Source organism: Nocardia sp. NPDC004340 (genome assembly GCF_053602575.1).
Genome location: NZ_JBSGDW010000010.1, coordinates 56296 through 112960, shown reverse-complemented (window position 1 = coordinate 112960; position 56665 = coordinate 56296). Strand labels below are relative to the sequence as shown.

Genomic DNA, 56665 nt, shown 5'->3' with positions numbered 1-56665 from the left:
ACCCGTCTCAGTCCTTGAATTCGCAGACCACGACCGGAATCTCGCGGGCGGTCCGCTTCTGATAGTTCGCATAGCCCTGGTACGCCGAGGTGATCTGCGGCCAGAGGACCGCCCGCTCCTCGGGGCTCGCGGTGTGCGCGTGCACTTTTCGGCGTCGCCCGTAGATCACGGCCTCGGCGTCGGGGGTGGTCTGCAGGTTGTGGTACCAGTCGGGGTTCCGGTCGTCACCGCCTTTCGAGGCGACCAGGACGATCCGGTGCGCATCGTGCACCGGGGCCGTGAGATAGCACGACCGCGGTTGCCCCGATTTCCGTCCGATCGTGTGCAATTCGACCACCGGCATTCCGAACGGATTGGCCAGCAGCTTGTTTCCGCTGACCGTGAGGACGATCCGGTGTGCGAAGTTCATCAGTTTGGCTCCGCGGTCTGCCACCGTGTTCTTGTTCATAGCGCACCTCCTGTGTCGAGTTAGCGGCGCTAACATTACCAAAGGTGTGAGCAGCGTCAACATTCATTGTCGCCGGTCGGCGACCCGACCGCGTCGGTGTGTCAGTTGGCGTGAGACGTGTCGGCGACCTGGTTCGACGCGCCGAGCACCGCGAAGACCGCGGCGCGAATACGGTCGGCGACAGCCTCATCGGAGACCGCCTCGAACTTGCCGTCCAGGTGCAGGAACGCCAGGCCGTGGACCAACGCCCACACCGCGATGGCCATCGCCTCCGGATCCGACGCCGGAAACGCCTGCCGCACAATGTTCTCGACGTACTCGTGAATCGCCTCGGTGGCCGCGACCCGTTCCGGACTCGTCGGATCACACGGATCGGCGAACATCACCCGGAACAACCCCGGCCGATCCAAGGCGAACCGCACGTACGCGATGGCGATCAGCGCCAGATCCTCGGGCGTGACCGGCGCGGGATGCACGGCGGCCAAACGGCTTGCCAGATCGCGGTATCCGACCGCGGCGACCGCGGACAGCAGGGCTTCGCGGTCCGCGAAATGGCGGTAGGGCGCGGCCGTCGACACCCCGGCACGTCGGGCCACGGCACGCAAGGACAGGTCGGCGGCGCCGTTCTCCTCGAGCAGCTCGACCGCCGCGCGCAACAGCGCCGAGGGCAGGTCGCCGTGATGATACGGCTGAGTGGTCGACGACGTCACCGAACGAATCTATCAAGCGGCGACGCCACGCCGGCCCAGCCACCGGCCGATCTTCCGCTCGAACACCGCCCTAACGCGGCCCCGGCCTCCGCCGATAGCGGGGTGTGGACGCCGACCGTCGCGCCCGGTTCGCGGCCCCACCCGGTGCTGGTTACGGATCGCCGCCGCGTCTACGATCCACCCATCGACCGGGGGGACGACGATGCGTAGGAGGGGCATTGCGCACTGATCTGACTCTGCTGCACCAGTTTGTGCTCTCGCAGCTGACCTCCATGGGACTGGACCGCAACCGCCTGATCCAGGAATCCGGTGTGCCGGAGTGGACACTGACCGGCGGCGGCGTCCATGTCCCCAGCGAGACCTTCTGGCGCCTATGGGAGACCGGGGCGAAGATGCTCGACGATCCGGACGTGGCGCTGCGGGTCGCGAGCCGGTACCAGCTCCGGGCAACCGGGCTCTACGACTATTTGTTCACCAGCGCACCGACCTTGGGCGCCGGACTGGCGACCTGCGGCCCCTATGTCAGCGCCGTCACCACCAACCACAATTTCAACCTCGTCGACGACGACCGCGGGCCGACGCTGCGCCTGGACATGGTCGACGGGGCCGACGCGACCCGCGACCACACCCAGCTGTGGGGTTTGGCCGCCGTGCTGACCCGGGCACGCCGCGTGGTCGACGCCCCCCTGGACCCCGTCCGAGTGACCATGCGCCGCAACGCACCTCGGCGGCTCGACGCCTACCGGGACGTATTCGGCGACGCCACAATCGAATTCGGCGCGGACACCGACGCGATGACCTTCCGCCCAGCCGATCTGGACCTGCCGCTCACCACCGCCGACCCGGTCCTCGCCGCCGTACTGCAACCCCTCGCGGACGCGCTGCCGCCTCCCCCGCCCCTGATCTCCGCGTGGCCCGAACGGGTCGCCGTGGCGGCGGCCGCCGCCCTCGACGAGGGTGACGCGTCCTTGGAACGGGTCGCGCGGCGGCTCACCACGAGCCCGCGCACCCTCCAGCGCCGGCTCGCCGAAGCCGGGACGACGTGGCGGCGTGAACTGGACCGGGCGCGCTCGGCCCGACTCGGCGCGGCGCAGGCGACCGGACCGCTGAGCCGCGGCAAACAGGCACAACTGCTGGGGTACGCCGACGAGTCCTCCATGCGCCGGGCCGCGCTGCGCTGGGCGGTCGCCACCAGCACGCACCGCTCGCCGCTGCAGCCGTGAGCGATCGACGATCGAGACCGACCGCCGAATAGCTGTATATCTGCTCGTCATCGGCGATAGGCTGGGCACAGTCGAAAGGTGAGTCGATAATGGCCGGTGCTCGCAGCCGTACCGTGAGGATTGCGCGCGGCCGATGATCGACGACGCTACGAACCGTATCCCCCGCGACGTGAACCTGACGGTAGCGGAGGAATTGCGTGAGCTCGGCTTCGAGAATGCCGAAGAGATGGCTCGCGGCGGTTTCGGCCTGGTCTACCGATGTCGGCAAGCGGGGTTGGATCGCACGGTCACGGTGAAGGTCCTGACCGGGGACCTGGACGAGGAGAGCCAGGCGCGGTTCGTGTGGGAGCAGCAGGCTCTGGGCCGGCTGACCGGGCATCCCAATCTCGTCACCGTGCTCGCGGCCGGTGTCAGCAGCGGCGGGCGGCCCTATCTTGTCCAGCCGTATCACCCCGTGGACTCGCTGGGTGCGCGGATCCGGCAGCGGGGCGCGCTTCCCGTCGATGACGTGCTGAAGGTCGGGGCCGGGATCGCCCGGGCACTCGAGAGCGCGCATCGGCTGGGCATCGTGCACGGCGACGTGCGGCCGGACAGTGTTCTCTTCCCCGAATACGGTGAAGCCGCCCTGACCGACTTCGGAATCGCGCGCGCTTCCGAAGGCTCCCGAACTTCTAACGAGGGCCCGGCGACTCCCGACGCCGATATCCATGGGCTCGGCGCCACCATGTTCTGGGCGCTGACCGGGCACGCCGCCTCCGAGCCGCAGGCACCGGACCTGCGCGAGCGCGGCTTCCCCACCGAGGTGTGCACCGTCGTGGAAGCGGCGATGCACCGCGATCCCGCACAACGACCCTCCGCCGCGGAGCTCGGCGCGACCATCCGGCAGATACAGCAACGCGGCGCCTCGCGAACTACCCGGCACCATCGCCCGCTGCTGCCTGAATTGACCAGCTTCATCAACCGGCGCGCCGAGTTGAGCGCACTCAAGCACCAGCTCACCGTCTCGAGGCTGGTGACGCTGGCCGGGATGGGCGGCGTCGGCAAGACCCGGCTGGCGCTGCGGGCGGCCTCGGTCGCGCAACGCGATTTCGCCGACGGGGTGTGGGCGATCGACCTGGCCGACGTGCGCGACCCGTCGCTGGTGGCTCCCATCGTCGCGGCCGCTCTGGGTGTGCGGGCCGATTCGGCTCGACCGGTCCATGACACGCTCGTCGAGTATCTGCGATCCCGGGAAACGCTGCTCGTCGTCGACAACTGCGAGCAGGTCGCCAAACCGATGGCGAGCCTGGCCGAGACATTGTTGTCGGCATGCCCGGGACTGCGGATGCTGGTCACCAGCCGCGAACCGCTGGATATCGGCGGCGAAGCGGTGCAGCGACTACTGCCGCTGAGCGTGCCCGCCGCCGACCGCGAGCCGACGCTGCGACAGCTCCGCAAGTACGACGCCGTGACGCTGTTCGCCGATCGCGCCGGCACGGTCGTGCCCGGCTTCGAGGTGACCGAGGAGAACATGGCCGCAGTGGCCGGGATCTGCGCCCGGTTGGACGGTCTGCCCCTGGCGATCGAACTCGCGGCGGCTCGCATGCGCACGATGTCGCCGGACCAGATCCTGCAGCGGCTCACCGACCGGTTCGCCCTGCTCACCCGGGGTCACCGCACCGCGCCGACCCGGCAGCAGGCCCTGCGGTGGTGCATCGATTGGAGCTATGAGCTGTGCACCCCGGCCGAGCAGCGGCTGTGGGCCCGGTTGTCGGTGTTCGCCGGTGGTTTCGAACTCGAAGCCGTCGAGGCGGTGTGCGGCGCCGAGGCCGAGGCGGCGGAACTGCTCGACGTGCTCTCCTCGCTGGTGGACAAATCGGTGGTGATCAGGGAGGAACCCGACGGCGCGGTCCGCTTCCGGATGCTCGACACCGTCCGGGAGTACGGGCAGGACAAGCTGCGGGAGGCCGGTGCCGACGAGGAATTCCGGCGCGCGCACCGGGACTGGTACCGGCGGCTGGTGCTCGACGCCGAGGGCGACTGGATCAGCGACCGGCAATGCGACTGGATGGCCCGGCTCGACCGCGAGCAGGGCAATATCCGGGCAACGCTCGAATTCTGTATGACCGACCCGACCGAGCAGTCGGCCGAAGCGGGGCTGCGCATCAGCGCCGCGTCCCTCACCTTCTGGAGCTTCCGCGGCCTGTTCGGTGAAGGCCGCCGCTGGCTCGAGCGAGCCCTGGCCCATCCGTGCGCGCGCTCCACAACCGACCAGGTCCGGGCGCTGCACGCCAGCGTATTCATGGCCACGCGGCAATGGGACCTCGAGACGGCCGCCACCCTGCTCGCCCACGGGCGGGTGCTCGCCGAGCGCGATCCCACACCCCTGAATCAAGCCTTGATCGCGTATGCGGAGGGAGATCTGGCGCTCTATCGCGACGACCCCCCGCGCGCGGTGTCGTGCATCAATCGAGCCATCGAGGTGCTGAGCTCCGAGCCGCGCGGATGCCTGCACGTCTCCGCGCTGCTGTTGCTCGGTGTGGCGTACGCGCAGCAGGGCGACGCCGAGCGCGCCGCCGAGTGCCATCAGCGGATGCTGTCGATCACCGAGGAATGCGGCGAGTCGCTGTTCCGCTCGACCGCCCTGGGAATGACCGCGATCGCGGCCTACCGCCGGGGAGAGGGCTCCCGCGCACAGGATCTGCTGCGGGAATCACTGCAGCTCAACCGGCGCGTGCGCAGCCTGCTCGTCGCGGCGCTCGATCTCGAAGTGCTGGCGTGGATCGCCGCCGGCACCGACAGCCAGCGAGCCGCCGTGCTGATGGGCGCGGCGGCGAACATGATGCGGACCGCCCCCGGCGTGGCGATCTACTTCCCCCAGATGGTCGAAGCCCACCTCGATTGCGAGCGAGCGGTGCGTGGCGCGCTCGGCGCCGCGCGCTTCGATACGGCGTGGCGACGCGGACGCGCGATGCGGGTCAACGCCGCGGTCGCCTACGCCCTGAACGAGGAACGGCCGGCCGACGCACCACGCCCCGGCGCGACGACTCTGACCAAACGGGAACGCCAGGTCGCGGGCCTCGTCGCCGAAGGGCTCACCAACAAGCAGATCGCGACCCAGCTGGTGATCGCCCAGCGCACCGTGGACGCGCACGTCGAGCACATCCTGGCCAAGCTCGGGTTCAACTCACGCGCCCAGATCGCGGCGTGGATCGTGGACGCGGACCAAAAATAGGTATACCCAGTGGCCATTCCACCGTCGTGTGTGACGCCCGGACCGACGATGCTGAAAACCGAAATCCACCAGCACCGGTCCACGGAGGTTCGGTTCCATGTCCCTACCGATTGCCCAGCACACAGCGAGTGTCAGCGACGACGAAGACCTGTTCGCAATCCGGCGATGCGCGGCCTGCGACAAGCTGTTCGGGCCGATGATCGGCGCCTGTTCGGCCTGCGCGTCCGACGACCTCGAGTGGGTGCCCGCGTCCGGGTCCGGTTCGATCGTGTCCTCGCGGAGTGTGCACCGCACGGGTGATCCGCATGGCGCGTCGACGCCGATGACCATCGCCATCGTCGAACTCGACGAGGGACCCTGGGTCTACACCTCCCTCGAAGGCGAGGTGCCGCTGTTCTCCATCGGGCCGGTGCGGGTGCGCTTCCAGCAGAGCCGCGAGGACGGATTTCCGGTCGTCACCGTCGCCGACCGCACGAACCGGGTGCTTCGATGACCACTTTGCAGCCGCTCGCCTACGGATACGTGCGCGACGATCTGTTGACCAACCGCGACCCGAGTGCCAGCGACACGCTACTGCGAGCCGCGGCCCGATCCCTCGGGTACGTGCTGGGCACGGTTTTCCACGAGCCGGGACCTCAGAGCGCGACATTGCCCCCGGTGTTCGTCGACCTCGTCCACGAATGCCGGCGAGCCGAAGCCTGCACGGTGCTGACGCTCCCCGGACATCTGGCGAGCACGTCCATGTGCCGCAAGGTCCTGCTCGCGATCCTGGACGCCGCAGTGCAGGAAGTCCACGCATGAGCGTCGTCTCCGTGCCGCTGACGCCGGTGGCGATGCTGTTCATCCTCGGATATCGAATCCTTCAGATGACCGAGGCGACCTACTACAGGTGGTCCGATCGACGCCGCTGCTCATCCGACGGTGCCGCGCGGGTGTAACCCGGCGGCTCGGTACACGTCGTCGATCAGTTCCATATTCACGACGGAGTCCTCGGGCGGCGTGAGGTTGGTGCCGGCGCCGGACACCGCGCTCGCGAACGCGCGCAGCTGGCGGACGTAGGTGGGTTCACCCGGGATCCGCTCGCGGCGGGTGACGCCGTCCACGGTCACCGTCACGCGGTGGAAGGCTTGCGGCAGTATGTGATTGAGGACCTTCATGGTTCCGCGCTCACCCTCGACCCGCAGCCCGATCCGCAACAGCGAACGCGACCACATCGACGCGTTGATCCGGCCCACCGCACCGGACCGGAAACGGAAGTCCGCGGTCATGGCACGATCCACGCCGGGACTCCGCAGCAGCGCCCGCGCCGCGGTCACCTCCGGGCGGTCGGGTTCGAACAGTCGCATGCTGTGGATCGCGTAGCAGCCCGCGTCCATGGTGGCCCCGCCCGCGAGGTCCAGCCGATAACGGATGTCACCGAACTTGGGCAGCGGGAAGCACATCGAGCTCTCCACCCGCCGGATCGCGCCCAGCTCGGTCGCGGCGATCTCCCGCATGCGCTCGGCCAGTGGGTGATACCGATAGTGGAAGCCCTCCATGACGGTGAGCCCGGTGCGCCGCGCTTCCTCGGCGACCTGCCGGGCTTCGGCGGCATTGGCCGTGAGTGGCTTCTCGCACAGGACATGTCGACCCGCGGCCAGCGCCTGCAATGTCCACCGCGCGTGCAGCGAATTGGGCAACGGGATGTAGACCGCGTCCACCGCGCTCAGCAGGTCGGCGTAGGAGTCGTATACCTGCGCGATCCCGTGCTTGCGGGCGAACGCCTCCGCTCGGGTGCGGTCCCGGGCCGCGATCGCGGTGACCTCGACCTCCGGCACCACCGCGGCGGGTCCGATCAGCGCGGTGGGCGCGATCGACGCCGCACCCAGGATCCCGATCCTCAAGACACTCTCCCTTTTTCGATCGACCTCGACCCCGCCGTGGTGCGCGCGGCCGCGCTCGACAACAACTCCACGGCCGTCGCGATCTGCGATCCCGACATCTCGCGCCCCGGATGCAGCCAGAGGTGAGCGTCGATGCGGCCGTCCGCCCCGAAGACGGGCACGCCCAGCACCGTCACATCGATCGACTCGTCGCCGTCGGGCGCGGTGGGAAAATACTCGGCGGGCCCGAGCCGGGCCAGCAGCGACAAGACCGCGTCCTGCAACCGACCGTCGGCACTCGACGGCGATCCGGCGATGTCGGCCAGGACGTCGCGGAGTTTCGTGGCGGCCGGGGTGAAGCGTTCGAGGACGAATCCGCGCCGCGCGGTCTGCTCCAGTGCATGCCGGAGCTCCTCGCGCTCAACGGGATTCACGGTGTCGGGCACGCGGTTCATCCAGGCGTCGTGCCCGGCGGGATCGAACGCGGCGAACACCATCCCGACCGGCGGCGCGTACGGAACCCGGTGGCCGATCAACTCCCCCGCGCCCGGGCCCACGGCGTCGACCAGCACGATCGAGTCCCCGTCCAGCACCGACACACCGGCGGTGAATCCCGTGGTCGCGGCGAGGGACGGCAATTCCGAGGCGGCCGCCCGCGCCATCGGATACCCCGCCGCGGCGGCCCGGCCGATCGCGAGCATCGCCGGTCCGAGGCCGTAGGTCAGATCGGTCCGGGTCACCCACCCGGACCGGACCAGGCTCACGAGGATGGCATGGCAGGTGGCCGTGGTGATTTCGGCCGCGCGAGCCAGCTCGCTCAACGGGAACGATCGTCCCGGGTGCGCGGCGAGAATGGCCACGATCCGCACCACCCGCTGCGTGGGAGGCGACCCCGAGTCAGCCGACACAGCCACCGCATTCCTTTCGACTATTCGAAAGCGCTCATCGCTATTTCGAATACTCGGCGAGAATACCCGGTATCACAGCCCACCGCTCAGCGGGCGGGCAAACATTCGGTCAGAACCCGAGACCGGTGTGGATTCGATCGAGCAGGTCGCCGGTCCGGAACGGTTTGGGCAGATACCCCGACGCGCCCGCGCTGATCGCGAGGCCCACGAGGTCGGGATCGGTTTCGGTGGTCACGATCAGGATCGGCACCGACGAGGCCGCCCGCAGTCGCAGGCAGAACTCGGGTCCGGACAGGTCCGGCAGCATCAGATCGGTCAGCACCAGATCCGGCTTCCAGCTGGTGACGGCGGCGAGCGCCTGGGCGGCCGTCGACGTGTGCACGGCGTCATAACCGGCCGCGCCGAGTACCAGCAGAGTCATCTCGGCGGTCGCGGGATGTTGCTCGACGATCAGCACCCGGGCCGCCGGCCGAATCTCGTCCCGCACGTCGATCGGCGGACGGCTGGCTCGAATTGTGGAGAGTTGATGAAGGTTCATGGACGTATCCCTTGCTGACCGGAATCCCCGACCCGGTGTGACCCGCCCCACCTTTCCGGACGGAACTCGACGCTAAGCCGAACAGCAACTTGTCAGCAATAGCTGCGTGCTCTGAACCGTCCGATTCATCACGATCGTCACGTTCCCGTGATCTCGCGGAGCCGAACCGGCGACCACCGTGACCGTATCGAGAGCAAACAGCCACTTGGAGTTCACCGACGCGGTGGCGAGGACGCTCCCGAGGCAGATCAGGGATCACCACCGGTCCGATGAAGCCTGGCGAAGCGCACTCTGGAACATGCACGGCGATCAGCTACCCGAGTAAGGAGAAGAGAGCAATGACCACCATCCACATGCACGCCAACACGCGTGTGACGCCCGAGCAGTTCGTCTCGGCCCTCACCGACTTCGGCCCGGGCCGATCGGAGCTGTTCGGCAACAGCGCCGGGTCGTACCTCGCGGTGCACGCCCAGGATGCCCAGCACGCGGACGTCACCGAAGGATCCACCGGAATCTGGGAGCGACTCGACTACGACTGGACCAACCCGGACCACGTCGTGCTGACCACCACCGACTCCAACGCGTGGGGTCACCACTCCGGGCACACCTACGACCTGACCCCGCGTCCCGACGGCACCACCGATATCGACTACACCGTGGTCCGCGAGGGCAAGAATCCGCGCGGCTGGCTCCTCGGAGCGGTGGTCGCCACCGTCGGCCGGGGCGTGCTGACCAAGGCGTTCAAGAACTCGGTGACCGCGATCGAGGCCCGAACCGAGACCACCAGGTAGACGAGGCCCGTGTTCGACGAATTACTGGCGGGCACAGCCGAATAGCGGAATAGGCGCACCGTGACCAGATAGAGAGCAAACGGCCATACGGAGTTCATCGCGGTTCCCGAACGGCGCTCGACTACGAGGCGCGACCATGAAGTATGGCAGCGAATGATGAAGATCAGCAGATCGAGGAACTGGTTGGTCGGCTCACCACCAAGTTCCCGGCCGTCGGCGCGGGGACCGTCGCCGACATCGTCCACGATGCCCACCGCACGTTCGACGGACGTCCCGTCCGCGACTTCGTCCCGCTGCTGGTCGAGCGGATGGCCGCCCGCAGATTGACTACCGCCCCATAGTGATTCGAGGCTCGGGTACAGCTCCACAGCCGTCTCGGGCCGGACCGGTCGCGTCGGTTCTCAGCCCGCGGGCCGAGTGTGCCGGATGCCTCGCCAGCCGAGTGGGAGTTGGACGCGCCCCGCACGGATGTCGCTGATGAGGTGGGCGTAGCCGTCACGGACTTCGCCGAGGTGGACCCAGGCCGAGTGTCGAAGGTCCTCGCAGTCGCTGTGCAGCACCGTCCACCACGCTTCGGCGTAGGTCTTGGCCACGTGACTGATCACCTCGCCGAAGGTGTGGGTGTGGCGGCGGGCGCAACGGCTGTGGCGTACGGAGGAGGCGGCCCAAGAATTGATCTTGTCGATGACCTTCGCGATATCGGCGCACAACGCCGCCTCGGTGACCTCCGGTGCGTTCCGCCGCGGGTTCAGCACCGCGGAAATCAACGCGGCGTGCAGATCGCCGAGCTCTCTCGCCCACGTCACGAGTGGGAACGGTTCGGCAAGCCGCCCGGCGATCGCGGCCAAGAGTTGCTCCGGGGACAACAACGATTCGGAATCGGTCGCCGGGTGCTCGTCTGCCGCTATACCCGCATTCATGGGCGCCCACCCGTCGGGTTATCGAACGAGCCGGTCATGCGATGCATGCGAAAGCTCGTCGCTCATCGACGACTTCGGTGAGATTGGCGTGCTGATACATGGGCGGTAGGTCAACTTTTCGAGATGAATGGTTGATGTCGAGAACGCGCCGGTGCGACTCGGGGCATAATGCTAATACTGACTGCGCACTCAGTCAACGACGGTTAGCGCGGTCGATCGGTTCTCCAGGGGTGTCGGAGAATGTGGACGAACAGGGGTGGGATCGATGAATGAACGTGCGGCGGGACCTGGCAAGTCGGGCGCAATCCTCGACATGTTCACACGCCATGTCGCTGAAAAAGGCTATGACGGAACGAGTTTCAGCGAGGTAGCCCGCGAGCTCGGCATCTCGCAGGGCTTGATCGTGCACCATTACGGCACGAAGGCGCGATTGCTGGAAGCGCTGCACGTTTCCTATATGCGGCGCCGTGTCGACGAGGCGGAACGAATCGTCTCGATCTTCTCGACGCCACCCGAGCAGCTGGCCGGGTTGTTGCACGCGGCCATGCTCTATCAGGTACACGACCGGAACCGGACCGTCGCATTCCAGCGCGAGGTCGCCCGATTCGGCCAGCAGGAAGAGGATTCCGAGGGGCGCAAGCTGCGCAGGTATTACATCGGAATCCTGCGCGGCGTGCTCGAGGCGGGCATCGCATCCGGCGACTTCCATCCCGTCGACACCAGCATCCGGAGCCTGCTCATTTTCGGCGCCGCACAGTGGGCGTGGACGTGGTTCGAGCCGGGCGGACGCAATTCCGCCGAACAGGTCGGTTCCGAACTGGTGGATCTCACGCTCGGATCGCTATTGCGGAGCAGGGCGGAGTTACCGCGCCTGCGCGATCCCGACGGCGACCTCGTCGCCACGGTGATCGGCATCATCACCGCATAGGCGCGAATGACCGCGCTCGGGGCACGTCCTTGCCCCGCGCGTGAGTCCGGGTGGGCTCAGAGCTTGTAGCCGATGGCGCGGAGCAGCCGGTGCCGGTCGGCGCGGTCGGTCTCGGTTTCGATCCCGAGGGGCGGCGCACCGTCGACGACGCCGATGACGCCGCGCCCGAGCGAGGTTTCGGCGATGAGCACCTCGACGGAGTTGGCCGTGGCGCAGAAGACGGTGCAGAGCTCGGGGATGTGGCGGATCGCGTTGAGAACGTTGACCGGGTAGCCGTCGCGGAGGAAGACGATGAAGGAGTGGCCGGCGGCGAGGGCTGTCGCGTTCTTGGTGGCGAGCTCGATCAGGCTGTCGTCGTTACCCGACCAGCGGATCAGGCGAGGGCCGGAGGCTTCGCAGAAGGCCAGCCCGAACCGGAGTTGCGGGCCGGTGCCGATGAGGGCTTCATGAAGGTCCTCGACGGTCTTGATGAAGTGGGACTGCCCGATGATGACATTGAGCTCATCGGGATTCTCGATGGGCACCGCTGTCAATTCCATACGGCTATCGTCCCTCGTCACGCCGTCGGGAAACAACCCGCCCGACTCGGGCCGAGCCCGGGTGCGACGCCCTACTGCTGGATACGCTCGGCCAACGAGACGATGATTCCTTCGGGTCCCCGGACATAGGCCATCCGCCACATGCCCTCGTATTCGCCGATGCCGCCCACCAGGCCGTACCCGTCTGCTGCGGCGTGGTCAACGGCACTCAGTCATTTCCCACGACATCGGCGCGGACACGGACCACGTCAGCGAGGTCGGCCCAACGGTTTCGCGTTGCGGTCAGGGTCGTGTCCGGTTCGGCGCGGGCCTTGCGACGCTGGTGCGCAGCCCATCGCGAGAGCGCATCCGTGATGACATACCGCATGTCCGGGTCCGCCAGATCGAGCACCAGCTCCTGGCTTCCCGGCTCGGCAGGGGCCGACCGATGCGTCCGCCGTTCAGGCATCCGAAGCTGGATCGAAGCCGGGCGGGGAAGAGCCGTGTGGTCGACTCGCATCCATTCTTTGACGACATCCAATGGTTGTTCGCCGAGACGGAAGGCCTCCGCGGCTTTGAGCGCACAACGCAGGCAGCGCGCTCGCCCCGGCGCGGTTTCAGGTGTGGCGGGCCGTCCCGTGCATCGCTGCGTCCAATCGCCCGTGTTGTGCGGGTCCACGATCAGGTGCACCACGTCCTGTTTGTCGACCGCGCTTCCCTCGACGATCCAGCTGTTCATCTCGAAAGCCTAACGAGCAAGAGGGCAATTTCGGTCTACGAGGACAGCCGTGTCCTCGGGCCTCATCAGGCCCGCGAATCGCTACGCCGATGGCACGCACGGGATTGATCGCATTACCCGCGATCACCCCCAATCAGACGGTGCACGTGGCGATTAGGGGCATGCCAGGGGTCAGGGCGTCGGCCGGAAGCTTTCGGTGCCGAGCACCAGACGCAACCCGGGAATTCCGGAATGCGCTCGGGCATAGTCGAGTTCGTGCGCAAGGTCGCCGATATTGTTGACGATCGGCGCAGCGAGTCCGAGTGTCGATAACGTGCCCAGCGCGCGTCCGCTGGGGTCGAGCGCGGCGCCGCCGCTATCTCCGGAAGTGCTGCGGCTTACCGCGGCGAGCGAATGCGTCCAGCCTCCCTGGGCAGGGTCGTCGGCTTTGCCTTCACCGAGGTAGACGTTGGCAACATTGTCGACGAATACGTAGTTGGCGGTGCATTGCCCCACCCCCTGGGTGGTCAGCTGGGTGCCGGGCCCGAGGGTCGCAGATCCAGCAGGGGCCCACTGCGGTCCAGCAGCGTCCGCCGACACCATCATTTGCGCGATCACGTCGTCCCCGAAGCTCGGCAGACGTGTGGGTGCGGCCGATTGTGGTGCGCCGTCCGGCGTGGTCGAGTCGGCTCCCGGCCGGCTACAGGAGGAAATCGACGCGACTCCGACGGCGATCACAGCCAGAAATGCGAGCTTGGTGATGTGATCGCCGCGCGATGCGAGCATGGGCTTCCTTACCTTCGATTCGGCCCCGCTCACACCTTCACAGCCTGAGCGGATGCGGCCCATTCACCTATAGATGATGATTTTGTCACAGTCGATACATACGTCAAGTCGCATGAGGGCGTGATCGAACCACGGCGGCAGAACGGCCGGTTGAAGCGTGCGGAAGTGTCGGCGACCGCCGTCGCCAGACGACGAAGGAGTTCGGTCAGAACTTCAACCGCGGGAACAGAGCTTCGCTGTTCCCATGATCGATTGCCGTACGCAGCGCCTCCTCGAGCGGGTAATGCTCGTATTCGTTGTCGATGAAGGCGACCGCTGCCTCGGGAGCGAACGGGAAGTCGCTGCCGTAGGTGATGTGCGACGGGTCCGCGACGGCCAAAAGGCTGGGCAAGGCGGCGGGGGTGCCGGACAAGGCGATGTCGTAATAGAACTGGCGCAGCACAGCTTCGTACGCCGCGACCGGATCGTCGGAATCATCGAGCTGCGGCACGACCGTGTTCGTTGCGAACATGACAAGCTTCACGCGGTAGGCGATGTAGGGGACGAAGCCGCCGGCATGCGCCAGAACGAACTTGATACCCGAGTACTTGCTCAGGCGGCCGGACAGTATGAGGCTGATCGCCGTGCGCGTGGTATCCAGCAGAAAGTCCGCGGCGAAGGTCGGAATGCCTGGCACTGGTGCGGCGGGCAGCTCCCCCGGGTGCACGAACACCACCGCCTGCCGGTCGTGGAGGAACTGCAGCAGCGGTTCGAATTCGGGATCGCCCAGGTAGCGGCCGTCGTTGTTCGCCAGCAGGACGATGCCGTCCGCGTGCAGCGTGTCCAATGCGTACTCCGCCTCGGCGAGTGCCCCCTCGACATCGGGCAGCGTGAGGGTGGCGAAGAACCCGAACCGATCCGGATTCCGCCGGACCACGTCGGCGCTGTACTCGTTCATCTCCCGCGACCATTTGCGCGCCTCGGCGGCGTCGCCGAAGTACACGCCGGGCGTGGACAGGGACAGCAACCCCGCCCGGATACCGCGCCGGTCCATGAAATCCAGCGCCATCGATTCCGACCAGTTCGGCACATCTATTCCGCCTGGCCGCACCCCCTTGGAGTTCAACCACTCCGCGTACTTCGGCGGGACCAGGTGCTGGTGAGTGTCGATGCGGTGAGCGCGACTCATGGGAACTTCTCCTTGCTGTACATCATCGTATTGCGGTCCGGCAACAACTCGCCTGCCGGGGCGTCCTCTCCCGAAGGGCTCCCACCGGGCATTACCGGTTCGGGTTGAATTGCTCGGTGCCGAGCACGAGACGCAGGCCCGTGATTCCGGAGTGCGCTCGGGCGTAGGCCAGTTCGCGGCCGATATCTCCGACGTTGTTGACCACGGGTAGGCCGATGCCCAGCGTCGAGAGGGTGCCCAGGGCTTGTCCGTCCGCGTCGAGGTAGGCGCTGCCGCTGTCGCCCGGGATCCCAGGCGTGCGGGACACGAGCGCATGGGTCCAACCGCCGGTGGAGTTGTCATCTGCCCTGCTCTCGCCGCGTTGCGGAGAGAGGCCGGCGATTCCGGCACGCAGGCTGGAGTTGCCGTAGCCGTAGACCTTGCCGCCGGCGGTGCCCGAGGTGTTGAGGCCGGCCGGGCCGCCCCAGTGGGGCAGGCTGGGATTGACCTTGTCGGCGAACTGCTGGTCGACTTTCACCAGCGAGAAATCGTTGTACGCACAGGTATTCGGATCGCTCTCCCCTAGCGCGCGCATCGTCGACCAGCTGCTGTAGGCCAGTTGTCCGGTGCCGATCGTGGTGCCCGAGGAGTGCAGCGAACCGTTGTGGGTGAAGTTCACCGCGGTGTCGAGCGGGAGGTTGTGGGCCATACACCCGTTCGTTTCGGCGGAGTTCCCCGCGCCAGCACAGTGCGCGGCCTGTCCGAGGTATACGCCGCCGTCGTCATCGACGAAAACGTAGTTCGCCGTGCACTGACCTCCGCCCTGCGTATAGGTCTGCACGCCGGGCGCGAGTGCCGCCGACCCGGCCGCAGCCCACTGGTGACCGGCCCGCTCGGCTGCGACGACTACCTGTGCGGCCGTGTCGTTTCCGGCCGACGACGGTCCGATACCCGACGCTCCGAAGTCGCGCGACGCCACATTCTTCCCGATGCCGCTGCACCCGGTCACCGAGAGCACTCCGGCCAGCGCAACTGCCGCGGGAACCGCCAACCACTTGCGCAGACAGGACATTCGAACCAGCTCCATTCGGTCGTTGAATTCGTGAGATACGGGACAGCAGCACCGGTTTGCCGTCACTCCGGAGGGGTCTGGTCGTGCGGTGCGAACAGGAGCGCACCGACACCCGCGACCGCGACGATGATCGCCACTGCGACCAACGAGTGAGACAGTCCGCTGATGAAGGCCGATTTCACTGCCGCCTCGACCGCAGGCCCCTGTGGCCCGACCAGCCCGGCCACATGGATGCCCGCGGCCGCCGACGATTCCACGGCATGCGCCGCTTGCGGAGGCAGTCCCTGCAGGGTGGGCAGGGCCGACTTGTAGTGGCCCGCGAAGACCGATCCCATCAACGCGATGCCGACCGCGGAGCCCACTTCGCGGGTGGCGTCGTTCATCGCCGACGCGACGCCCTGCTGTTCCGCCCGGAGCGAGCCGACGATGACAGCGGTGCCGACGGCACTCGTCATGCCGACTCCGAGCCCGGAGACGATCAGGCCGCCGAAGAAGGGCCAGTATCCCGAGTCGGCCTCCAGGAAGGACAACGCGAACATTCCCGCGGCCAACAGCAGCAATCCGATACCCATGACCGTCTTGATCCCCACGCGCCGAGACAATTTCGGCGTCAGCGCGCTGGTCGGCAAGACCACGACCGCGATCGGGATCAGCGCCACGGCACTCTCGAGCGGGCTGTATCCCAGGATCAGTTGCAGATATTGCAGGCCGACGAAGAAGAAGCCGAAGACCGCCATGAACTGCACCAGAATGGTGATCGCCCCCGCCCGGAAGCCCCGAATGCCGAACAGCCTGGGGTCCAGTAGGGGATGACTGTTGCGGAACCCGAGAACGGCATACAGCACCAGCGCCGCGACGGACACAGTGAAGCCGGCGACCACGCGGCCGCTGGTCCACCCCACCTCGCTGCCTTCGATGATGCCGTAGACGAGGCCACCGATCGCGACCGCGCTCGTCCACGCACCCGCGTGATCGAGCGGACGCCGTTCCTCGTCCCGGGTATTCGGCGCGAGGAGTACCGCCAGTAGCCCCCCGACGAGTGCGACGACCGCGCTGGTGATGAAGATCGAGCGCCAACTCCATTGCCGCAGTAGAAATCCCGCGGCGAGCAACCCGATGATCGCGCCGGCCGCGGCGAACCCCGACCACACCGCGACGCCACGGTCCCGACGGTCGGCGGGGAATGCGGCTGTGATCGTGGACAGAGTGCCCGGCATGATCATCGCGGCACCGATACCCATGACCGCACGCCATCCGATGAGTAGTTCCGTCGAATGGACCAGGCCTGCCGCGATGGACCCGACCGCGAAGACGATCGTCCCGCCAACCAGCACATTCCGCCGTCCGACCCGGTCTCCCAGAGCGCCGATCGGCAACACGAACGCGGCCAGCGCGACCGTGTAGGCGTCGGCGATCCACGTCAGCGACGTCGTCGACGCCGATAAGTCGATGGCCAGATCCGGCATCGCGAGATTGAGAGCCGACACCGACGCGACGACCAGTACGAGGCACGTACACATCGCGGCGAGAACTCCGCCGGTTCCGGCCCGCCCAACGGCGAGGACACTCGCCTGCTCGCTGGACGGCGGTGCGGATGGTTCGTAACCCATCGGTCCCTCCTCCCAAATCCGACTGCCTCGTTGACGCGGGCCGTGGTTGCCGGCCGCTGCACGAGAACTGTTTTTGATGATGTCGTCAATTATGACGCTATGATCGAACCAAAGGCAATGATGAAACCGTCACTAATGATGGATACCGACAGGAATCTTGTCCGGCACCACGCCTGGATGTGCCCCGACATGAAGAAGGACCGACCGTGAACAGAAACCCGGACACCGCGACAGCACCCGCAGACCTCCCGGTCCGCCACAGGAAACGCCGACTACGACTGACCCTCATGAGCAGTGCGCTGGCAGTCACGCTCGTCGCCGCATGTGGCGTGGCCGCGGAGATCTACTACCGCGATCGAGTCGAGCGCTGCGTCGCAGCACAGGCGCAGCGGGAGCTCGGCAGCTCCGTCACAGTCGGTTTCGGCGCACGCCCTTTGCTGCTGGCCGCGATCGACCACCACATCCCGAGCATGACGCTCGACACCGAAAACGCGGCGTTCGGCCCGGCGGTCGGCATGCAGGCTCAGGTGAATCTGAAAGACGTCGACCTTGCCGACAAATCCAGCAGCGGCGCGAGTGTCACGAGTAGCCGAACGACTGCGACATGGAGCGACACTGCGATTCTGAGTACGCTGCGCGGCCTGGCATCGGAGGTGACCTCCCAGCCCGACACGAACTCCATCACCGTTCAACTGCTCACCGGCTTGGCTGCGGTGGAGCTGCGCCCCTACGCCGCGGACGGCAAGATTCAGATCGAGACCGTCTCGTCCCGCGGGGTCCCCGCCGGCATGGCCGACCGGATCCTGGGGGTGGTAGCCCAGAGTCTCCAGGACTACCCACTGAACCAGCAGCCGACAGACATCACCGTCACCCCCGCGGGACTGCGAATCCAACTGGCCGGAGGCTTCGCCGAGTTGCCCGGCAGCACAGGTAGTTGCTGATCATCTCAGCGCCAGCTCGAGTTCATCGAACCCGTCTTCCAGGTAGAGCGCGAGGTTTTGAACGTGCGGGAGGGCGCTGCGGCACGCGGTGAAGCCGAAGTTCATGCGGCCGTCGTGCGAAACCGCCGTGATGTTGAGTGCCTCACCCCGGAACAGCAGGGACAAGGGATAGAGCCCCACCATGCGCGCGCCGGCCAGATACAGACGCTGTTTCGGTCCGGGCACATTGGAGATGATGAGGTTGAACATGGGCGGGAGCTTGCGAACGGCAGTAGGCACCAGTTGCCGCAACGTGTGCGGCGCCATGGCAAGAATGGAATACGCAACGAGCGCACCGTGGGGTACCGCGGAGTGATGCTCCTTCGCCGATCGGGTCGAATCGGCGATGACCGACAACCGAACCAGTGGATCAGGTTCGTCGGTCGCCAGGTTCGCGAGCATGATGCCGACCGAACTGTCCGTTGACGATCCTGTCGGCGCGATGGACACCGGGCAGCCCGCTACCAGCGGCGTTCCGGGAAGGCCATCGATCTCGAGCAGGTACCGGCGTAGCGCAGCCGCGCAGGCGGCGAGAACGACGTCATTGAGGCTGGTTTCACTGAGCGTCGCGAGATGTTTGATTCTGGCGAGGTCGATCGACGCGGTGCATACCCGTCGCTGTGGCCCGACTTCCACGTTGAGCGGTGATCGTGGGGCCACAAAGGGGCCGACCAATGGAGAGTCCGACCGCCTCGCCTTCCGCAAGGCATTGACCGCCTTCAGCGAGGCCATCAGCAGTTTCGGCCGACTCGGCCGGTTCGGATCGTCGACGCCTCGAACACCGCGCACCGAACCTTTTCGTCGAGGCCGTTCGAGCGCCCACGCAGGGTCGGATATCGCCGCTTCAGGTTCGTCCGCGAGCGATCGTGCGAGCAAACGTATCGCGTCGACGCCGTTGATCAAGGCGTGATGGACCTTGATGTAGATCGCGAATCGATTGCCCTGCAGGCCCTCGATGACATGCACCTCCCACATCGGTCGACGTGCGTCGAGCTGGATCGAGTGCAGGCGCGAGATGAGCTGCGCCAGTTCCAGTTCACCGCCAGGCGCGGGCAGCGCCTTGTGCCGTAGGTGGAAATCGATATCGACGTCTCCGGCCTCGCCGCGCCCGGCCGGTAGGGGGAAACGGCGCCTGACGATGAGGGAACGGAACCGCGCCTCGAAATCCGTTCGATCCCGGAAGGCGCCGACGATCCTCTTGGCGACCTCTGCCGCAGGTTCGGACTCCGACTCGAAGACCGCGAGTGCCGCGACATGCATTGGCGTTTCGGGCGATTCGAGCCACGCCCAGAACGAGTCGTCGACTCCGAGCCACTTGCGATCCGCAGATCCACTCACGATATCCCCTATGCGCGAAGGTGTTGAACATGTGGATTTCGCGCGACATCGGCGGCGCACAGTCAGCTTCTCGACGAGACCGCGGGGTCCACCCAACAGGCCTTCACACCAAGTTCTGATGATATCATCATATACGGAGACAATCATCAATATGCCCCACTCGCCGGTGATCGAACCCACTCGCCATACGAGGACCCAGCTAATCTGATGCTTTGGTCAGTTATGATAGAAGGCGCGATAACAGGCGGAAGGAGGGGCCGTGACCGACCCCGCGGTTCACAACCGCATCGACAGGCGTCGTGAGCGCACGCGCAACGCCCTACTCGGAGCGGCCCGCAAGTTCCTGGCCGAGGGCCGCTCCACGGTGAGCATCCAGGAGATCACCGACGAAGCCGACGTCGGCTTCGGCTCCTTCTACAACCACTTCGACTCCAAGGAACAACTCTTCGACGACGCTCTGCGCTCAGTCCTGCAGATCTACAGCGAGTTTCGTGACAGCATCGTCGCTCCATACGACGACCCCGCAGAGGTATTCGCCGTCAGCTTCCGCATGACAGGCAGGCTCCAGCGGCAGGCACCAGAACTGGTGCGGGTACTGCTGCATTCCGGCATGTCCGTGCTGCTCTACGAGGAGGGTCTGGCCCCTCGTGCTCGCAGGGACATCACCGCCGCCCAACAGGCGGGTCGGTTCGAACCGATGGATCCCGATGTAGCGATCATGGCCGCCGGAGGAGCACTTCTGGGCCTACTGCAGTTGCTGGACACGCAACCGGAAGCCGACGCCGACGCCTTATCCGATGAGATGACGCTGCATGTGTTGCAGATGTTCGGCATGAACAAGCACTCGGCGCAGACGCTGACCACGTCCGTGTTGCCATCCGAGCCAAGGCTCGACCTCTAGTTGACAGTCTCGAGTCCGGCCCGATATCAGCGCAGATCATGCCGTGGCAGTTCACCGGCGGTGTGCGCAGTGATGCGGGTCAGCGCTGACTGGCAGCCCGCGCTACCGCTCGGAACACACGCGTCCGCAGCTCGCGCCGTACCCGCGTGCGCAGGGACTGCCCGGGCGCCGATACCGGCGCACCGCCCCCACCGAAGCGCGGGAACAGCACCGTGGCGTTCGAGCGTGCTATCGCGGTGCGGGTCGCCTCGTCCGCACCCCGATACTCGGTGAGACCGGCCTGGAAATAGTGCACAGCCGGTTCGGGCGCGAACGGCCAGTCGCTGCCGTACAGCACATGTCCCGGCGCGGCGAACTCGAGCAATGTCGGCAACGCGGCCGAACTCGAGGTCAACGCGGTGTCGAAGTAGAAGCTCGCGAGCTCCTCGAGAACCTCGATCGGACTGCGCCCGGTCTGAGTGAAGATGCTCAACGCCATGCGATGCGATGCATAGGGGACGAACCCGCCACCGTGACTGAGCACGAACCGAATGTTCGGGTATCGCTGACGAACACCGTTGCGCACCAGTAGATAAGCCGCGCGGCTGGTATCGAGGAGGAAGTCCGCCGCGAACGGCAGCACTCCCGGGACAGCGGGTCCGCGAAGGTCCGCAGGGTGCACGAACACCACAGCCGCGCGCTCATCGAGCACCCGGAACAACTCGTCCTGCCCTTCCTCGCCCAGGTACGTACCGCGCGAATTCCCAACAGAACCACGCCGTCGGCGCCCAGATCATCCAGCGCGCGCACGGCCTCGTTTGCCGCGGCGGGCACGTCAGGCATCGACAGTGTCGCGAAGAACCCGAACGTGTCCGGTGCGTCAGCGACCAGTTCCGCAGCGTAGTCATTGACGGCTCGAGCCAGCTTCGCGGCCTCCGCGCGATCGGCCAGGAACGTGGTAGCGGGAGTCGAAACGGAGAGGATCGCCGACCCGATACCGGCACCCGCCATGGTGTCGATGGCATCGCGAGGACTCCACTTCGGGAGGTCCCGTCCGCCCGCGGATGTGATGCCGTGCTCACGCAGCGCTTCCGCGTACAACGGGGGGATCATGTGCTGGTGCACATCGATTCGGTTCAGCGGCATGCCGAGCATGCTCTCCGCCGAGCTCTCCGTCGCTTGATCTGAGCGCCAACTAATGCGACAAGATAATCATTTCTGAGACTATCATCAATACGAACGGGCTGTATACCAGCAGGCAGAGACCGCCCAGAGACAACTGACCCGGTGGACTGAATGCCGCGGTTTCGACGGTGAGCTTCTTGGTCACCGGGTGAATCTCACGATCGTGCGCTGACGACCGAGATCCAGTACGCCGTCGTCGGTGCCGACCGCGACCTCCATCACGTCGCCGTCCTGGAGATACTTCGGATTCTTGGCCTGCCCTCGGAAGAACAGCTTCCACTTGACATTCGGCGGCAGCATCGAGCCGATGATCTCCACCGGCTTGGGTGGGGCACTGATCGCGGTGCCGACCGGCGTGCCGGTGAGTAGCAGGTCTCCGGATTCCATTCGCTGGAATCGAGTCAGTTCGCGCAGGGTCCGCACCGGTCGGTAGATCATGTCGGCGACCGTCATGTCCTGGCGTATTTCGCCGTTGACCCACAACCGCAGCCGTAGGTCGGTGAAGCGCTTCAGCTCGTCGGCATCGAGGAGCACCAGCGCCGGACCGACCGGCGTGAAGGTGGGATACGACTTCGCTTCGTAGAACTGAGTTTTCGGCAGCTGGACGTCCCGCGCGGAGACATCGTTCGTGACAACCACGCCCGCGACGTAGTCCGGGAGATTGTCCGGCGTGATCTCCGATCCGACCGGCATGTCCGCACCGAAAACGAGGCCGATCTCCACCTCGTAGTCCAGTAGCCGCACATGCGCGGGGCGGATCACCTCGTCGTAGGGCCCACTGATCGACCCGGATGCCTTCCGGAAGAACGTCAACGGCACAGTCTCGGGGTCCCCGCCGGAATCCTTGACATGGGAGGCGAAATTCGTCATCTGGGCGACCACCCGACAGGGCGCCGTCACCGGAGACAGCAACGAAAGACTCTCCACCGCAACGGTGTCCGAACTCCCAGCCGCGGCGGTGATCGCCGCGCGATCAGCCAGTAGTTCCCGTGTGGTGGTCGCGGCGGTGTCGACGCGGGCCGCGCCGGAGGGTGTGCCCACCCACCAGGCTTCGGCGGTGCGGAGGACGGAAATGCTCATGAGTTGGCTACTTTCAACAGGCCGCGTAGGCGGCGAAGGTCGAATTCGTTGTCCTCGCGCAGCGCGTCGAGCGTCGCGCGCAGTTCGCGAACCGATTCCCGGCTCGGGGAAATGCCGAGGAAGTCCTTGGTGGCCGGCGGTCCCCACTGGGCAAGGCCGGACGCGCTCATGGGAGCCCATCCGGGTTCGAGGGTGCAGTCGAACATGTCGCCGTCGCTGAAGTGCTCGACCATGAAACCGTCGGGGTCACGCCAATAGTCGAAGATCTGGCTGCCCTGGATGTGACGGCCGATCCCCCATGACCGGCGGTAGCCGTGGTCCCGCAGATACTCGCCACCCGCGGCGAGCGCGTCCAGGTCGGCGACCTGATAGGCCGAGTGCACATACCGGTTGGACGGCCCCAGCGTCAGCGCCAGGGTGTGATGATCGGCCGGATCCGAACCTCGATCGCAGCGGATGAAGCTCATGACCGGTCCGCGCTCGCGCTGGCCGGGGTAGTAGAGGAAGTCGCTGACGATCAGGCCCAGATTCTTCAGGTACCAGTCGAGAGTTTCGCGGTATCGGGTCGTCTGCACCACCACGTGGCCGAGCCGCTGAACCAGTGCGGGGGTCCGCGGTGGTCGTTGTGTGGCGTTGACCCGCAGCACCTCGTGGCCGACGTTGAAGACCCGCGTCGGCTGTGGCGCCGAGGCGGGTAGTTCGTGGGTGTCGGCGACGACCCGGACGCGCAGCCGACTCGGATCGGCGAGGTCGACGGTCAGCCCACCAAGCGATTCCGGCAGCGGTACAGCCTGCTCGCCCATCGCTGCGGCAAGTCGGATCAGATCCGCGGAGTCAGCAGCCCGGAAGGCCGGTCCGGCGAACCGTGACCGAGGTCCCCGCCGGATCAGAACGCAGGGTGAACCCGGGTCGGTTCCTCGGAGCCGCAACTCATCGGGCGTCCGCAGGGCGGTAGCGAAACCGAAGGCGTGCGCGAAAGCTTCGGCCTTGTCCAGATCGGCCTTCTCGAACTCCAGCCAGGCGAGGTCGAGAACCTTCACCACCGGGTTTCGCGCACGTCCGGGATGCTCGCCCGCCAGCGCACCGTGCTCGCTGTGCAGACCACTGTGCACATCGTGATGGCCGCTCATCGACCGCTCCCTTCGAAGTACTGACGATATCGTCACTCACGCCGATCCGATCAGTCAAGCGTTTCTGACAGGTTCGTCAATACTGACAAGAGCAACTAACATGGAGCTGGACATGTGAGAGAAAGGCGAGCAACGATGGCCCCGCGGAACGACATGGAGCCCAGCCGGCTGGAGCGCCGCAAGGCGAAGACCCGCGCAGCACTCGTCCGCGCGGCACAGTCGCTCTTGGCAGCGGATAGGACCGGCGTGCCGATCCTCGAGATCACCCAGGCCGCCGACGTCGGCATGGGGTCGTTCTACAACCACTTCCAGAGCCGAGAGGAGCTGTTCCACGCCGCGATCGAGGAGGCGCTCGACCAGCATGGTGCGCTCCTCGATCTCCTGTGCGAAGACCTGGACGATCCCGCTCAGGTCTTCGCGCAGAGCTTTCGGCTCACGGGCCGCCTGCACCGCTCGAGTCCCACCCTGAGCAAGGTGTTGCTCAACAATGGGCTCAATCTCACCGGCTCCGAGAAAGGGCTCGAGCCCAGAGCCCTCCGCGATATCGAAACAGCCATGCGCGCCGGGCGTTTCCAGATCCGCGACCCGCAGCTGACCATGACGATCATCTCCGGAACCGCCCTGGCGCTGGGCAAATTCCTCCACGACCACCCGGAGCGCGACGACGCCGCGACAACGGATCAGATCACCGAAGACCTCCTGCGCATGCTCGGCCTACCGGCCGACCAAGCACAGGACATTGCCCGGCGCCCTTTGCCTTCGCTCGACACCGCGCCGCCGGACGAACCCGCCACATAGCCGGGCGAGTCCGGCTGCTCAGCCGAGAATCGGCACCCGAGACCGCGTTTGCCTGTCGAGCTCGGTGTGCATCGCCTCTCGGATCCGTTCGGCGAATTCCGGTGCCTCTAGCCGACCGCCTGAGCCAGCCGCGGCAGCTGCCGCAGCGGGTTCAGACGTTCGACCTCCATCCGCTGATCAGCGTTGAATACATCGCTCAGCCCCGGCGCCGGATCGTGGCTGCCGGTCTGTGGAAGCGTCATGGCACTGAACGGCCAGTCCGACCCGAACACGATGTGCTCGCGGGCGGTGACGGCGAGCACGCTGGACATGGCCGCTGCCGAACCGCTCAGGGCGGTGTCGTAGTAGAAGTTCGCGATCTGCTGGCGAGTGTCGAGCAGCGACGCCTTCGGCAGGTCCTGGGGCCACATCTTGCCGATCACGGTCTCGGACGCGATGCCGATGCGGTGGGACAGGAACGGGACGGTGCCGCCGGCGTGCGCGAGCTGGAACCGGATGTTCGGGTATCGCTGCGTCACGCCGGTGAGCATCATCATGGTGGCCGCGCGGGTCGTGTCGAAGGTGAATTCCTCGAGGAAGTCCGGCAGCGGCAGTGCGGGTTTCGCGTTGTCGGGGATCGCTGCGGGATGCACGAAGACGTAGGCGTTGCGCTGGTTCAAGGCGATCATGAGCGGTTCGAAGCGCGGATCGCCCAGGTAGACCCCGTCGTACGCGGACAGCAGGATCACGCCGTCCAGTTTCAGCTCATCGAGCGCGTAGATCGCCTCCGTGATGGACGCCGCGATATCGGGCATCGGCAACACGGCGAACGCGCCGAATCGGGTGGGATGGGATTTGAACAGGCCGGCGGCATAGGTGTTGCAGTAGCGGGCCATGTCGTTGGCCTCTTGACCGGACAGGAACGAAACGCCCGGATCGGAAACCGAAAGCGCCTGGGCCGCGATTCCGTAGTAGTCCATGAACGCGATCGCCTGCTCAGGCGACCAGTCCGGCGTCGGGTAGCCACCGATGGTGAAGTGGCCGTGTTCGAGCAACGCGGCCCGGTAGTCGGGCGGCAGAAAGTGCGCGTGGAGATCGATCCGGTAGGTGCCCTCGGGCGCACTCTGGCGCCCGCGGATCGGGGCGGCCGAGGCGAGCGGGCCCGCCGCGGCCGTCGCGGCCACACCGAGCGTTCCGGCGATCGCACCGCCGAGCATGCGGCGGCGGCTGACACCGGTTTGGGATTGCGAAGCGGCGTCGGTCACGAGGGGACCTTCCTTTCGGTTAGAATCACGATCGGCACTGATCGTTTCGTCAGACATGAGTCGAGGGCGATTTTCGATGGAGATGAGCAACTGATGGCTACCGAACCCGTGGTCCGCAATCGCATCGATCGGCGGCGTGAGCGCACGCGCAACGCCCTACTCGGAGCGGCCCGCAAGTTCCTGGCCGAGGGCCGCTCCGCGGTGAGCATCCAGGAGATCACCGACGAAGCCGACGTCGGCTTCGGCTCCTTCTACAACCACTTCGACTCCAAGGAACAACTCTTCGACGAAGCGGTCCGGTCCGTGTTGCAGGTCTACAGCGAGATGCGGGACGGCATCGTCGCCCTGTACGACGATCCCGCCGAGGTCTTCGCCGTCAGCTTCCGCATGACCGCGCGGCTGCAACGGCAAGTGCCCGAAATGATCCGGGTGATCCTGAATTCCGGCACCTCGGTGCTGCTGCGCGACGAAGGTCTCGCTCCCCGCGCCCGCCGCGACATCATCGCCGCTCAGGAAGCGGGGCGCTTCGAGCAGATGGACCCGGACATGGCGGTGATGGCGGCGGGCGGATCGCTGCTCGGGTTGCTTCAGCTGCTCGACGCGCAGCCCGACGCCGACGCCGGCGCTCTGGCCGACGAGATGACCTACCACATGCTGCGCATGTTCGGCATGAACAAGCGCTCCGCGCAGAAGCTGACCAGCACCGAACTGCCCGCCCAGCCGCAGCTGTAGCGGCAACTCCCGCCCCGCGGCGGGCGTGGCCGGGCGAGTGCCGCCGCCCGCCCTCATCCGGCGCGGCCGCCGGTGAGGTCGAGTGCGATATCGACGATCATGTCCTCCTGGCCGCCGACGAGACCTCGCCGGCCCGCCTCGCCGAGCAAGGTTCGCACATCGACTCCGTAGGTGGCGGAGGCTTTTTCCGCGTGCCGCAGGAAGCTCGAGTACACGCCCGCGTAGCCCAGGGTCAGGGTTTCCCGGTCGACCTGAACCGGCCGGTCCATCAGGGGCCTGATGAGGTCGTCCGCGGCGTCGGTCAGCTGATCCAGCTTCGCGGAGTGCTTCCAGCCGGTCAGATCAGCCACGGCGACGAAGGCTTCCAACGGCGTATTGCCCGCGCCCGCGCCGAGACCGGCCAGGGACGCGTCTACACGGGTGCCACCCTCCTCGACCGCGACCACACTGTTCGCGACGGACAGCGACAGGTTCTGGTGAGCGTGGATGCCGATTTCCGTGTTCTGGTCGAGCACCTCGCGGTAGGCCCGCACGCGATCGCGAACACCGTCCATGGTGAGCCTGCCACCCGAGTCGGTGACGTAAACGCAGTGCGCTCCATAGGATTCCATGAGTTTCGCCTGAGCTGCCAGCCCGGTCGGCGTGTTCATGTGGCTCATCATCAGGAAGCCCGACACATCCATGCCGAGGGCCCGGGCATAGGCGATGTGCTGGGCCGAGATGTCGGCTTCGGTGCAGTGCGTCGCGACACGCACCGAGCGGACGCCCAGGTCGTAGGCGCGCCTCAGATCTTCGATGGTGCCGATGCCCGGCAGCAGCAGCGTGGTCAGCCGTGCGGTGGTCAGCGCCCCCGCCGCGGCCTCGATCCATTCCCAGTCGGTGTGGCTGCCGGCCCCGTAGGTGAGGCTGCCGCCGTGCAGACCGTCGCCGTGCGCGACCTCCACCGCGTCGACCCCGGCGGCATCCAGCGCCGCGGCCACCGCGGCAACGGTTTTCGGCGTGATCCGATGGCGCAGCGCGTGCATGCCGTCGCGCAGCGTCACGTCCTGAAGGAAGATCTTGGTCATTACACGGTCTCCTGGGTCAGGGCGGTGGTCGCGATCCGCTCGGCAACCCGCAGTGCGGCGGAGGTCATGATGTCGAGGTTCCCGGCGTAGGCGGGCAGGTAGTGGGCCGCGCCCTCGACTTCGAGGAACACCGAAACCTGGTGCGTGACAATCGAATCACCCACGAGCGTGCGCATCGCGGCCGCGTTGACCGGAACGATCTGCACGGACTGCTTGAGTCGGTAGCCCGGCACGTAGCTCGCGACCTCGGCGACCATCGATTCGATCGATGCCCGCACGGCCGCATGGGTTTCCGGATCGGGGTCACCGATCAGGGCGAGCACGGTATCGCGCATGATCAGCGGCGGCTCGGCGGGATTGAGGACGATGATCGCTCGCCCGGACGCCGCACCGCCGACCGCCTCGATCGCGTGCGATGTCGTCTCGGTGAATTCGTCGATGTTCGCGCGGGTTCCCGGGCCGGCCGACTTCGACGCGATCGAGGCGACGATTTCCGCGTACGGCACAGCCGTGACCTGAGAGATCGCCGAAACGATCGGGATCGTGGCCTGCCCGCCGCAGGTCACCATGTTCACATTGGGCGAGTCCAGGTGCTGGTCGAGATTGACCGGGGGCACGACGTACGGACCGATCGCCGCGGGAGTCAGGTCGATCAGTCGTTTCCCGAACGGCTCGAGCGCGGCCGCGTTGGCCTGGTGAGCGCCCGCGGAAGTCGCGTCGAAGACGATGTCGATCTGATCGAAATCCTCCATGCCGATGAGTCCACTGACGCCGCGCGCGGTCGTGGGCACCCCCATCCGCGCGGCGCGAGCCAGCCCGTCGGAGTCGGGATCGATGCCGACCATCGCCGCCATCTCGAGGACCTCCGAGTGACGCAGCACCTTGATCATCAGGTCGGTGCCGATATTGCCCGAACCGATTACCGCTACCTTGATGCGGCTCATCACAGTTCCTCCCATACGAAGTCGACGGCGCCGAGTGTCTCCGCGCTGCTGAATATCTCGGCGTGCACGCGAGCGCCGGGGCGTAGCGACGCCATCGGGCCGAGAGCGCCGGAGAGCACCACCTCCCCCGCACGCAACGGATTACCGAAGTCGCGAGCGGTTCGCGCGAGCCAGGCCAGCGCGTTGAGCGGGTCGCCCAGGCAGGCCGACCCGGTTCCGGTGGAGACGACCTCGCCGGCGATGGCCATGGTCATGGCTATCTCGCGGGGTTCGAATTCCTCGAGCGACAGTCGCCGCGAGCCGAGCGCGAACCACCCGCTGGAGGCGTTGTCGGCGACGGTGTCGGCGAAAGTGATGTCCCAGTCGGCGATCCGGCTGTCGACGATCTCGAGGGCGGCGACCGCGTACTCGATCGCGCCGCGCACGGTGATCGGGTCGAGCTGCTCACCATCCAGGTCCGCCCCGAGCACGAACGCCAGTTCGGCCTCCACCTTCGGCTGCAGCAGCCGGGGCCGCTGGGCCACAGTGGTTTCCGATACATCCATGTCGCCGAAGAGCACCCCGAAGTCGGGCTGGCCGACACCCAGTTGCTGCTGTACCGCCGGTGAGGTCAGCCCGATCTTGCGCCCGACGATCCGGGCGCCGGACACGAGGCGGCCCTGGACGCCGATGCTCTGCACGGCGTACGCCGACACGACGTCGTCGGGGCCGATGAGGTCGCGGACCGGTGCGACGGGCTCACCGGTGGCGGTCGCGGCTGCCAGCCGGTCGGCCGCGGCGCGGATGGCCGGGGAATCGGTCAGGGTGAAGGTCATCGAGCCTCCTCGAGGTCGCGGTCGGACTCCGGCGACGCGGACGGCCCGATGGCGGAGGTATCCGGAGCGGGGGCACCGGTGCGCGGCGCGGCCAGCCGGCCGAACAGTTCGGCTACGAGCTTGTCGCCAGCTCCGGCGGCGGCGGTGCCGAAGACGTAGCGGTCCGGCCGGAGCACGAGCAGCCCGCCGGTGCGGACGCCGGCCTTGCCGAACCATCGGGTCAGCACGCCGGTGTGGTCCTCGATGTCGGTGTAGTCGTCACCGGTGATGCGGCCGTCGCCGGGCGCGCCCTGGGGGCGTCCGCCGCTCGGGTACACGGTGACGAACCGCGTGCCCAGGGTCTGCAGTGCGGCCAGATCATCGGCGGACAGTGCCTTCCGCGGGTCGACGCCGTATCCGAGGACCGAAAAGCCCTGGCCCAGTACATCGTCGAGGCGGCAGTGGTGTCCGTCGAAGGTTCGGACCTCCGGTTGCGGAGCCAGCGCGCCTTCGACACCGAACAGCCCGCGCCGCGCCAGACCCAGGTACTTTCCGCGGCGGAACCGCGGAGCCGGCTTCATCTTCGCGGCTCGGATCCAGCCGCCCACTCCCGGCGTGTGCAGCGCGGCCGTCAGCACCAGGTCCCGCGCGCCTGCCAGCAGCTTGTTGTCGACGGAGACGAGGCTCTTGTTCAGTACCGACAGGTCGATCATCGCCTTGGCGTGCGGGCGGCGCTCGGCCTCGTAACTGTTCAGAATCTCCAGCCCGGCACCGTGTTTCAGGATGGCGATGAGCTTCCAGGACAGGTTGTCGGCGTCGCGGACACCGGCGTTCATGCCCTGCCCGATGAATTGCGGCGTCATGTGAGCGGCATCGCCCGCGATCAGGATCCGGCCGACCCGCCACCGGTCGGCGACCACCGCGTTGAAGGTGTACACCAGCTTGCGCAGCACCTCGACCTCGTCCGGGTCGACGAAGCGGGAAATGTAGCGCCGGACGGTGTCCGGGTCCTCCATCTGTTCCTTGGTCTGATCATCGCTGAGCAGGAACTCGAAGCGATGGTGGTTCCCCGGCTGGGGGCACGACACGATCGGAAGCGCCGGATCGCACACGAAGTCGAAGTAGGGCAGATGCCGGAACGCGTCGACGCCCTCCTTGGCCTCGAGGTCCACGACCAGCCAGCGTTCGGGAAAGCTGGTCCCGGTCATGTCGATTCCGAGCTTGGTACGCACCACGCTGCGGCCACCATCGCAGCCGACCAGGAACTTCGCGCGCACACGCTCGGCGGTTCGCGGGTCGCTCTCGGGGGCGTTCTTGCCGTACGAGGTGCCTCGGCACGCGGCGTGCTCGACGCTGACACCCGTGGCGTCCTGGTCGAAGTCGGTCACCTCACGACCTCGGCGCACCGTCACGTTGGGGTAGCGGCCGAGCGCGCGCTCGAGCGTGTTCTCCAGGTACGGCTGGTAGAGGAAGTTCACCACGGGCCAGCCCTGCGGCCGGTCGGTCTGGTGGAACTGCACCAGCACCTCTCCATTGGCGCGCACCCACTGCACGGTGGAGTCCACGTTCATGTCGGCGGCGAGTTCGTCGGCGGCACCGGCGGTTTGGAAGATCCGCATGCATTCGTCGTCGGTGTAAACCGCGCGCGCGAGCCCATAGAACTCCGGCTCTCGTTCGAGCACCAGCACGCTCGCTCCGCGCCGCCCCAGCAGATTGGCAAGGGTGAGCCCCGCCGGGCCCAGGCCGACGACCACCACGTCGTAGTCGGTGTTCATCGTGAAAGTCCTCCTGCCAGTTCGGGAACGGTGATCTCGGGAGTGACCGTGCTCAACAGGCCCTGCCGGAATTGCTCGAATTTGGTCAGCACGGTCTCGCCCACCGGGGTGTGTCCCCAGATGCTGATCCCTTGGTATGTGGACGGTTCCCACGTCGCTTCGAGCTCGGGGCCGATCACGATCGGGTTCCACCCGACCTCGAGCTCGAACCCCGACGGCGTGACGCAGTAGTACGACAGTTCGCGGTCATTGGTGTGCTGTCCCACCGACCACTGCATACGAAAGCCCAGATCTTTCACCCGCTGATACGAGGCGAGCATGTCATCGAGCGTCGCGGACTGAATATTGATGTGCTGCACCGAGGTTCGGATCGGATCGATCTTGACCCCGCGGATGTTCGCGATCGCGATGGAGTGGTGCCGTTCGTTGACCCGCAGGAACCGGATCTTCATCTTCAGACCGGAGACGTTCTCATCGATGTAGTCGCTGAGCCGGGAATCGAAGACCGTGTGGAAATAGCCGCGAATGGACTCCGGCTCACGCGACAGGATCGCCACATGACCCAGGCCCGCCTCGCCGGTCACCCACCCGGAACTCTGCATGCGCAGCGGCTCGGACGTGGTCACCGGGACCGTGAAGATCTCCTGCGCGATGCCTTTCGGCCCGGCGAAACGCCACAGGCGTTCCACACCGCGCAGGGCCGCTTCCTCCTTGGCGCCCTCGATGATCGGCACGCCGCGATCGGTGACCCTGGCGATGATGCGGTCGAAGGTCTCGTGGTCGTCGACCTGCCAGCCCAGCGCGATGACGTCCTCGGCCGAGCCACGGCGGATGAGGAATCGACAGGACCGGTCGTCCAGGCGGAACCGCAGCGTGTTGGGGTCGACGTCGTCGACGTGCAGACCGATCGCGTCGGCGCCGAAGCGCCGCCAATCGGTCAGCCGATTCGACTGCACGACGACGTATCCCAGGTGGACCGCGCCGAAGACCGAGTCGTCGGCGGGCGGCGGGACACCGATCATGACGCCGCCTCCAGGAAAGCGGTGGCTAGCGCGTTGAACAGGTCGGCGCGTTCCCACTGCACCCAGTGACCGGTATTGGCTGCCAGGTACAGGTCGCAGTTGGGCATCGCCTCGGCCAGCATGCGGCCGCCGGCGGGTCGATTGACCTTGTCGTCGGCTCCCCAGATCACCAGCGTCGGATGGGCGACCTCACGCAGGCGCGAGTCGCGGGTGAAGTCCATCCGCCACACCGTGCGCAGGGCCAGCGGACCCGAGGGTCGGCGCAGTGGCGGGTTCGCCACGACTTCCGGGTCCAGGCTGTCGCGATAGCGGGCTTCGATCAGCTCGGCAGGCACCGCGTCGCCGTCGTACACGAGGTACTCACGGATGAACTTGGTGATCTTCTCCAGGCTCGGACCGCTCCCGCCGTAGTAGTTCAGCAGCTCCTGCAGCCCGGCGGTGGGCAGTGCGCGAGTCGTGCCCACCCCGCCCGGACCCATCAGGATCAGACGGTTCACCTTCTCCGGTCGTTCCATCGCCAGCCGCAGGGCCGCCGCGCCGCCGTAGGAGTTGCCGACCAGATGCGCCGAGGCGATGCCCAGTTCGTCCAGCAGGCCGCCGATCGCTCCCGCCAGATCGCCGAACGGATCGGAGTGATCGATCCACTTCGAAGACCGTCCATACCCGGGCATGTCCGGCACGATCACCCGGAAGCGCTGTGCCAGCGCTTCGACATTCCGCGAGTAGTTCGACATCCCGGATGCTCCCGCGCCACCACCGTGCAGCAGCACGAGCGCGGGGCCCGACCCAACCTCCACGAAGTAGATCTCTCGCTCGCCGACCCGGACCGTCCGGCCGGTGCCGACACCTTTGTCGATGCTCGTCACAGCTACCTCCAGAACTTGTGTTGACTAAATCATCAACTTCGATCACCTACTCTGTCAAGGGCAAGTTGATGAAACCATCAGAACTTGGCGACCGGTCGCCACGAACGACCTGCTCCCGTCCCCCGATTGCGTGAACGGTCAGTTTCGATCTTCTGAACGACCTTGATAGACCTCTAAGAAACTGAGCTTCTTATCAAGAGAACTCTGAGAATTCCGGCAAAATCCCCCGCTCCAGGTTGTCGGTGGCCTAACGCTCTCCTACCGTTCCTCCCGTCCGGTCAAGTCCTGGCGAACCGCACTGTCGGCAGGCGACATATCGATCCACTCGCTCGCGGCCGGACCGCGCCGAATCACCCCCACACAACGCCGTAAGCGGGCTTCTCCCGGCATCGATGACGCGCGCCTGATGAAGGAAAAACAGAAAGGCTCACCGTCGTGAGATTCACCGAAATCACCGGAACCGCCCTGACCGTCGGCACCGCCATCGTCCTGGCCACCGCGGGGAACCAGGCTGTCGCACACGCCGACTCGCCGACCGGCCCGGCCATCGACTACACCGTCACGAACACAGAGTCGACCACCTTGATCCGGACCAGCGCGGGGTCTCTGGTGACAGAGAACGGCGTCCTCGAGGTCAAGGCCACCGACGGCACCACCGTCGCTGGCACCGAATTGAATTTCCGGGTCGACGATTTCGTGTTCCCGATCGAAGCCGCCATCGACGGCCGAGCCGCGACCCTGACCCCGCAGTTCGACCTCGCGCACGCCCAGTACAAGCCCGTGACCCTCCCCTACGAGGACCAGGCGACCTGGAAGAACGAGCAGGAGCGCGAAACGGCCGCCTGGAACCGCATGACCAGCACCATCAGCATGGGAGCCACCATCGGCACCACAGCGGGCGCCGTGGGCGGCGGTGCCGTCGGTTGCGTCATCGGCGGAGTGTCCGGCGCGACTCTGACCGGGACGCTCGCGACCATGTTCGGCGGCCTGCCCAGCGAGGTCCAGGGCTGCATCGCCGGTGTGGCCGCGGGCGGATTCCTGGGCACCCTCGCCGGACAGGTCTTCGTCACCGCGCCGGTCGCGATTGCCGCGGCCGCACAGTACTTCACCACCATCAACCAGCCCATGCCGAACAGGCAGCAGAGCCAGCAGGGGCAGGACCAGGGGAAGAAGTAGCCCAGCCCAGCGGGAGGACACCGCCGAAACGGCTTCGCCGGAGCCCGGGTTCGCTCATCGAACCCGGGCTTCTCCATCCGCCCCTTCTGTGCCGCATCGCAATTCGCCACTCATCGTGCGTACTGCATGTCGCTTGGGAGCAACACCACCATTCCTGACCTTCTCATCGAACTCGATCAGCAAATACATTAGGGGATAGTTGATGAAATCATCACTGCCTGTCGCTTGTCACCACCGAACGGGACAGCACGACCCCGTGGAGGAACCTTGCGATTGAAGAGATCGGTCGTGGCAGTGGTCGCCGTAGCGGCGTCGGGCCTTTCCAGCGCCGTGTTGGGTACAGGCAGCGCGGACGCGACATCCGGCTGCCCGACGCTCTATGTCGTCGCGATACCCGGCACCTGGGAGACGGGAGCGAACAGGTCCCCGATAGCCAACGGGCCGGGCATGCTGGCGGGAGTCACCGACGGGCTGCCCCACTCCACAGAAGTCACCTACGTCGACTACCCGGCCACCGCCTTCCCTTGGGAAGGCGACATATACGGCTCATCCAAAAAGCAAGCAGTACAGAACGCGCGCGCACTGATCGGGGCGATGGCCCAAAGGTGTGACACCACCCGCGTCGCTCTCGTCGGATACAGCCAGGGCGCGGATGCCGCGGGAGACGTCGCGGCCGAGATCGGCACCGGCACGGGCGCCATCCCGGCGAACCGGTTCGCCGGTGTGGGCTTGCTGTCGGACCCGAGCCGCTCCCCCACCGACACCCAGGTCGGTCCACCCGTCGACGGCGCGGGCGCGGCCGGGCCTCGAGCGGGGGGCTTCGGAGTGGTCGGCGACCGGGTCCGCACCATCTGCGCCCGAGGAGACCTGTACTGCTCCGCCGATGATCAGGACGTGCTCACCAGGCTCGCCACCTATCTCGCCCGACAGGATGCGATCCCGAACAGCATGTGGCTGTATCAGCTTCAGGCAGCCCGGCTACTCGCAGATGTGCGGGCACATGGCGGTCTCGCGGCCCTCCAGACGCAGCTCGGCTCCGACATGAGCCGCGATCACGCGCAGCAGCTGGCCAAGTTCTACGCAACCGGAACTCACGAGTCCTATGGCACCTATCAGGTCGGCGACGGCCAGACCGCAACCGGCTGGATGCACAACTGGATCGCCGGCATGGCGTGAAGGATGAACCCCCGCCTGCCAGATCCATCGATGCGACCACGAAATCGACGTCTCCGTCATGGAGCTCGACGAAGCCTCGTTCTGATTCGAGACGGCTTCCGACGGCGACCAAAGATCCTTGATGAAAGGCACGACCGATGCTGCTCCCCCAACTGCCGGAATCCATCGGATGATCGAGCGCAAAAATATCTTGATCACCGGTGCCAGCTCAGGGCTCGGCGCGGGTATGGCGCGACAATTCGCTGCCCGCGGCAGGAACCTCGCCCTCTGCGCCCGCCGCGTCGACGAGCTCGAGAGGCTGCGCGACGACCTGCTGCGCTCCCACCCCGACATCACCATCACGCTCGCACGACTCGACGTGAACGACCACGACGAGGTGTTCAGTGTCTTCCACCAGTTCTCGCAGGAGATGGGGGGCCTCGACCGCGTGATCGTCAACGCCGGCATCGCTCAGGGCCACCCGATCGGCACCGGCGGGTTCGCGACGAACCGCGAAATCGCGAACACCAATTTCGTTGCCGCCCTTGCTCAATGCGAGGCAGCGATGGAGATCTTCCGTGCACGCAACCAGGGTCACCTGGTGGTGATTTCCTCCATCGCAGCGCTGCGCGGTATGCCGAGCACGCCGACATACTCAGCCACCAAAGCCGGCCTCGCGACCCTCGCCGAGGCGATCCGCGCCGAAACCCTCGCCACCCCGATCAATGTCACCACCGTCTACCCCGGCTACATCCAATCCGACCTCGGCTCGACCGACGCCAGCCGACCATTCCAGGTGTCAACCGAAGAAGGAGTGCGGGCCCTCGTGAAAGCAGTCGAACGTGAGGCGGGTCGAGCGACGGTGCCGTCTTGGCCCTGGGCACCAGTCGGACTCGCGTTGCGGCAACTGCCGCTGTCCTTGATCGCCAAGCTCGGTCAGCAGTAAGGGATTGGCTTCGACCCGGATCGTGGGAGATATCCACTCCGGATTCCGCGGTCGAAGTCAGATACCGCGGTTACCACTCTGCATCTGGCGAACCTGCCTGTCGCGCAACGTTCGCATGTCGGCGATGAAGGCGCGGGCCGCCGACACTGCGTCGACTTTGCCACTGCCGATGGCGTGCTCGATCCCTTCCTTGGTGTGGAATCCGCCGACACAGATCACAGGGATCGAGAGCGCTTCGGTGAATCGGGCAGCGCAGTCGAGGTTGAACCCCTCGGTAGGCGGTCGCAGTCGCCCGGCGACTCGTTCGGCGGCCGGTGCTGCGGCAAGCATCACCGCCTTGCGAAGACGAGAATTCGATGTCATCGGGCCCCGCGTCATCGAGTTGTAGACGAAGCCGCGATAGTTGCCCTGCACCATTCCGGGCCAGGATTCGTAGAGGCCGCGCGAGACCTCGAGCGCATCGGCGCCGCTGTCCTGGAGCCAACGCGCGACCCGCACGAGTTTGGCCTTGCAGGCCCGGCGCAGCAGCAGATCGTCGGTTCCGTTCAGCTTCACCAGGATCGGGAACGAGTCTCCTACCTCTGCGCGAACCGCTGTCAACACCTCGAGCAGCAGGCGTGCCCGATTCTCGAGCGGGCCGCCGTACTCATCGGTTCGCCGGTTGGTGTGCGGGGTGAGGAATTGGCTGAGCAGGTAACCGTGCGCAGCTGGATCTGTAGTCCGTTCATGCCCGCGTGGAGCGCTCGACCCGCAGCCCGCACGAAAGAGTCGACGACGATTAGGGGCAGTTCGTCGCCGCGCAGCGGGCTGGGCCGGATAGGCGCTCGCCGCGGCAATTCGGCTCAACCGCTCAATCCCCCACATATCAGTCATCGCGGGCCTCAATACAATTGGCGCACTCGCAGTGGTCAGACCCGGTGGCAGCGCGGCTATTCACGGACGATCCATCGACGGCCGGACTCAGTTCGTCCACTTTGGCCCGCGCTCGAGCTCCATCATGGGACTATCGGTGCCGATCGCACGCTGACCACCGAGGGCGTTGTGGACTACGACAGAGTTGCCGATATCCGGTCCCTGGACGAAAGCGGGGCCGTGATGGACGTGGGTTCGGGGTACCTGGTTGCACCTCGGCTTGTTCTCACCGTACGACACCTTGTCGAACCGGGGTGGGACGACGCCAGCGATGGCTTCCGCCCGTGCCATCCGAAATTTGAAGTGCGCGTAGGCCATCCACTTCACATGAAACCGGTCATCTGTACCGCGACGGTGGTGTGGCGTCACCGGTATCGAGACGCCGCTCTCCTCGAAATCGACACGAGCCTCAACCCTCGGCCGATCATGTGGGGACGGTTCGCGTGCAGTGATGACGCACAGTGCGAGTCGATCGGCTTCCCGCGATTTGCGCACTACGACGGCCGTCGGCATACGGTCGTGGTCTCGGGGCCAGTGAAGCCGTTCACCATGGGCCCGAATAGTACGTATGCCCTCGAGATCGCTGTGGCCCCGACGTCAGGTAAACCGGACCCGGAAACGGATGGGGCAGAACAGGAAACGGACGAGGCCGAACCGGCGTGGAGAGGGCTATCCGGTGCAGCGGTGATCTGTGCCAATCATGTGATCGGGCTCCTCGCCAAGGACGACGAGCTGTTCGACAATCACATGATCTACGCAGTGCGCGTGAGTCAGCTGTTCACGGATGCCGTTTTCGTTGAGCATCTTCGACAGTCGTCCGGATGGACGCCGGTCATGGTTCCGATCGAATTCTCCCGAATCATTCAACGCCGCCCGCATCCCTTGACGCAGGGAGGTCCCGCATCGCTGCTTCGAGCTGCAACGGAGGCGGTTAGGTTTATCGAAAAAGGCTCTCAGCTCGAAGAACTGGCGCACTGGCGGGATGCAGGTGGTCCCCAGTTGTCTATCTGTCTCGTGACCGCCCCTGCCGGTGAGGGCAAGACTCGGCTTGGGCGCGAGTTCCTGCAGCGCAGTGACGAGGCTGGCTTCGCCACGGGGTTCGTGGAAGCAGCGATCAGCATTCAGCAGCACTGGGCGACGCTCTCTCGTAGTGTTCTGCCGCTGGTGCTGGTCAGCGACTACGCCGAGTCGCGTCCCGGCGACCTGCTGGGGTTGGTGAAGGCGTCGATGATGGATCCACCGCAGCGACGTGTGTGCCTGTTGCTGCTGGCACGGTCGAAAGGCTCGTGGTGGGGACATCTGGACAGTGTCGGTGGGACAATCGTTCACGGCCACGTACTTCTGGAACCGCTCGGTAACGCCATGGAGGCTCGTATGACCGCCTACTGCCAGGCTGTCAGCGACCTGGGCCGACGCCTCGCCGAGCGACACAGCGACACCCGGTACCGCCACGCGGCTGAACGCCTCACGGCCGACCCGCCCGATCTCAGCGACACGAGCTACACCAATGCTCTGTCTCTGCAGATCAAGGCTTATCTTGATCTGCGCGACGCTGTCGAGGACGGACCCGCGGGGCGTACAGCCGAGCCTGACGATCCCGACACCGAGTTCGTGAGACACGAACAGTCCTATCTGGAACAAGTGGCGCGGCGAAAAGGTTTGTACGGCAAGGACATTATCTCACCCCGTGTGGACAACTTCGATCGTGACGTGGAGGTCAAGAAGGTGCTCGACACCTTGTTGTGCGCAACGATCCTACTCAACCCCGTCGATGACGACGCTGCCGTCCGGATCATCCAACGGTCGGTGCCCGGCCAGCACAACGAAGATGTGTTGTCATGGATGCGTGAGGTGTATCCGCCGACGGGTGAGGGGACCGATACCATCGGGCGCGTCGAGCCTGACCGAATCGCGGAGTTCTTGGTGGGCGAAATGTTGTCTGCCGATAAGGATCTCACGGCGCTGATCGGCGGGTGGGTGGATACGGAGCAGACCGCGCACCACATGCTGCTGGTCCTCGCCCGAACCGCCACGCATGCCAAGTTTCAGGCAGTGATCGATCCCCAGATTTCCGATCTGATCGTCGAGTACCCGTCGTTCTTCGCCGAACCTGCGAAACAGCTTGTGAAGACCGCACAGCGGGCGGCACCAATCGTGCAAGGTATCAAGCGACTGCCTGTCCCCACGCGGCGGCCCGCGCCTGTGGATCTGTCCTATGGACGACGACAGCTACCGATACTTTTCCCCGCGCCACGACCCGCCGGCCCGGCGGTCGGGAACGACCCACATGGCAGGGAGAACTGATGGCTGAGTGCGACGCCTTTATCTCCTACGCTCACGGCGACAGGCCGAGGGTGCACATCCTGGCTGAGCAACTGCGTCGGCGTGGTCTCGTCGTACAGCTCGACGGTTGGAAACTGCGTCCTGGCGAACGATGGGCGTCCTCGATCGAAAACATGATGGCAGCCTCACGAGCCGTCGTCCTGGTGATCAGCTCGGCATGCCTGCACAGCACGTGGCAGCAGGAAGAATACGCGGCATTGCTGCGACAGTCGGTTGCAAGCGATGATCGGATCTTTCCGGCCGTCATCGACGATATCGAGTTCCCTACCTGGCTGAGAGTTCGCCAGTGGATCGATCTTCGCGGCGAGGGCCACGGCGAGAGCCACGGCGAAACCAAAGAGCAGCTGATCGACATACTTGTCGCCGCGATCAAGAAGGCTGGTCGTCAGCGTCACGTTGGGCTCAATGCCTTCTTGCACCACGCGGTCGCGCGCCAGAACCATTCTGTGCATGCCAGTTTCACCCTGACGATCACTGCTTCGCGTGCAGTCCTGCGCGAGGACTTCGGCCACCGAGAACCTGTCGAGTCGTCGGTCCATACCATCCATCCCCGAGTGCAGGAACTGGCTGTACTCGCTCGCGACCATCCCAACCCAGCACTGCTGCGAGATCTCGGCATTGCTTTGGGAGAGGACCTGCTGCACGGCGACATCGCCGATGGTCTGCGCCACGCATTGAATGAAGCAAAACGACGCGACGCGGTGGTCCGGCTCGCGCTTGAAGTGGCGGAGCCTGAACTCAGCGCCCTTCCATGGGAGGCGATGAGTGTCGAGGGTGTGTCGGCCCCTCTCGCCCTGCATCCGCACCTGCAGCTGTACCGACGCAGCATCTACGGCCCAACAACAATTCCACAGCTGACGGCCGCGGGACCGCTCCGCGTCCTGGCAGTGACCTCCACACCAGAGCCCAGCAATGCCGACTCCGCATTGCAACTTCTGCTCGACAGCCTCGCCCCGCTACGCGACCGCGCCGTGGATGTTCGAATACTCAACAGAGCCAGCCTGCCTTCGATCGCGGCGGCCCTCGGCGCCGAACCCTGCCATATCCTTCACATCTCGTGCCAGACCCGATTCGGAGAGTTGCTGTTGGAAGATGAAGACGGTGGAGCAGACATCGTCGGCCCCAACCGCTTCGCCGATGCGATCGCAGCCCGAGTATCGCTTGTCATGCTCGCTACCCGCGAGACCGCTGACCCGATCGATACCAAGGGGTTCAGGGACGGATCGTTTGCCAACACTCTTCTTGCACAAGGAATTCCAGCTGTCATCGCGATGACCGGCGTGGTGAGCGAAAACTATGCCGCAACATTCGCCAGCGCACTCTACCGGGAGCTGGCAACGACTACTGAACCCAATGTGCTGACATGTTTCTCCGAAGCACGACGGCGCGTCGAGCTCGGACGCCGCGACCTGGCGACCTTCTCATCCCAGGTCGGTCCGCCCGAGTGGGCACGTCCGGTACTGCTGACGCGCTCGGTGCCCTCGATCCTGTTCCAAATCAGCGAATCCTCGGAGACCAACAACGATCTTCCTTCCCCACCCGAAAGTTTCGTGGGAAGGCAGGCCGAAGTGCGAGAACTGATGTCGGTTCTCTTGGAAGAAGGCGCGGTCGCGGTCATTACCGGGCCAGCAGGAATGGGTAAGACCGCGTTGGCTCGCAATGTCATCGGACGATCGGGACTGGTGCCGGTGAGTCCTCCGCCAGGTCGGGTCAGCGCGCAAGCGATCCGGGATGTGCTGCCCGGCCCTGAGCTGACCAAACCCTGGGTGTTGTTCCTGGATAGGTTTGAAGGGAACTTGCGTCGCTCCGATCATGCAGGAGAGATCCGGGATGCCGAAGTGCGCCAAGCCATCGAGGACGCGTTGACCCTCCACGGTGGTCGAGTGCTCGTCACCACTCAGATCCCGGTGGCGTTCTCTGCACTAGGAGGAACACGAGCCGCATCGCATCCGATCCGCGCACTTTCAGAAGCCGAATCTCGGCTACTGATGTGGCATTTGCCCAGTTTGCGAACCTTGACGGACGAGGAGCAGATGTACATCGGGCGCCTCGCCGGCGGCAACCCTCAAGTACTGCTGACCCTGAACATGATGATGGAGCGCGAGCAGGTGCCTTTTGACCACTTGCGAAGCGAACTCAGCGACGAGGCACCATGGACGCTCGTGAAGCCTGTCAGACGGCATATCGAGCTGCTGGCGATCGAGGAATTCGAGTTGCTTTTGTGGCTGAGTGTGTTTCGAGTCGGCCCCAAACGTGCCATGTGGGAGAACGAGCAGGAAGCGACACTCAGATATTTGGTGTCACAGGGATTTGTCACAGTCGCGGGTGATCACGAACCGCGACATTCAGTGCATCGTATTGTCACAAGGACCGTGCTGCAGAGCTCGCGGGCAGATCCTTCCCGGATACGAGCGGCCCATTCCGGCGCCGCCTCGTACTGGCGGTCAAACGCATCGAGCGAGTCGGCGATCATGGCGCTGGGAGAGGCAAGGTATCACCTCCATCAGATCGACGATATGGACGAAGCGCTGGATGTGACAGTCGAACTCGGTCGTCTGCTGCGCAGAGCAGGCAAGTTGTCCGACGAGGCCGACCTCTACCGCACGACGCTGTCCTGGATCGCCGACAGCGATCCGCGCACAGCGATGCTTGCAGTCGGCCTGGGCGACGCGCTTGACGCGCTCGAGCTCCCCGACGAAGCAGAGACCAACTATCGACGCGCACTGGCGGTTTGCAATTCCCAAGGCGATCGAAATACCGCAAGCCGGATCGCGTTTCGCCTCGGCCTCGTACATCAAAAGCGAGGGGAACTCTCAACAGCCGAGTCCTGGTACCAATCGTGCCTTGCCTTGTCGACAGAGCAGGCGGATCGCCCACGAAATGCAGCCGCGTATCACCAGCTCGGAATCCTGTCACAGATTCAAGGAATGTACGACACTGCGGAAGAATGGTACCGCAAGGCGGTGGCGGTCGCCGAGGACGACGATCGGCGTGCTCTCAGCAACAACCAGATCGCCAATCTCACATTCAGGCGCGGCGACTACCAAGAGGCGACCACACTTTATCAGCAAGCACTGGAAATCCTTCAGCGGGCGGGAGATCAGCACGGCACTGCGGTCGCGCTGCAAAATCTGGGTCTGGTCGCGTACCAGCTCCGCGACTTTCCTCGAGCCCGATCGCACTTTCGCCGGGCACTTCATCTCGCCGAGAATCTGGGCGAACGCACGCTCGAAGCCGCGTGTTTGCAGTCCCTCGCATTCGTGTTCGCTGATATCGAGGACGATGCACACGCACTAACGTACTTCGAGCAGGCGCTCGCAATCTTCGAGGAGATAGGCGACACCAGCGAAGTGGCCAGCGTCAGTAGCGAGATCGCGCGGATGCTGACCCGGCTCGGCCGAGCGGAAGACGGACTGCCGTACGGGCTGATGAGCTTGCTTCTGGCGATCGACCTGGGGTCCCACGAGGTTGGTGCCACCAGTGGTTTGCTGGCAGAACAGCGCGCCGCGCTTGGATCCGAGCGCTTCAGTCAGATCCTGGCCGAGACGCTTGACCCGGACAAGGTCGCAATCATCGCGAGTGTGCTGGATTGACCAGCACCGGTCAGTCCTTCAAATCTGAAGGAGCGCCACCAGACAAGGGGCGCTGCGCAGATGACTTCTCCTTCTTCGTCAAGGCCGGCACCCGGCCGTCGAGAAGAAACTCGATTGTGAAACCTTTCGATTTCCAAATAAGAACGAGCAACAGCAACAAGTAGGCAAAGAAACCCGTCGCGAGACCGATACAGTACCAACCGAACAGTCGTCCGCCATCCGGAAATAGCGCCGTGACCGCCGACCCTCCGACAGCTCCGGCGATCGTACCGATGTCGCGAACGCCAATCTTGTCATCTCGATGCCTGTTGACGTAGTAGAGGACCCATCCCATCACGACACCGAAAAGGCAGGCCCCGACCTGCTCCACGATTCCCATATGTTCCCGCCATAGCCGTAGGACAGCAGCAGACGTGATTCTCCCAGACCCAGGGCATCGCTGTCGGCCGTTACAGCTAGGGAATCGGGCGTCGCTACTCGAGTTCGCCGATGTTGCCGATGACCCGATTCAGCTTGGCCTTAGGGTCGGCGAGGGTGTAGGTGACACAGACCAGCAGCCCAACCACTCCCCCGCCCGGGAACTCATCAGCCCGGCGGGTCAGGAGATGATGCGGACGGCGTAGGGCATGATGCCGTCTTCTCGGACCGCGGAGACCTTGACGACCTCGCCGGATTGGGGGGCCTCGATCATCTTGTTGTTGCCGATGTAGAGGGCTACGTGCTGGCTGCCGCCGGGGCCCCAGAAGAGCATGTCGCCGCGGGCCCGTTCGGAGACGGGAACCCTTGTACCCATGGTGTATTGGTAGCCGGAGTAGTGGGGTAGGGAGACGCCGACGCCGGCGAAGGCGTAGATCATGAGGCCGGAGCAGTCGAAGCCGGTCTTGTTGTAGTCGCCGTAGCTGTCGGCGGTGCCGCCGTCGCGGATGCCGAGGGTGGGGCCGTCCTCGTCGCCGCCGCCCCAGGCGTAGACGACGCCCAGTTGGGACATGGCGCGGTCGACGACGGTTTCGATCAATTCGGAGCGGGAGCCGCCGCTGGGACGGGTGGTCTGGGTGTCGGAGCGGTTGGGCTGGGGGCGGCGCGGGGGCGGGGAGGAGTCCTGGACCTTGTGCGGGCGGTGACTCTGGCCGACCTGGTTGGCGCGGTCGGCGGCGGCACGGTCGGCGGCCACGCGGGCGGCGGCGGCGACCGCGGCGGCGCGAGCGGCGGCCTGGGCGGCGGCTTCCTCGGCCTTACGCTGCTGATCCCAGGCGACGAAGGCGTCGCGCTGGCTCTGCAGGCCGGCCACATTGGCGCGGGCGGAGTCCAGGCGCTGCTGGGCCGAGTCACGCTGGGAGACAAGGCCGTTGCGGACATTGTTCTGCGTGTTGAACTCGGCCTGGGCGGTGGTGACGGCGTTCTGCGCGTCGGCCTTCTTGGCGTCGGCGGCGGCCGCGGCCGCGTCGGCGGCCTGCTGAGCCTGCTTGGCGGCCGAGGTCTTGTTGGCCTGGTCGACCTGGGCGTGGCGCAGGCCATCGACGACCTGCTGCTGGTTCTTGGAGGCGATGGTCAGGATCTGGGCGCGGTTGAGCGCGATCTCGGGGCTCGGCGCGGCCATATAGCTGATCAGCGAGGTGGAGCCGGGACGCATGTAGACCTGCGCGACGTACTTGTCGAAATTGCCGTGCGCGGTATCGACTTTCGCGCCCGCGTCGGTCAGCTCCTGCTGGCACTGCACCACGGTCTGGGCGGCGGCATCGGCGGCGTCGCGGGCGATCTGCAGATCCACCAGGGCCTTGTTCACCGCTTCGCGGCGCACGGCGATCGCGTCGTCGAGCTGTTGCAGCTGCTGTTCGGCGGTGGCGACCTGGTTGATGAGCGCGCCGACCTCGCCGACACCGGCGTCGACCTGGGCTCCGGCGGCATTGAGGTCGCCGTCGCTGGGATTGGCGGGTGGGGGTGGGACCGCATGCCCGGAGGCCATGCCACAGGCCAGCACGACGGCCGCTACGAGCAACTCCGTAGCGACTCGCGCTGGACGTCCGCGCCGCTTCGCCGGTCGTCGCATCGCACCTCCCTGGAGTCCCATTCGGCACATCTGTCCCAGGCGTGCCATCGCGAAACCGTACGACATGTCAAGGATCGCTCTGATCAGCCACGCCACAATCACACATATGTAATTCGTCAGTAGCCACATATTTGCAGGTGAACCACACAATCACCATGCGTCACATGACACGACACGCATCACTGATCGCGCGTGTCGCATACGAACCGGGCGGTTTGCTTTACCGCGCACCCGGATTCGGGCAATGAAAAAGGGGCCCGGGACGAACCCGAACCCCACCCGGCGACCCCGTCGCCGTCGGCAGTGGAAGCCCTACCCCACCGGAGTCGACGGCCGCGCGCCCTCCGGAGCCCGCCGCGACTTCACCACGTACAGCCCGCCGATCCCCGCGAGCAGCAGGCCCAGCAGCACCAGCGTGATCACCGTCCACGACACCGCCTCCGGCTGCTGCAGCCGGTCCACGAAAACCCGTGCGGCGTCGGCGGTGTGCTCGGGCCCGCGATACTTGGCCCCGTCCTCGGCGCGCTCGAGCCGCCCGCGGGTGAACTGGTCGCTGAAGGTGCCGACCCAGTCGTCGCTGAAAACCACCACGGTGCCGTGCTCGATCTTGCCGACCTCGTTGGCCAGATCGCGCAGGTTCGCCTCGATCCCCGGATTGCCCGGCACCACAACGATATCGAGCTCGACGCCCTGATCGCGCGCCTCGGCGGCGATGGCCGCGAGGGCCTCCTGGTCGCGTCCCTCGGGGGCGGCGACATGGTTGTCGTCGAGATCGGCGATGATCTTATTCAAGTCGGTGTTCGGCGGTAGTTCCGCCTTCACGGGCGTGAAAACCGAGGGGTGCGAGACGGTCACGAACGCAGGGTACGGGACGGCTTGTCAGATCGCCTCACCGCGCCACACAGTTCCCGCCCCCGATGTGCTCACAGGACAAGCGTACTGTTAATGTCGGAAAACGGACGAGGCCCGCGCCTCGACGAGGCCATCGGCACAGCCCCGCCGCTGGCCCTCCCATTCACAGACGAGTGGAGCTGAACGTGACGAGTATCGATACCTTCGGCGCCAAGGGCACCCTCGAGGTCGGAAGCAACTCTTACGAGATCTTCCGGCTCTCGGCCGTGCCCGGCACCGAGAAGCTGCCCTACGCCCTGAAGGTCCTCGCGGAGAACCTCCTTCGCACCGAGGACGGCGCGAACATCACCGCCGACCAGATCCGCGCCCTCGCAGCCTGGGATCCGTCGGCCGAGCCCGACACCGAGATCCAGTTCACCCCGGCCCGCGTGATCATGCAGGACTTCACCGGCGTGCCCTGCATCGTCGACCTGGCCACCATGCGTGAGGCCGTCACCACCCTCGGCGGCGACCCGAACAAGGTCAACCCGCTGTCCCCCGCCGACATGGTCATCGACCACTCGGTCATCCTCGACGTGTTCGGCACCGCCGACGCCCTCGAGCGCAACGTCGACCTGGAGTACGAGCGCAACGGCGAGCGTTACCAGTTCCTGCGCTGGGGCCAGGGCGCCTTCGACGACTTCAAGGTCGTCCCGCCGGGCGTCGGCATCGTGCACCAGGTCAACATCGAGTACCTGGCCCCCACCGTCATGGTCCGCAACGGCCAGGCCTACCCCGACACCTGTGTCGGCACCGACTCGCACACCACCATGGTCAACGGCCTGGGCGTGCTGGGCTGGGGCGTCGGCGGCATCGAGGCCGAGGCCGCCATGCTGGGCCAGCCGGTCTCCATGCTGATCCCGCGCGTCGTCGGCTTCAAGCTGACCGGTGAGATCAAGCCGGGCGTGACCGCCACCGACGTCGTGCTCACCGTCACCGACATGCTGCGCAAGCACGGTGTGGTCGGCAAGTTCGTCGAGTTCTACGGTGCCGGTGTGTCCGAGGTTCCGCTCGCGAACCGCGCCACCCTGGGCAACATGAGCCCGGAGTTCGGCTCCACCGCGGCGATCTTCCCGATCGACGAGGAGACCATCAACTACCTGCGCCTGACCGGCCGCAGCGATGAGCAGCTCGCGCTCGTCGAGGCGTACGCCAAGGAGCAGGGCATGTGGCACGACGCGGCCAACGAGCCCGCGTACTCGGAGTACCTGGAGCTGGATCTGGGCACCGTGGTGCCGTCCATCGCCGGCCCGAAGCGCCCGCAGGACCGGATCCTGCTGTCGGAGAGCAAGAACGCCTTCCGCCAGGACATCCGCACCTACACCAACGACCCGGTGCCGCACACCGCGCTGGACGAGGCCATCGAGGAGTCCTTCCCGGCCAGCGACCCGGTCGCCCCGGGCACCGCCTCCGACGACTCGGCCGTCCCGACCGCCGCCAACGGCAACGCGGGCCGTCCGTCCAAGCCGGTCAAGGTGTCGGACCCGGAGCGCGGTGACTTCGTCCTGGATCACGGCGCCGTCGTGGTCGCGGGCATCACCTCCTGCACCAACACCTCGAACCCGTCGGTCATGATCGGCGCGGCCCTGCTGGCCCGCAACGCCGTCGAGAAGGGCCTCGCGTCCAAGCCGTGGGTCAAGACCAACATGGCCCCGGGCTCGCAGGTCGTCGCCGACTACTACGAGAAGGCCGGCCTGTGGCCGTACCTCGAGAAGCTGGGCTTCTACGTGGGTGGCTTCGGCTGCACCACCTGCATCGGCAACACCGGCCCGCTGCCGGAGCAGATCTCGGCCGCGATCAACGACAACGACCTGTCGGTCACCGCCGTGCTGTCGGGTAACCGCAACTTCGAGGGTCGCATCTCCCCCGACGTGAAGATGAACTACCTGGCCTCCCCGCCGCTGGTCATCGCGTACGCGCTCGCGGGCACCATGGACTTCGACTTCGAGGTCGACGCCCTGGGCACGGACACCGATGGCAACGATGTCTTCCTGAAGGACATCTGGCCGTCCGCGCAGGAGATCGACGACACCATCAAGTCGGCGATCAGCCGGGACATGTTCACCAAGTCCTACGCCACCGTCTTCGACGGCGATGCGCGCTGGCAGGGTCTGAACACCCCCGAGGGCGACACCTTCGCGTGGGACGAGAAGTCGACCTACGTCCGCAAGGCGCCGTACTTCGACGGCATGTCGATGGAGCCGACCCCGGTCTCCGACATCAAGGGCGCGCGCGTGCTGGCGCTGCTGGGCGACTCGGTCACCACCGACCACATCTCCCCCGCCGGTCCGATCAAGCCGGGCACCCCGGCCGCGCAGTACCTGGACGCCAATGGCGTTGCGCGCAAGGACTACAACTCGCTGGGCTCACGTCGTGGTAACCACGAGGTGATGATCCGCGGCACCTTCGCCAACATCCGTCTGCGCAACCAGCTGCTGGACGACGTCTCGGGTGGCTACACCCGCGACTTCACCCAGCCGGGTGGCCCGCAGGCCTTCATCTACGACGCCTCGCAGAACTACCAGGCCGCGGGCATCCCGCTGGTCGTGCTGGGCGGCAAGGAGTACGGTTCGGGTTCCTCGCGTGACTGGGCCGCCAAGGGCACCAGCCTGCTGGGCGTCAAGGCCGTCATCACCGAGTCGTTCGAGCGCATCCACCGCTCGAACCTGATCGGCATGGGCGTTGTGCCGCTGCAGTTCCCGGTCGGCCAGTCGGCCGCGTCGCTGGGCCTGGACGGCACCGAGACCTTCGACATCGAGGGCATCACCAAGCTGAACGAGGGTGTGACTCCGAAGACCATGAAGGTCACCGCCACCAAGGAGAACGGCGAGAAGGTCGTCTTCGACGCGGTCGTCCGCATCGACACCCCCGGTGAGGCGGACTACTACCGTAACGGCGGCATCCTGCAGTTCGTGCTGCGCAACATGATTCGCGGCTAGTCACTGCGATGTAGCTCGGTTCTCGAAGGGCTGTTTCGAAACCGAGTCGTGGTGGTGGGCACCGGAATCGCGTGAAAGCGCAGCTCCGGGGCCCGCCACGCGACCCCTCACCGGGTCGCTTCGCTCGTCGCTCGTGCGGGTTCTCCGATTTGGTCGCAAGATCGATACGGGGAACCCGCACAACACGTTTCGGAGGAGTCCAGTGCCCAAGGTCTCAGACGACCACCTCGCCGCCCGGCGCAGCCAGATCCTCGACGGAGCCCGCAGCTGCTTCGCCGAGTTCGGCTACGAGGGCGCCACCGTGCGTCGTCTCGAAGAAGCGACCGGTCTGTCGCGGGGCGCGATCTTCCACCACTTCCGGGACAAGGACGCGCTGTTCCTGGCGCTGGCCCAGGAGGACGCCGGCCGCATGGCCGAGGTCGCCGCCAATCAGGGTCTGATCCAGGTGATGCGCGATATGCTCGCCCGCCCCGAGGATTTCGACTGGCTGGGCACTCGCCTCGAGATCGCCCGCCGCCTGCGCAACGACCCGGAGTTCCGGGCCAACTGGGAAGAGCGCTCCGAGGAGCTCACCGCCGCCACCGTGGCCCGTCTGGAGCGCCGCAAGGCCGCCGGCGCGCTGCGCGACGACGTCCCCACCGAGGTACTGCTCGGTTACCTGGACCTCGTCCTCGACGGTCTCATCGCCCGCATCGCCTCCGGCCACGCGGGCAACAACCTCGAAGCCGTACTCGATCTGGTCGAGGCCTCGATCCGCCGCAAAGCGTGATCTCGCGGGGCGAATGCGCCCCGCGCTCGTCAGCTCTCGCGTTCGAGATCGGCGAGCAGTAGCCGCGAGATGCGGTCGAGTTCCTTGCGATCCGCGGCGTTCAGCACCGACAGGATGCGGGTCTCGTTCTCGAAGTGGTCGGTGACCACGATGTCGATCAGGTGCAGGCCGCGGTCGGTGAGCGCCACCTTGATGGCGCGCCGGTCGCCCGCGTCGGCGATGCGGCGCACCAGACCGGCCTGCTCCAAACGGTCGAGGCGGCCGGTCATGCCCGCGCGCGACATCATCAGGGTGTCGGCCAGGGCGGAGGGGTTGAGCTCGTAGGGCTCCCCCGAACGGCGCAGCGCCGCAAGTACATCGAACTCGCCGCGCTGCAATCCGTGTGCGGTGAACACCGTTTCGATCTTCGCGCCCGCCACCGCGGCCAGCCTGCCCAGGCGGCCGATGATCTCCATGGCCTCGCCGTCCAGGTCCGGCCGCTCCCGCCGCCACTGTGCCGCGATGGCGTCCACGGCGTCGGTCTCGTTCTCACCCATGGACAACACTCTATTCGATGCCATATAGTTCGGTAGCGAATTATCAATCACCGAATGATTCGGAGCTTGCCATGAACGCCGCTTCCCGCCCCGCCGCCATCCGCCGCCCGGAGGACTCCGAGATCATCGGCGCGGGGCAGCCCGCCTCGGTGCGCCTGCTCATCGACTCCGAGGAGGCGGGCGGGTCGGTCAGCACCGTCGAGGTGACCCTGGCCGAGGGCGCCGACGGGGCCGCGCCGCACTATCACACGCTCTCCGACGAGCTGTTCTTCGTCGCCGACGGCGAACTCCAGGTCATGGCCGGGGACGAGATCGTCACGGTCGGGGCGGGTGGGGCGCTGGTGGTCCCGAAGTTCATGCCGCACGCCTTCGGCGCGGTCCCCGGCTCCTCGGCCCGCCTGTTCATCGCCCTCATGCCGGGCGTGGAGCGGCACGGGTACTTCCGCTTCCTGGAGCAGCTGGCGCTGGGGCAGACCACCCCGGCCGACATCGAGGCGGCGCAGAAGGAGTACGACAACTACTTCATCGACGCCCCGCGGTGGTGGGCCGAGCGCACCGCGAACCGCGCCTGAACACGCGAGTTCGCCTGCCGCGCCGCGTATTCGCCGAGCGCCGACGCGGTTCACCGGCAACTGATCGCAACACCCGCCGAGCCCTCCTGCCCGGCGGGTAGCCCGGGAGTCGCCGGGCCGACTGTGCGGTAGGCCACCCGAAACGCGGAATGATCATCGGGTCGTCCCGGGTTGGACCTTGCATGGCATTCTCTGTTCCCATCACCGTGCGCGGCTATGAGCTCGACATCAACGGGCATCTCAATCAGGCGGTCTACCTCCAGTACGCCGAGCACGCGCGCTGGGAGCTGCTGAAGGCCGCGGGCATCGCCGGGGAGAAGATGGTGGCCGCGGGGATCGGGCCGGTGGTGCTGGAACAGACCATCAAGTACCAGCGGGAACTGCATCTCGGCGACGAGGTGATGGTGAGCTGTGAGTTCGAATTCCCCGGCGGCAAGATTTTCCGGATGCGCCAGCGCATCGTGAAACTCGACGGTACCGTGTCGGCGGAGATCGACGCCGTGTCCGGCATTCTCGACCTCGCGGCCCGCAAACTTGTTGCGGATCCCGGTGCGGCACTGCGGGCCGTGGCCGACTCGCCCGACGCCCTGGGCCTTTAGCCCCGCGACGCCCGTCCGCACCCACCCCGGTTATTCAGCGAAAATCTTTCGGCGGGAGCGATTTCCGAAACCTCGGTGAAGTTTGCCGAGGTGGCTGAAATCTGTCGATGCGGACCGAATTCGACCCGTCGCGGGATATGATTCAGATCACGCTCGGCCCCGCAGCAAATCCCGAGCAGATCGGAGTTCCGCATGACCGGCGCCCTGCACCGAACGGGATCGGCGACCCTCGCCAACACCTCGCCACCGCTACCCGGCTACCTTGTCGCAGCCACCGAGCGAAGTATCAGCGTGCGCGTCGGCGACGGCACCTGGACTCTGGATCGCGCGGATGTTCTCGACATCGCCCGGTGGGACGCTGCGAGTGCGCAGAGCGGTTGCGAGGGCCGTCCGGTCCTGGTGCGGGTACGGTCCGGCGCCACTGCCGATTTCACCCAGCGCCGTCGCGTCGAGGTCACCGACCGTCCGCTGACGCTGGCGCCGGAGCAGAGTCCCGCACGCGGTGACGACGAGCTGCGCCGGCAGACCGAGATCTGGGCCCGCGGACTGGATCTGACCGCGGGGCCGGGGGTCGGCGGGGCCACCATGACCTGCTGCCAGACCCGGTCGCACAACGGCAGCGACGACGGCATCGCCTGCGACAGCCTCGACTGACGGGCACGCATGGCCGCCCGCACCATGGGCTCGGTCCTCATCGTCACCGAGGCCGAGGATCTCCACGGCGATGCCCTCGCCGCTACGCTGCGTAAATTTCACGGACACAGTCCGATTCGGCTCGACATGCGTGACTTCCCGCGCGAGAACGGCACTTTCCGGCTGGGCGCGGACGGCTCCTACCGCAGCCTGTCGCACATCTTCGGACTCGACGACGTCACCTCGGTGTGGTGGCGACGCCCGCACCCCACCCTGGTGCCGGGCGGGCTGAGCGCCGAGGACGACGACTACCGCCGCGCCGAGTGCGACGGGTTCCTGCAGGGGCTGCTGTGGTCGATCCCGGCCCTGTGGGTCAACGACCCCGGGGCCGACCGCACCGCGGGGCGCAAGATCGTGCAGTTGGAGACTGCCGCCCGGGCCGGATTCGCGATTCCGGAAACCCTCGTCACCAATGATCCCGACGAGGCGCGTTCCTTCGTCGAATCCCGGCCCGGGCCAGTGGTTTACAAGCGCTCCGGCACCGGGCGCGGGGCGTTCACCGAGACCCGCCTGTTCACCCCGGCCGATTTCGACCGGCTCGCCACGATCCGCAACTCCCCCACCATCTTCCAGGACTACATCCACGCCGAGAGCGACCTGCGCATCGTGTGGGTGGACGGCATCGAGTGGGTGGTGCGCATCGACTCGCAATCCGGTGTGGGACGGGTGGATTCGCGCCTGGACACCTCGGTGGCGTTCACCGCCGATCGCCTGCCCGCCTCGGTGAGCAAGTCACTGACCACGCTGATGGGCGCGCTCGGACTGGCTTTCGGCGTGCTGGACCTGCGGGTGGGGCTCGACGGCGAGTTCTACTTCCTGGAGGTGAACCCCCAGGGGCAGTTCGCCTATCTCGAGATCAAGACCGGTCTGCCGATTTTCCGGAGCCTGGCGAACCTGCTGGTGCTCGGCGACGGGACCGTGACCCCGTAGCGGCCGCACGCCATCGCGAGCGGAGCGAGATCGCAAGTCCCCGACCGGCATTCACCGGCCGGGTCCCCGCGATCGTGTTCCCGGAACGGGACGCTACTTGCTGACGGGCTTGCCGGCTTTGCGGCGGTTGGCACCGCCCCGGCTGCGGAGTTGCACATGCGACTCCACGAGCACGTTGTGAATGAAGCCGTACGACCGCCCGGTTTCCCTGGCTAGGGACCGGATACTGGCTCCGGCCTCGTACTGCTTCTTGAGCTGGGATTGCAAGCGATCGCGGGATTTCCCGGTGACGCGCGTGCCTTTACCCAATACGGCTTTACCCTGTGCGGGCCTGTCACTCATGGCTTCCTCCGAGTCGCCGTGGGCGCCTCATTCCAGGGTAGAGACTCGGATGCCTGTGATCAACGAAACGGTGTGATGTGAATCACCGAGTTTTGGCGAACACGCGTTTTTCGGTGCGGGAAGCGAGTTTCCGGGCCCGGACGGTGGTTTTTCCGGGCTCGGAACACACACGCTCAGGCCAGCTGGATCAGTTCCAGGTAGTCCTGCGACCAGTGGTCCTCGGTGCCGTCGGGCAGCATGATGACCCGTTCGGGGTTGAGCGCCTCGGCCGCGCCCGGATCGTGGGTCACCAGCACCACCGCGCCCGCGTAACTGCGCAGCGCGTCGAGCACCTGCTCACGCGAGACCGGGTCGAGGTTGTTCGTAGGTTCGTCCAGCAGAAGGACATTCGCCGCCGAGGACACCAGACCGGCCAGGGCGAGACGGGTCTTCTCACCGCCGGAGAGCGTGCCCGCGGGCTGCTCGAGCTGCGGTCCGGAGAACATGAACGCGCCCAGCAGACCGCGCAGGTCCTGCTCGCCCGCGTCGGGGGCGGCGTGGCGGATGTTCTCCCAGACCGTGGCCTGGTCGTCGAGGGTGTCGTGCTCCTGAGCGAAATATCCGATCTTGAGGCCGCGACCGGGGTCGATCTGGCCCGCGGTCAGGCTCTCCACGCCCGCGAGCAGCCGCAGCATGGTGGTCTTACCGGCGCCGTTGAGGCCCAGGATGACGACCCGGCTGCCCTTGTCGATGGCCAGGTTCACGCCGGTGAAGATCTCGAGGGACCCGTACAGCTTGGTCAGGTTGGTGGCCATCAGCGGCGTCTTGCCGCAGGGCGCGGGCTCGGGGAACTTGATCCGGGCCACCTTGTCGGCCACGCGGATGTCGTCGACCTCGCTGAGCATGCGCTCGGCGCGCTTGACCATCTGGTGTGCCGCAGCGGCTTTCGTGGCCTTGGCGCCGAGCTTGGCGGCCTGCTGCTTGAGCGCGGAGGCCTTCTTCTCGGCATTGGCGCGCTCGCGCACCCGGCGCTGTTCGTCGGTGGCGCGGGCGTCGAGGTACTTCTTCCAGCCCATGTTGTAGATGTCGGCCTCACCGCGCACGGCGTCGAGGAACCACACCTTGTTCACCACGTCACCGAGCAGTTCGACATCGTGGGAGATTACGATGAGGCCGCCGTCGTGGTTCTGCAGGAAGCCGCGCAGCCAGTTGATGGAGTCGGCGTCGAGGTGGTTGGTGGGCTCGTCGAGCAGCAGCGTGGTGTCGGACTTGCCGCCGCTGCCGTCGGAGGCGCTGAACAGGATGCGCGCCAACTCGATTCGACGACGCTGACCACCGGACAGGGTGCGCAGCTGCTGGTTCAGCACACGGTCGGGCAGGGCGAGGCTGTGGCAGATGCGGGCGGCTTCGCTCTCGGCGACGTAACCGCCGAGGGCGGAGAAGCGCTCCTCGAGGCGGCCGTACTTGCGGATCGCCTTGTCGCGTTCCTTCTCGTCGGCGACCTCGGCCATCAGCGCCTGCTGCTTCTCCATCTCGCGCAGCAGGGTGTCGAGGCCGCGGGCCGACAGCACCCGGTCCTTGGCGAGCATCTCGAGGTTGCCCTCGCGCGGGTCCTGGGGCAAATATCCCAGTTCTCCCGAACGAATGACCTTGCCCGCGTATGGTTCACCTTCACCGGCGAGAATGCGCAGCGTGGTGGTCTTGCCGGCACCGTTGCGGCCCACCAGCCCGATCCGGTCACCGGCCTGCACCCGCAGCGCCGAGCCCGGCGCCGTCAGCAGGGTGCGGACTCCGGCCCGGACCTCCAGGTCGGTCGCGGTGATCACAAGCGTCTCCTCGGGTGCAGCGGATGCCGATGGTTAACTGAACGATTGTGCGTCGTGTCGACGCGCAAGAACCACCGATTTTATCCCAAGCGGCTCAGACACCGAGGTCAGGGGCGGGGTCAGCCGTATGGCCTGCGCCGATGCGGTCACGGCGACGACGGACCGCGTAGAACAGACCGCGGGCCGCGGCGGTGATCAGCCACAGCGTTGCTCCGAGTCCCCCGCAGAAGATCACACCCCACAGCATGATGAACGGCCCGTAGTACGCCACCCGGGCCCAGTAGCCGCACGGCCCCGCATCCTCGGGGATGCTGGCGCATTCGGGGTGGCCGATGGCGGAGAACGCGAGGGTCGCGAGCATCGGAATCGCCACGGCCACAGTGAGAACGAACGCCAGTTCACGGACCGGACGGAACGGGGCTGCCATGCGCCCGAACCCTACCGGGTCGGTGCCGCCGGAAGCCGCAGGAACGCAACAGGCTTACATATTGACATTCACCGGTGATTTGTAACACACTCGCGGGGCTCAACTGATGAGGGAGGGGCCGGCGATGACCGATCACGCGCGTGTGGCGCAGGAATTGCTGCGGGACAGTAGCCAATTCAAGTGGTACGTGATCCCGTTGTTGCTGGTCGTCATCTATGTGTACGCCACCGAGGTCGAGCGGCGGAACTGGAACGTGCTGTTCGCGGGCCTGGCGCTGTGGGGCATGGACCTGTTCAACGAGATCTGGAATTCGCTGGTCTTCCACGGCACCGGGCGGGCGCCGGTGTGGGGCGCGACCGGGCCGACGGCCTATCAGATCCTCATCGGGTTGAACATCGAGATCTGCTTCATGTTCGCCATCATGGGCATCGCGGCGGCGAAGATGCTGCCGCCCAAGGAGACTCGCATCCTCGGGCTGCCCAACCGGCCGGTGCTCATCGCGCTGAACTCCGCGGCCGCGGTCGGGGTCGAGGTGCTGCTCAATGCGATGGGCGTGCTGACCTGGGACTGGTCCTGGTGGCACGCGGGCTTCCCGTTCCTGATCTGGCTGGTCGGCTACGTGCCGTTCTTCGCGGCCTGCTTCTTCGTGTACGACCTGCCGACCGTGCGGGCCAAGGCCATCGCCGTCGGCGCGATCCTGGGCGTCGACGCGCTCGCCATCGCCGTCTTCGGCACGCTCGGGTGGCTGTGATGACCGACCGG

At 66.1% G+C, this 56665-nt stretch carries 54 protein-coding genes and 2 pseudogenes (1 of these 56 cut by a window edge); 24 read left to right on the top strand and 32 right to left on the bottom strand.

From position 1 onward, the window contains the following. Positions 1 to 7: 7 nt before the first annotated feature. Entirely contained in the window at positions 8 to 448 is a 441-nt protein-coding gene (locus ACWEOI_RS30180; protein WP_433673051.1) for a nitroreductase family deazaflavin-dependent oxidoreductase, read from the bottom strand. 101 nt (positions 449 to 549) lie between these two features. Beyond that, the gene (locus tag ACWEOI_RS30175; RefSeq protein ID WP_452361770.1) at positions 550 to 1158 is read right to left on the bottom strand and encodes a TetR/AcrR family transcriptional regulator; all 609 of its coding nucleotides are present in this window, start codon (positions 1156 to 1158) and stop codon (positions 550 to 552) included. Between the two features lie 218 nt (positions 1159 to 1376). Between ACWEOI_RS30175 and ACWEOI_RS30170 the strand changes: the two genes are divergently transcribed. The 4 genes from ACWEOI_RS30170 (at position 1377) to ACWEOI_RS30155 (ending at position 6396) form a co-directional block, all read left to right on the top strand. Beyond that, complete coding sequence (locus tag ACWEOI_RS30170) at positions 1377 to 2381, top strand: AraC family transcriptional regulator ligand-binding domain-containing protein (protein WP_433673049.1); 1005 nt, start codon at positions 1377 to 1379, stop codon at positions 2379 to 2381. A gap of 169 nt (positions 2382 to 2550) precedes the next feature. Next, complete coding sequence (locus tag ACWEOI_RS30165) at positions 2551 to 5595, top strand: protein kinase domain-containing protein (protein ID WP_452361769.1); 3045 nt, start codon at positions 2551 to 2553, stop codon at positions 5593 to 5595. A 97-nt stretch (positions 5596 to 5692) separates the two neighbouring features. Then, positions 5693 to 6088: an OB-fold domain-containing protein gene (locus ACWEOI_RS30160; RefSeq protein WP_433673047.1), complete on the top strand. Its 396-nt coding sequence runs from the start codon at positions 5693 to 5695 to the stop codon at positions 6086 to 6088. After that, positions 6085 to 6396: a hypothetical protein gene (locus tag ACWEOI_RS30155; RefSeq protein ID WP_433673046.1), complete on the top strand. Its 312-nt coding sequence runs from the start codon at positions 6085 to 6087 to the stop codon at positions 6394 to 6396. The genes ACWEOI_RS30160 and ACWEOI_RS30155 overlap by 4 nt, the downstream gene beginning before the upstream one ends. Positions 6397 to 6506: 110 nt before the next feature. On the opposite strand, the gene ACWEOI_RS30150 is transcribed toward ACWEOI_RS30155, so the two are convergent. From ACWEOI_RS30150 to ACWEOI_RS30140, 3 genes are all read right to left on the bottom strand, one after another. Beyond that, the gene (locus ACWEOI_RS30150) at positions 6507 to 7478 is read right to left on the bottom strand and encodes a Gfo/Idh/MocA family protein (RefSeq protein ID WP_452361768.1); all 972 of its coding nucleotides are present in this window, start codon (positions 7476 to 7478) and stop codon (positions 6507 to 6509) included. Beyond that, the gene (locus ACWEOI_RS30145; protein WP_452361767.1) at positions 7475 to 8371 is read right to left on the bottom strand and encodes an IclR family transcriptional regulator; all 897 of its coding nucleotides are present in this window, start codon (positions 8369 to 8371) and stop codon (positions 7475 to 7477) included. The genes ACWEOI_RS30150 and ACWEOI_RS30145 overlap by 4 nt, the downstream gene beginning before the upstream one ends. Before the next feature lie 103 nt (positions 8372 to 8474). Beyond that, positions 8475 to 8903 (bottom strand): response regulator, encoded by a 429-nt coding sequence (locus ACWEOI_RS30140; protein WP_433673044.1) that lies wholly within the window; start codon positions 8901 to 8903, stop codon positions 8475 to 8477. 338 nt (positions 8904 to 9241) lie between these two features. Between ACWEOI_RS30140 and ACWEOI_RS30135 the strand changes: the two genes are divergently transcribed. Both ACWEOI_RS30135 and ACWEOI_RS30130 read left to right on the top strand, forming a co-directional pair. After that, positions 9242 to 9694, top strand: a complete 453-nt coding sequence (locus ACWEOI_RS30135) for a hypothetical protein (protein WP_433673043.1) — start codon at positions 9242 to 9244, stop codon at positions 9692 to 9694. 143 nt (positions 9695 to 9837) lie between these two features. Beyond that, positions 9838 to 10035 (top strand): three-helix bundle dimerization domain-containing protein, encoded by a 198-nt coding sequence (locus tag ACWEOI_RS30130; RefSeq protein ID WP_433673042.1) that lies wholly within the window; start codon positions 9838 to 9840, stop codon positions 10033 to 10035. A gap of 60 nt (positions 10036 to 10095) precedes the next feature. Here the strand turns inward: ACWEOI_RS30130 and ACWEOI_RS30125 are convergent, their stop codons facing one another. Continuing rightward, complete coding sequence (locus ACWEOI_RS30125) at positions 10096 to 10500, bottom strand: hypothetical protein (protein WP_433673041.1); 405 nt, start codon at positions 10498 to 10500, stop codon at positions 10096 to 10098. A 379-nt stretch (positions 10501 to 10879) separates the two neighbouring features. Between ACWEOI_RS30125 and ACWEOI_RS30120 the strand changes: the two genes are divergently transcribed. Further along, positions 10880 to 11542, top strand: coding sequence for a TetR family transcriptional regulator (locus tag ACWEOI_RS30120; protein ID WP_433673040.1), 663 nt, complete (start codon positions 10880 to 10882; stop codon positions 11540 to 11542). Between the two features lie 56 nt (positions 11543 to 11598). Here ACWEOI_RS30120 and ACWEOI_RS30115 read toward each other — a convergent pair whose 3' ends face one another. The 7 genes and pseudogenes from ACWEOI_RS30115 to ACWEOI_RS30085 all read right to left on the bottom strand — a co-directional run bounded on the left by ACWEOI_RS30115 (position 11599) and on the right by ACWEOI_RS30085 (position 17393). Further along, the gene (locus ACWEOI_RS30115) at positions 11599 to 12081 is read right to left on the bottom strand and encodes an adenosine-specific kinase (RefSeq protein WP_452361766.1); all 483 of its coding nucleotides are present in this window, start codon (positions 12079 to 12081) and stop codon (positions 11599 to 11601) included. 71 nt (positions 12082 to 12152) lie between these two features. Further along, a pseudogene (locus ACWEOI_RS30110) lies at positions 12153 to 12290 on the bottom strand (VOC family protein); the annotation flags it as partial. Next, on the bottom strand, positions 12290 to 12799 hold the full coding sequence (locus ACWEOI_RS30105) for a hypothetical protein (RefSeq protein ID WP_452361765.1): 510 nt from the start codon (positions 12797 to 12799) through the stop codon (positions 12290 to 12292). The pseudogene ACWEOI_RS30110 and the gene ACWEOI_RS30105, both read right to left, overlap by 1 nt. Positions 12800 to 12970: 171 nt before the next feature. After that, positions 12971 to 13564 carry a hypothetical protein gene (locus ACWEOI_RS30100; RefSeq protein ID WP_452361764.1) on the bottom strand — a complete coding sequence of 198 codons (594 nt, stop codon included), beginning with the start codon at positions 13562 to 13564 and terminating at the stop codon, positions 12971 to 12973. A 205-nt stretch (positions 13565 to 13769) separates the two neighbouring features. After that, the gene (locus ACWEOI_RS30095; protein ID WP_452361763.1) at positions 13770 to 14732 is read right to left on the bottom strand and encodes an amidohydrolase family protein; all 963 of its coding nucleotides are present in this window, start codon (positions 14730 to 14732) and stop codon (positions 13770 to 13772) included. Between the two features lie 91 nt (positions 14733 to 14823). After that, entirely contained in the window at positions 14824 to 15729 is a 906-nt protein-coding gene (locus ACWEOI_RS30090; RefSeq protein ID WP_452361762.1) for a hypothetical protein, read from the bottom strand. Between the two features lie 116 nt (positions 15730 to 15845). After that, on the bottom strand, positions 15846 to 17393 hold the full coding sequence (locus tag ACWEOI_RS30085) for an MFS transporter (RefSeq protein ID WP_452361761.1): 1548 nt from the start codon (positions 17391 to 17393) through the stop codon (positions 15846 to 15848). Positions 17394 to 17680: 287 nt separating this feature from the next. On the opposite strand from ACWEOI_RS30085, the gene ACWEOI_RS30080 reads away from it, so the two are divergent. Then, on the top strand, positions 17681 to 18334 hold the full coding sequence (locus ACWEOI_RS30080; RefSeq protein ID WP_452361760.1) for an LmeA family phospholipid-binding protein: 654 nt from the start codon (positions 17681 to 17683) through the stop codon (positions 18332 to 18334). Here the strand turns inward: ACWEOI_RS30080 and ACWEOI_RS30075 are convergent, their stop codons facing one another. Then, positions 18335 to 19711, bottom strand: a complete 1377-nt coding sequence (locus ACWEOI_RS30075; protein WP_452361759.1) for a WS/DGAT/MGAT family O-acyltransferase — start codon at positions 19709 to 19711, stop codon at positions 18335 to 18337. A 259-nt stretch (positions 19712 to 19970) separates the two neighbouring features. Between ACWEOI_RS30075 and ACWEOI_RS30070 the strand changes: the two genes are divergently transcribed. Next, positions 19971 to 20612, top strand: coding sequence for a TetR family transcriptional regulator (locus ACWEOI_RS30070; RefSeq protein WP_433594353.1), 642 nt, complete (start codon positions 19971 to 19973; stop codon positions 20610 to 20612). 79 nt (positions 20613 to 20691) lie between these two features. Here ACWEOI_RS30070 and ACWEOI_RS30065 read toward each other — a convergent pair. The 3 genes and pseudogenes from ACWEOI_RS30065 to ACWEOI_RS30055 form a co-directional block, all read right to left on the bottom strand. Then, a pseudogene (locus ACWEOI_RS30065) lies at positions 20692 to 21731 on the bottom strand (amidohydrolase family protein). A 186-nt stretch (positions 21732 to 21917) separates the two neighbouring features. After that, complete coding sequence (locus tag ACWEOI_RS30060) at positions 21918 to 22856, bottom strand: fumarylacetoacetate hydrolase family protein (protein WP_452361758.1); 939 nt, start codon at positions 22854 to 22856, stop codon at positions 21918 to 21920. Continuing rightward, on the bottom strand, positions 22853 to 23986 hold the full coding sequence (locus tag ACWEOI_RS30055; RefSeq protein WP_452361757.1) for a VOC family protein: 1134 nt from the start codon (positions 23984 to 23986) through the stop codon (positions 22853 to 22855). The genes ACWEOI_RS30060 and ACWEOI_RS30055 overlap by 4 nt, the downstream gene beginning before the upstream one ends. A gap of 135 nt (positions 23987 to 24121) precedes the next feature. On the opposite strand from ACWEOI_RS30055, the gene ACWEOI_RS30050 reads away from it, so the two are divergent. Beyond that, a complete protein-coding gene (locus tag ACWEOI_RS30050) occupies positions 24122 to 24784 on the top strand; it encodes a TetR family transcriptional regulator (protein WP_433673030.1) in 663 nt (220 codons plus the stop codon). A gap of 107 nt (positions 24785 to 24891) precedes the next feature. Here the strand turns inward: ACWEOI_RS30050 and ACWEOI_RS30045 are convergent, their stop codons facing one another. After that, positions 24892 to 26085, bottom strand: a complete 1194-nt coding sequence (locus ACWEOI_RS30045) for an amidohydrolase family protein (protein WP_452361756.1) — start codon at positions 26083 to 26085, stop codon at positions 24892 to 24894. A 36-nt stretch (positions 26086 to 26121) separates the two neighbouring features. Here ACWEOI_RS30045 and ACWEOI_RS30040 point away from each other — a divergent pair, with 36 nt between their 5' ends. Further along, the gene (locus ACWEOI_RS30040) at positions 26122 to 26760 is read left to right on the top strand and encodes a TetR/AcrR family transcriptional regulator (protein ID WP_452361755.1); all 639 of its coding nucleotides are present in this window, start codon (positions 26122 to 26124) and stop codon (positions 26758 to 26760) included. Between the two features lie 53 nt (positions 26761 to 26813). On the opposite strand, the gene dmpG is transcribed toward ACWEOI_RS30040, so the two are convergent. From dmpG to ACWEOI_RS30010, 6 genes are read right to left on the bottom strand one after another with little or no spacing between them, the layout of a single operon-like run. Then, complete coding sequence (gene dmpG, locus ACWEOI_RS30035; protein ID WP_452361754.1) at positions 26814 to 27827, bottom strand: 4-hydroxy-2-oxovalerate aldolase; 1014 nt, start codon at positions 27825 to 27827, stop codon at positions 26814 to 26816. Next, a complete protein-coding gene (locus tag ACWEOI_RS30030; RefSeq protein WP_433673026.1) occupies positions 27827 to 28771 on the bottom strand; it encodes an acetaldehyde dehydrogenase (acetylating) in 945 nt (314 codons plus the stop codon). Before ACWEOI_RS30030 ends, dmpG begins: the two co-directional genes overlap by 1 nt. After that, positions 28771 to 29586 (bottom strand): 2-keto-4-pentenoate hydratase, encoded by an 816-nt coding sequence (locus ACWEOI_RS30025; protein ID WP_452361753.1) that lies wholly within the window; start codon positions 29584 to 29586, stop codon positions 28771 to 28773. Before ACWEOI_RS30025 ends, ACWEOI_RS30030 begins: the two co-directional genes overlap by 1 nt. Then, complete coding sequence (locus ACWEOI_RS30020) at positions 29583 to 31340, bottom strand: bifunctional 3-(3-hydroxy-phenyl)propionate/3-hydroxycinnamic acid hydroxylase (protein WP_433673024.1); 1758 nt, start codon at positions 31338 to 31340, stop codon at positions 29583 to 29585. Before ACWEOI_RS30020 ends, ACWEOI_RS30025 begins: the two co-directional genes overlap by 4 nt. Beyond that, positions 31337 to 32362, bottom strand: coding sequence for a VOC family protein (locus ACWEOI_RS30015; RefSeq protein ID WP_433673023.1), 1026 nt, complete (start codon positions 32360 to 32362; stop codon positions 31337 to 31339). Before ACWEOI_RS30015 ends, ACWEOI_RS30020 begins: the two co-directional genes overlap by 4 nt. Further along, positions 32359 to 33228, bottom strand: coding sequence for an alpha/beta fold hydrolase (locus ACWEOI_RS30010; RefSeq protein ID WP_433594342.1), 870 nt, complete (start codon positions 33226 to 33228; stop codon positions 32359 to 32361). The genes ACWEOI_RS30015 and ACWEOI_RS30010 overlap by 4 nt, the downstream gene beginning before the upstream one ends. Positions 33229 to 33663: 435 nt before the next feature. Between ACWEOI_RS30010 and ACWEOI_RS30005 the strand changes: the two genes are divergently transcribed. The 3 genes from ACWEOI_RS30005 (at position 33664) to ACWEOI_RS29995 (ending at position 36505) form a co-directional block, all read left to right on the top strand. Then, positions 33664 to 34404, top strand: a complete 741-nt coding sequence (locus ACWEOI_RS30005; protein WP_452361752.1) for a hypothetical protein — start codon at positions 33664 to 33666, stop codon at positions 34402 to 34404. 288 nt (positions 34405 to 34692) lie between these two features. After that, positions 34693 to 35580 (top strand): cutinase family protein, encoded by an 888-nt coding sequence (locus ACWEOI_RS30000; protein ID WP_452361751.1) that lies wholly within the window; start codon positions 34693 to 34695, stop codon positions 35578 to 35580. Between the two features lie 121 nt (positions 35581 to 35701). Further along, a complete protein-coding gene (locus tag ACWEOI_RS29995; protein WP_452361750.1) occupies positions 35702 to 36505 on the top strand; it encodes an SDR family oxidoreductase in 804 nt (267 codons plus the stop codon). Positions 36506 to 36562: 57 nt separating this feature from the next. On the opposite strand, the gene ACWEOI_RS29990 is transcribed toward ACWEOI_RS29995, so the two are convergent. Beyond that, positions 36563 to 37378: an oxidoreductase gene (locus ACWEOI_RS29990; protein ID WP_452361749.1), complete on the bottom strand. Its 816-nt coding sequence runs from the start codon at positions 37376 to 37378 to the stop codon at positions 36563 to 36565. 366 nt (positions 37379 to 37744) lie between these two features. On the opposite strand from ACWEOI_RS29990, the gene ACWEOI_RS29985 reads away from it, so the two are divergent. Further along, a complete protein-coding gene (locus ACWEOI_RS29985) occupies positions 37745 to 39721 on the top strand; it encodes a hypothetical protein (RefSeq protein WP_452361748.1) in 1977 nt (658 codons plus the stop codon). Further along, positions 39721 to 43353 carry a tetratricopeptide repeat protein gene (locus ACWEOI_RS29980; protein ID WP_452361747.1) on the top strand — a complete coding sequence of 1211 codons (3633 nt, stop codon included), beginning with the start codon at positions 39721 to 39723 and terminating at the stop codon, positions 43351 to 43353. The genes ACWEOI_RS29985 and ACWEOI_RS29980 overlap by 1 nt, the downstream gene beginning before the upstream one ends. A gap of 10 nt (positions 43354 to 43363) precedes the next feature. Here the strand turns inward: ACWEOI_RS29980 and ACWEOI_RS29975 are convergent, their stop codons facing one another. The 3 genes from ACWEOI_RS29975 to ACWEOI_RS29965 all read right to left on the bottom strand — a co-directional run bounded on the left by ACWEOI_RS29975 (position 43364) and on the right by ACWEOI_RS29965 (position 46255). After that, positions 43364 to 43732, bottom strand: coding sequence for a hypothetical protein (locus ACWEOI_RS29975; protein ID WP_452361746.1), 369 nt, complete (start codon positions 43730 to 43732; stop codon positions 43364 to 43366). 219 nt (positions 43733 to 43951) lie between these two features. Continuing rightward, complete coding sequence (locus ACWEOI_RS29970) at positions 43952 to 45400, bottom strand: NlpC/P60 family protein (RefSeq protein WP_433673014.1); 1449 nt, start codon at positions 45398 to 45400, stop codon at positions 43952 to 43954. A gap of 312 nt (positions 45401 to 45712) precedes the next feature. Next, positions 45713 to 46255 carry an Rv1476 family membrane protein gene (locus ACWEOI_RS29965; protein WP_433673013.1) on the bottom strand — a complete coding sequence of 181 codons (543 nt, stop codon included), beginning with the start codon at positions 46253 to 46255 and terminating at the stop codon, positions 45713 to 45715. 182 nt (positions 46256 to 46437) lie between these two features. Here ACWEOI_RS29965 and ACWEOI_RS29960 point away from each other — a divergent pair, with 182 nt between their 5' ends. Both ACWEOI_RS29960 and ACWEOI_RS29955 read left to right on the top strand, forming a co-directional pair. After that, positions 46438 to 49230, top strand: a complete 2793-nt coding sequence (locus tag ACWEOI_RS29960; protein ID WP_452361745.1) for an aconitate hydratase — start codon at positions 46438 to 46440, stop codon at positions 49228 to 49230. A gap of 202 nt (positions 49231 to 49432) precedes the next feature. Continuing rightward, complete coding sequence (locus ACWEOI_RS29955; protein WP_357082556.1) at positions 49433 to 49999, top strand: TetR/AcrR family transcriptional regulator; 567 nt, start codon at positions 49433 to 49435, stop codon at positions 49997 to 49999. Positions 50000 to 50028: 29 nt separating this feature from the next. On the opposite strand, the gene ACWEOI_RS29950 is transcribed toward ACWEOI_RS29955, so the two are convergent. Then, on the bottom strand, positions 50029 to 50535 hold the full coding sequence (locus tag ACWEOI_RS29950; RefSeq protein ID WP_452361744.1) for a MarR family winged helix-turn-helix transcriptional regulator: 507 nt from the start codon (positions 50533 to 50535) through the stop codon (positions 50029 to 50031). A gap of 71 nt (positions 50536 to 50606) precedes the next feature. Here ACWEOI_RS29950 and ACWEOI_RS29945 point away from each other — a divergent pair, with 71 nt between their 5' ends. The 4 genes from ACWEOI_RS29945 to ACWEOI_RS29930 all read left to right on the top strand — a co-directional run bounded on the left by ACWEOI_RS29945 (position 50607) and on the right by ACWEOI_RS29930 (position 53329). Next, positions 50607 to 51107 carry a cupin domain-containing protein gene (locus ACWEOI_RS29945; RefSeq protein ID WP_452361743.1) on the top strand — a complete coding sequence of 167 codons (501 nt, stop codon included), beginning with the start codon at positions 50607 to 50609 and terminating at the stop codon, positions 51105 to 51107. A gap of 182 nt (positions 51108 to 51289) precedes the next feature. Further along, positions 51290 to 51706 carry a thioesterase family protein gene (locus ACWEOI_RS29940; protein ID WP_433673009.1) on the top strand — a complete coding sequence of 139 codons (417 nt, stop codon included), beginning with the start codon at positions 51290 to 51292 and terminating at the stop codon, positions 51704 to 51706. Positions 51707 to 51898: 192 nt separating this feature from the next. After that, positions 51899 to 52360 carry a hypothetical protein gene (locus ACWEOI_RS29935; RefSeq protein ID WP_452361742.1) on the top strand — a complete coding sequence of 154 codons (462 nt, stop codon included), beginning with the start codon at positions 51899 to 51901 and terminating at the stop codon, positions 52358 to 52360. A 9-nt stretch (positions 52361 to 52369) separates the two neighbouring features. Continuing rightward, the gene (locus ACWEOI_RS29930) at positions 52370 to 53329 is read left to right on the top strand and encodes a hypothetical protein (protein WP_379280116.1); all 960 of its coding nucleotides are present in this window, start codon (positions 52370 to 52372) and stop codon (positions 53327 to 53329) included. Between the two features lie 93 nt (positions 53330 to 53422). Here ACWEOI_RS29930 and ACWEOI_RS29925 read toward each other — a convergent pair whose 3' ends face one another. The 3 genes from ACWEOI_RS29925 to ACWEOI_RS29915 all read right to left on the bottom strand — a co-directional run bounded on the left by ACWEOI_RS29925 (position 53423) and on the right by ACWEOI_RS29915 (position 55903). Further along, positions 53423 to 53671, bottom strand: a complete 249-nt coding sequence (locus tag ACWEOI_RS29925) for a helix-turn-helix domain-containing protein (protein ID WP_357082573.1) — start codon at positions 53669 to 53671, stop codon at positions 53423 to 53425. Positions 53672 to 53844: 173 nt separating this feature from the next. Beyond that, positions 53845 to 55476: an ATP-binding cassette domain-containing protein gene (locus tag ACWEOI_RS29920; protein WP_433673007.1), complete on the bottom strand. Its 1632-nt coding sequence runs from the start codon at positions 55474 to 55476 to the stop codon at positions 53845 to 53847. Positions 55477 to 55570: 94 nt separating this feature from the next. Further along, complete coding sequence (locus tag ACWEOI_RS29915) at positions 55571 to 55903, bottom strand: hypothetical protein (protein WP_452361741.1); 333 nt, start codon at positions 55901 to 55903, stop codon at positions 55571 to 55573. A gap of 124 nt (positions 55904 to 56027) precedes the next feature. Between ACWEOI_RS29915 and ACWEOI_RS29910 the strand changes: the two genes are divergently transcribed. Then, positions 56028 to 56654, top strand: coding sequence for a hypothetical protein (locus tag ACWEOI_RS29910; protein ID WP_433673005.1), 627 nt, complete (start codon positions 56028 to 56030; stop codon positions 56652 to 56654). After that, positions 56654 to 56665, top strand: the 5' end (the start) of a protein-coding gene (locus tag ACWEOI_RS29905; protein WP_452361740.1) for a hypothetical protein. The gene runs 1524 nt beyond the window's last position; only the first 12 of its 1536 coding nucleotides appear in the window; its start codon is at positions 56654 to 56656; its stop codon lies off the right edge, out of view. Before ACWEOI_RS29910 ends, ACWEOI_RS29905 begins: the two co-directional genes overlap by 1 nt.

Coding starts and splice junctions, on each gene's coding strand:
- ACWEOI_RS29945 (WP_452361743.1), top strand. CDS start 50,607: ATGAACGCCGCTTCCCGCCCCGCCGCCATCCGCCGCCCGGAGGACTCC.
- ACWEOI_RS30040 (WP_452361755.1), top strand. CDS start 26,122: ATGGCTACCGAACCCGTGGTCCGCAATCGCATCGATCGGCGGCGTGAG.
- ACWEOI_RS30055 (WP_452361757.1), bottom strand. CDS start 23,986: ATGAGCGGCCATCACGATGTGCACAGTGGTCTGCACAGCGAGCACGGT.
- ACWEOI_RS29975 (WP_452361746.1), bottom strand. CDS start 43,732: ATGGGAATCGTGGAGCAGGTCGGGGCCTGCCTTTTCGGTGTCGTGATG.
- ACWEOI_RS29925 (WP_357082573.1), bottom strand. CDS start 53,671: ATGAGTGACAGGCCCGCACAGGGTAAAGCCGTATTGGGTAAAGGCACG.
- ACWEOI_RS30100 (WP_452361764.1), bottom strand. CDS start 13,564: ATGCTCGCATCGCGCGGCGATCACATCACCAAGCTCGCATTTCTGGCT.
- ACWEOI_RS30045 (WP_452361756.1), bottom strand. CDS start 26,085: ATGTCTGACGAAACGATCAGTGCCGATCGTGATTCTAACCGAAAGGAA.
- ACWEOI_RS30025 (WP_452361753.1), bottom strand. CDS start 29,586: ATGACCTTCACCCTGACCGATTCCCCGGCCATCCGCGCCGCGGCCGAC.
- ACWEOI_RS30135 (WP_433673043.1), top strand. CDS start 9,242: ATGACCACCATCCACATGCACGCCAACACGCGTGTGACGCCCGAGCAG.
- ACWEOI_RS29995 (WP_452361750.1), top strand. CDS start 35,702: ATGAAAGGCACGACCGATGCTGCTCCCCCAACTGCCGGAATCCATCGG.
- dmpG (WP_452361754.1), bottom strand. CDS start 27,827: ATGACCAAGATCTTCCTTCAGGACGTGACGCTGCGCGACGGCATGCAC.
- ACWEOI_RS30180 (WP_433673051.1), bottom strand. CDS start 448: ATGAACAAGAACACGGTGGCAGACCGCGGAGCCAAACTGATGAACTTC.
- ACWEOI_RS29915 (WP_452361741.1), bottom strand. CDS start 55,903: ATGGCAGCCCCGTTCCGTCCGGTCCGTGAACTGGCGTTCGTTCTCACT.
- ACWEOI_RS30080 (WP_452361760.1), top strand. CDS start 17,681: ATGAGCAGTGCGCTGGCAGTCACGCTCGTCGCCGCATGTGGCGTGGCC.
- ACWEOI_RS29970 (WP_433673014.1), bottom strand. CDS start 45,400: ATGCGACGACCGGCGAAGCGGCGCGGACGTCCAGCGCGAGTCGCTACG.
- ACWEOI_RS29985 (WP_452361748.1), top strand. CDS start 37,745: ATGAAACCGGTCATCTGTACCGCGACGGTGGTGTGGCGTCACCGGTAT.
- ACWEOI_RS30120 (WP_433673040.1), top strand. CDS start 10,880: ATGAATGAACGTGCGGCGGGACCTGGCAAGTCGGGCGCAATCCTCGAC.
- ACWEOI_RS29910 (WP_433673005.1), top strand. CDS start 56,028: ATGACCGATCACGCGCGTGTGGCGCAGGAATTGCTGCGGGACAGTAGC.
- ACWEOI_RS30015 (WP_433673023.1), bottom strand. CDS start 32,362: ATGATCGGTGTCCCGCCGCCCGCCGACGACTCGGTCTTCGGCGCGGTC.
- ACWEOI_RS30095 (WP_452361763.1), bottom strand. CDS start 14,732: ATGAGTCGCGCTCACCGCATCGACACTCACCAGCACCTGGTCCCGCCG.
- ACWEOI_RS29930 (WP_379280116.1), top strand. CDS start 52,370: ATGGCCGCCCGCACCATGGGCTCGGTCCTCATCGTCACCGAGGCCGAG.
- ACWEOI_RS30020 (WP_433673024.1), bottom strand. CDS start 31,340: ATGAACACCGACTACGACGTGGTGGTCGTCGGCCTGGGCCCGGCGGGG.
- ACWEOI_RS30050 (WP_433673030.1), top strand. CDS start 24,122: ATGGCCCCGCGGAACGACATGGAGCCCAGCCGGCTGGAGCGCCGCAAG.
- ACWEOI_RS30085 (WP_452361761.1), bottom strand. CDS start 17,393: ATGGGTTACGAACCATCCGCACCGCCGTCCAGCGAGCAGGCGAGTGTC.
- ACWEOI_RS30140 (WP_433673044.1), bottom strand. CDS start 8,903: ATGAACCTTCATCAACTCTCCACAATTCGAGCCAGCCGTCCGCCGATC.
- ACWEOI_RS29940 (WP_433673009.1), top strand. CDS start 51,290: ATGGCATTCTCTGTTCCCATCACCGTGCGCGGCTATGAGCTCGACATC.
- ACWEOI_RS30105 (WP_452361765.1), bottom strand. CDS start 12,799: ATGAACAGCTGGATCGTCGAGGGAAGCGCGGTCGACAAACAGGACGTG.
- ACWEOI_RS30030 (WP_433673026.1), bottom strand. CDS start 28,771: ATGAGCCGCATCAAGGTAGCGGTAATCGGTTCGGGCAATATCGGCACC.
- ACWEOI_RS29990 (WP_452361749.1), bottom strand. CDS start 37,378: ATGACTGATATGTGGGGGATTGAGCGGTTGAGCCGAATTGCCGCGGCG.
- ACWEOI_RS30115 (WP_452361766.1), bottom strand. CDS start 12,081: ATGGAATTGACAGCGGTGCCCATCGAGAATCCCGATGAGCTCAATGTC.
- ACWEOI_RS30060 (WP_452361758.1), bottom strand. CDS start 22,856: ATGAGCATTTCCGTCCTCCGCACCGCCGAAGCCTGGTGGGTGGGCACA.
- ACWEOI_RS30155 (WP_433673046.1), top strand. CDS start 6,085: ATGACCACTTTGCAGCCGCTCGCCTACGGATACGTGCGCGACGATCTG.
- ACWEOI_RS29980 (WP_452361747.1), top strand. CDS start 39,721: ATGGCTGAGTGCGACGCCTTTATCTCCTACGCTCACGGCGACAGGCCG.
- ACWEOI_RS30130 (WP_433673042.1), top strand. CDS start 9,838: ATGGCAGCGAATGATGAAGATCAGCAGATCGAGGAACTGGTTGGTCGG.
- ACWEOI_RS29935 (WP_452361742.1), top strand. CDS start 51,899: ATGACCGGCGCCCTGCACCGAACGGGATCGGCGACCCTCGCCAACACC.
- ACWEOI_RS30160 (WP_433673047.1), top strand. CDS start 5,693: ATGTCCCTACCGATTGCCCAGCACACAGCGAGTGTCAGCGACGACGAA.
- ACWEOI_RS29950 (WP_452361744.1), bottom strand. CDS start 50,535: ATGGGTGAGAACGAGACCGACGCCGTGGACGCCATCGCGGCACAGTGG.